Source organism: Vibrio sp. L3-7 (assembly GCF_963898195.1).
Taxonomy (GTDB): Bacteria; Pseudomonadota; Gammaproteobacteria; order Enterobacterales; family Vibrionaceae; genus Vibrio; species Vibrio echinoideorum.
The window spans coordinates 1-41,924 of sequence record NZ_CAWQUW010000026.1 but is presented as its reverse complement, the minus strand read 5'-3'; the positions used below and the strand labels follow the sequence as shown (position 1 = coordinate 41,924).

Annotated in this window: 32 protein-coding genes; 13 read left to right on the top strand and 19 right to left on the bottom strand. The window is 44.9% G+C overall.

The genetic code is table 11. The annotated features are described in order from the left end of the window. Positions 1-259: 259 nt before the first annotated feature. Positions 260-700 (top strand): PTS sugar transporter subunit IIA, encoded by a 441-nt coding sequence (locus tag AACW75_RS17110; protein WP_145572378.1) that lies wholly within the window; start codon positions 260-262, stop codon positions 698-700. A gap of 13 nt (positions 701-713) precedes the next feature. Continuing rightward, positions 714-2,138: a fructose-specific PTS transporter subunit EIIC gene (locus tag AACW75_RS17105; protein WP_135457027.1), complete on the top strand. Its 1,425-nt coding sequence runs from the start codon at positions 714-716 to the stop codon at positions 2,136-2,138. 203 nt (positions 2,139-2,341) lie between these two features. Here the strand turns inward: AACW75_RS17105 and AACW75_RS17100 are convergent, their stop codons facing one another. The 10 genes from AACW75_RS17100 to AACW75_RS17055 form a co-directional block, all read right to left on the bottom strand. Then, positions 2,342-3,778: a bifunctional diguanylate cyclase/phosphodiesterase gene (locus AACW75_RS17100; RefSeq protein ID WP_145572379.1), complete on the bottom strand. Its 1,437-nt coding sequence runs from the start codon at positions 3,776-3,778 to the stop codon at positions 2,342-2,344. Between the two features lie 209 nt (positions 3,779-3,987). Next, positions 3,988-5,190 carry a GGDEF domain-containing protein gene (locus tag AACW75_RS17095; protein ID WP_237297872.1) on the bottom strand — a complete coding sequence of 401 codons (1,203 nt, stop codon included), beginning with the start codon at positions 5,188-5,190 and terminating at the stop codon, positions 3,988-3,990. 479 nt (positions 5,191-5,669) lie between these two features. Beyond that, positions 5,670-6,806 (bottom strand): ABC transporter ATP-binding protein, encoded by a 1,137-nt coding sequence (locus tag AACW75_RS17090; RefSeq protein WP_145572281.1) that lies wholly within the window; start codon positions 6,804-6,806, stop codon positions 5,670-5,672. A gap of 56 nt (positions 6,807-6,862) precedes the next feature. Further along, the gene (locus AACW75_RS17085; RefSeq protein ID WP_145572282.1) at positions 6,863-7,597 is read right to left on the bottom strand and encodes an HAD family hydrolase; all 735 of its coding nucleotides are present in this window, start codon (positions 7,595-7,597) and stop codon (positions 6,863-6,865) included. Then, positions 7,587-9,098, bottom strand: a complete 1,512-nt coding sequence (locus AACW75_RS17080) for a CehA/McbA family metallohydrolase (protein WP_145572280.1) — start codon at positions 9,096-9,098, stop codon at positions 7,587-7,589. Before AACW75_RS17080 ends, AACW75_RS17085 begins: the two co-directional genes overlap by 11 nt. A 157-nt stretch (positions 9,099-9,255) precedes the next feature. Continuing rightward, on the bottom strand, positions 9,256-10,536 hold the full coding sequence (locus AACW75_RS17075; protein WP_145572279.1) for an extracellular solute-binding protein: 1,281 nt from the start codon (positions 10,534-10,536) through the stop codon (positions 9,256-9,258). A gap of 6 nt (positions 10,537-10,542) precedes the next feature. Continuing rightward, complete coding sequence (locus AACW75_RS17070; protein ID WP_102276489.1) at positions 10,543-11,490, bottom strand: carbohydrate ABC transporter permease; 948 nt, start codon at positions 11,488-11,490, stop codon at positions 10,543-10,545. Positions 11,491-11,513: 23 nt separating this feature from the next. After that, positions 11,514-12,398, bottom strand: coding sequence for a carbohydrate ABC transporter permease (locus tag AACW75_RS17065; protein WP_145572278.1), 885 nt, complete (start codon positions 12,396-12,398; stop codon positions 11,514-11,516). A 102-nt stretch (positions 12,399-12,500) separates the two neighbouring features. After that, positions 12,501-13,385, bottom strand: a complete 885-nt coding sequence (locus AACW75_RS17060) for a LysR substrate-binding domain-containing protein (RefSeq protein ID WP_108161068.1) — start codon at positions 13,383-13,385, stop codon at positions 12,501-12,503. A 194-nt stretch (positions 13,386-13,579) separates the two neighbouring features. Continuing rightward, positions 13,580-15,205 (bottom strand): ABC transporter substrate-binding protein, encoded by a 1,626-nt coding sequence (locus tag AACW75_RS17055; protein WP_145572277.1) that lies wholly within the window; start codon positions 15,203-15,205, stop codon positions 13,580-13,582. Between the two features lie 149 nt (positions 15,206-15,354). Between AACW75_RS17055 and mpaA the strand changes: the two genes are divergently transcribed. Then, on the top strand, positions 15,355-16,071 hold the full coding sequence (gene mpaA, locus AACW75_RS17050; protein WP_145572276.1) for a murein tripeptide amidase MpaA: 717 nt from the start codon (positions 15,355-15,357) through the stop codon (positions 16,069-16,071). 335 nt (positions 16,072-16,406) lie between these two features. Here the strand turns inward: mpaA and AACW75_RS17045 are convergent, their stop codons facing one another. The 3 genes from AACW75_RS17045 to AACW75_RS17035 all read right to left on the bottom strand — a co-directional run bounded on the left by AACW75_RS17045 (position 16,407) and on the right by AACW75_RS17035 (position 22,439). Next, positions 16,407-19,235: an SEL1-like repeat protein gene (locus AACW75_RS17045; protein ID WP_276574087.1), complete on the bottom strand. Its 2,829-nt coding sequence runs from the start codon at positions 19,233-19,235 to the stop codon at positions 16,407-16,409. A 456-nt stretch (positions 19,236-19,691) separates the two neighbouring features. After that, positions 19,692-20,036: a DMT family transporter gene (locus tag AACW75_RS17040; protein WP_145572274.1), complete on the bottom strand. Its 345-nt coding sequence runs from the start codon at positions 20,034-20,036 to the stop codon at positions 19,692-19,694. 231 nt (positions 20,037-20,267) lie between these two features. Further along, positions 20,268-22,439, bottom strand: coding sequence for a metallophosphoesterase (locus tag AACW75_RS17035; RefSeq protein WP_145572273.1), 2,172 nt, complete (start codon positions 22,437-22,439; stop codon positions 20,268-20,270). A 510-nt stretch (positions 22,440-22,949) separates the two neighbouring features. On the opposite strand from AACW75_RS17035, the gene AACW75_RS17030 reads away from it, so the two are divergent. The 4 genes from AACW75_RS17030 to AACW75_RS17015 all read left to right on the top strand — a co-directional run bounded on the left by AACW75_RS17030 (position 22,950) and on the right by AACW75_RS17015 (position 26,737). Continuing rightward, complete coding sequence (locus AACW75_RS17030) at positions 22,950-24,098, top strand: S-(hydroxymethyl)glutathione dehydrogenase/class III alcohol dehydrogenase (RefSeq protein ID WP_145572272.1); 1,149 nt, start codon at positions 22,950-22,952, stop codon at positions 24,096-24,098. Between the two features lie 152 nt (positions 24,099-24,250). Next, the gene (fghA, locus tag AACW75_RS17025) at positions 24,251-25,090 is read left to right on the top strand and encodes an S-formylglutathione hydrolase (protein WP_145572271.1); all 840 of its coding nucleotides are present in this window, start codon (positions 24,251-24,253) and stop codon (positions 25,088-25,090) included. A 265-nt stretch (positions 25,091-25,355) separates the two neighbouring features. After that, positions 25,356-25,757, top strand: coding sequence for a hypothetical protein (locus tag AACW75_RS17020; protein WP_145572270.1), 402 nt, complete (start codon positions 25,356-25,358; stop codon positions 25,755-25,757). 242 nt (positions 25,758-25,999) lie between these two features. Further along, a complete protein-coding gene (locus AACW75_RS17015; protein WP_145572269.1) occupies positions 26,000-26,737 on the top strand; it encodes an NUDIX domain-containing protein in 738 nt (245 codons plus the stop codon). Between the two features lie 139 nt (positions 26,738-26,876). On the opposite strand, the gene exaC is transcribed toward AACW75_RS17015, so the two are convergent. Beyond that, positions 26,877-28,397 (bottom strand): acetaldehyde dehydrogenase ExaC, encoded by a 1,521-nt coding sequence (gene exaC / locus AACW75_RS17010; protein WP_017099114.1) that lies wholly within the window; start codon positions 28,395-28,397, stop codon positions 26,877-26,879. Positions 28,398-28,752: 355 nt separating this feature from the next. On the opposite strand from exaC, the gene AACW75_RS17005 reads away from it, so the two are divergent. Continuing rightward, on the top strand, positions 28,753-30,543 hold the full coding sequence (locus tag AACW75_RS17005; protein WP_145572268.1) for a sigma-54-dependent Fis family transcriptional regulator: 1,791 nt from the start codon (positions 28,753-28,755) through the stop codon (positions 30,541-30,543). Between the two features lie 402 nt (positions 30,544-30,945). Continuing rightward, the gene (locus AACW75_RS17000; RefSeq protein WP_102482695.1) at positions 30,946-33,060 is read left to right on the top strand and encodes a methyl-accepting chemotaxis protein; all 2,115 of its coding nucleotides are present in this window, start codon (positions 30,946-30,948) and stop codon (positions 33,058-33,060) included. A gap of 100 nt (positions 33,061-33,160) precedes the next feature. Here AACW75_RS17000 and AACW75_RS16995 read toward each other — a convergent pair whose 3' ends face one another. Next, positions 33,161-34,012 carry a LysR family transcriptional regulator gene (locus AACW75_RS16995; RefSeq protein ID WP_145572267.1) on the bottom strand — a complete coding sequence of 284 codons (852 nt, stop codon included), beginning with the start codon at positions 34,010-34,012 and terminating at the stop codon, positions 33,161-33,163. A gap of 117 nt (positions 34,013-34,129) precedes the next feature. Between AACW75_RS16995 and AACW75_RS16990 the strand changes: the two genes are divergently transcribed. After that, positions 34,130-34,777 (top strand): glutathione S-transferase family protein, encoded by a 648-nt coding sequence (locus AACW75_RS16990; protein WP_237297871.1) that lies wholly within the window; start codon positions 34,130-34,132, stop codon positions 34,775-34,777. A 76-nt stretch (positions 34,778-34,853) separates the two neighbouring features. Here the strand turns inward: AACW75_RS16990 and AACW75_RS16985 are convergent, their stop codons facing one another. Both AACW75_RS16985 and AACW75_RS16980 read right to left on the bottom strand, forming a co-directional pair. Further along, a complete protein-coding gene (locus AACW75_RS16985) occupies positions 34,854-35,087 on the bottom strand; it encodes a helix-turn-helix domain-containing protein (protein WP_017076933.1) in 234 nt (77 codons plus the stop codon). Between the two features lie 10 nt (positions 35,088-35,097). Next, positions 35,098-35,640, bottom strand: coding sequence for a DUF2975 domain-containing protein (locus tag AACW75_RS16980; protein ID WP_029222378.1), 543 nt, complete (start codon positions 35,638-35,640; stop codon positions 35,098-35,100). A 235-nt stretch (positions 35,641-35,875) separates the two neighbouring features. Between AACW75_RS16980 and AACW75_RS16975 the strand changes: the two genes are divergently transcribed. Next, positions 35,876-37,318, top strand: coding sequence for an N-acylglucosamine 2-epimerase (locus tag AACW75_RS16975; protein ID WP_145572265.1), 1,443 nt, complete (start codon positions 35,876-35,878; stop codon positions 37,316-37,318). A gap of 227 nt (positions 37,319-37,545) precedes the next feature. Here the strand turns inward: AACW75_RS16975 and AACW75_RS16970 are convergent, their stop codons facing one another. Both AACW75_RS16970 and AACW75_RS16965 read right to left on the bottom strand, forming a co-directional pair. Then, on the bottom strand, positions 37,546-37,953 hold the full coding sequence (locus AACW75_RS16970; RefSeq protein WP_029223609.1) for a hypothetical protein: 408 nt from the start codon (positions 37,951-37,953) through the stop codon (positions 37,546-37,548). A 193-nt stretch (positions 37,954-38,146) separates the two neighbouring features. Continuing rightward, positions 38,147-39,478 (bottom strand): ferredoxin reductase family protein, encoded by a 1,332-nt coding sequence (locus AACW75_RS16965; RefSeq protein ID WP_145572264.1) that lies wholly within the window; start codon positions 39,476-39,478, stop codon positions 38,147-38,149. 176 nt (positions 39,479-39,654) lie between these two features. Between AACW75_RS16965 and AACW75_RS16960 the strand changes: the two genes are divergently transcribed. Then, positions 39,655-40,344 (top strand): flavin reductase family protein, encoded by a 690-nt coding sequence (locus AACW75_RS16960; RefSeq protein WP_145572263.1) that lies wholly within the window; start codon positions 39,655-39,657, stop codon positions 40,342-40,344. 163 nt (positions 40,345-40,507) lie between these two features. After that, positions 40,508-41,305: a CLCA_X family protein gene (locus tag AACW75_RS16955; RefSeq protein ID WP_145572262.1), complete on the top strand. Its 798-nt coding sequence runs from the start codon at positions 40,508-40,510 to the stop codon at positions 41,303-41,305. Positions 41,306-41,924: the final 619 nt, after the last annotated feature.

The following is a 41,924-nucleotide window of genomic DNA, read 5'->3' as shown; positions in this document are numbered from 1 at the left end:
AACTTACGCGATGATAAAAGCGTTGAACAAGCTTATTGGGTTAGGTATGCCTGAAACTTGTCGTATTGACTAAGAAATACGCGAAACGGGGTGGCTCTATCTCTAAATTTAATTACGCAACAAAGCCCATTAATGATGCAAATCACACTTAATTTTGCTTGGTACAAATATGCAGTGAAGGGCTTTTATTTGCTATTTCGCGAATCGGGTTAATCCATTAATTTTAATTCAAGAACTTCAATAGTGAATGAGTTAATAAATGATCACACAGCTAACTAACGTCAACTTAATTAATAACAACCTTCAAGCGAAAAATAAAAAAGAACTGTTTGAAGAATTGGCAGGCATGTTATTTGAGAACAAGCGAATCAGCAGCAAAGAAGCCTTCTTGGCAGACATCGAAATTCGTGAATCTCAAAGCATTACCTCAATGGACGGCATTGCTTACCCACACTCAAAAAGCAACGCAGTCACTGAACCCGCAATTGCTGTCGGTGTTAAGCGTGAAGGCATTGAGTATGGCGATGAAGACGGCATTAACCCAACCGTATTTTTTATGATTGCATCACCAGATAACGGTGCTGACCATCATATTTATGTACTACAAGAACTATTTGGAAAATTCAGCGATGAATTTATTCAAAATATCCATAACGCAAAAGACGAACAACAAATCCTTAATATTTTAATTAATTCATAAGGCGTAGAAAATTATGAGCACTCTAGCAAATCAAGCTACCAATACCAGTAGCAATTCTAATAATAAGAATAATAGTAGCGACTATAAAAAAATCCTCAGTACTATGAAAGGTCACCTGCTTTTTGGTACATCACACATGCTACCTTTCATCGTAGCCGGTGGTGTTCTGTTGGCTTTAGCGGTCATGGCATCGGGTAAAGGCGCAGTACCTGCCGACGGCTTGCTGGCAGACATCTCTAATATCGGTATCAAAGGCCTTGTTCTTTTCCCAATCATTCTTGGCGGCTTTATTGGTTACTCAATTGCAGATAAACCAGCACTGGCTCCTGCTATGATTTCTTCTGGCATCATGGCTGACATGGGCGGCGGCTTCCTTGGCTGTATCGTGGCAGGCTTTATCGCCGGTGGCGTGGTGTTCCAACTTAAGAAGATCCCGCTTTCTGCGAACATGACAGCGCTAGGTGCTTACTTCATCTACCCGCTTCTAGGCACTTTAATCTCTGCAGGTATCGTATTGTGGGGTATCGGTGAGCCAATCAAACTGTTCATGTCTTCTATGAACGAGTTCTTAGCTTCAATGGCTGGCGCATCTAAGATGGTTCTAGGCACAATCCTTGGCGGCATGACAGCGTTTGATATGGGCGGCCCTATCAACAAAGTAGCAACCCTATTTGCTCAAACTCAAGTAGACACACAACCGTGGCTAATGGGCGGCGTAGGCATCGCGATTTGTACACCACCTCTAGGTATGGCATTGGCGACTTTCCTATTCAAAAACAAGTTCTCTAAACAAGAGCAAGAAGCAGGTAAAGCAGCAGCAATCATGGGTTCTATCGGTATCTCTGAGGGTGCTATCCCATTCGCAGCAAATGACCCAATGCGCGTACTTCCTTCAATCGTTGCCGGCGGTATCGTTGGTTGTGTGTTCGGCTTCATGACAGACGTTCTACTGCACGCACCGTGGGGCGGCTTAATTACTGCACCAGTATCAAGCAACATTCCAATGTACGTCGTCGGTATTGCACTTGGCTCACTAACCACAGCCGTTATCGTTGGCTTCTGGAAACCAGTGGCTGTTGAAACCGATGAAGACATGGCTGAAGCGCCAGTACAAGCTCAAGCGGCTCCAGTAGCAGGCGAAGGCGAGTACGACATCGTAGCAGTAACATGTTGTCCTTCTGGTGTTGCACACACCTTCATGGCCGCAAAAGCACTAGAGAAAGCAGGTTTAGCAGCAGGCCTTAAGATTAAGGTAGAAACACAAGGTCAAAACGGTATTCAGAACCGCATCAGCGACCTAGATGTGGCTAACGCAAGGCTGGTTATCTTGGCTCACGATATTCAAGTGAAAGACGCACACCGCTTTGCTAACGCGAACGTGATTGAATGCTCGACTAAAGAAGCGATGAAGAAAGCCGCGACTATGGTCGCTATTTAAAGCCAAAGGTTATCTAAAGCCAAAAGCTATCTAAAAGAATCAATAAATTAGTGAATGCTCACTATTGATAAAGTAACTACCCCCTAGTAACTAAAATCCCTATTCGTTTATCAACGAATGGGGATTTTTTATAGTTAGGCTAACAGTATCCTTCTCGATACAAGTCATCTGTATCCCCGTCGCTTAGATGAAAAAATATTACGTTATGTTGTTGAACATGGTTCTTTTTCAGGGGTGAGACTTACTTTTAACTGTTTGGAGGTCATCGGGTAGCCCAGATAATAACCTTGGGCTTGTTCGCAATTCAACGTTTTCAAAATTGACAGTTGTTGAGCATTTTCAACCCCTTCAGCCACGACATTAATGCCAAACCCTCGTGCTATATCAATGATACCAGACGTTATGGCTCTAGAACGATAATCATCTTCTAACCCATTGATGTAACTGCGGTCGACTTTGATTTCATCTACATCTAATTTGCTAAATATACCAAAAGAAGTGTAACCAACACCAAAGTCATCTATCGAAAAGGACACCCCTTGTTTTTTTAACGTCTGAACAGCGATTGCACACTGATCTATATCTTTCAAAATAGCGGTTTCAGTGATTTCAAGACAAAGTGAGCGAGCAAACTCGGGATCCTTTCGTAGATATTCATCCAGATGGTTCATGTCATCAACGCTATTTAGCTCTACCGCTGAAATATTGACCGAGACACTTTTAAGCTCATTTCCTAGCAAGCCATTAGCCCTAAGTTGTGAAGCAGTCTTCTCTAGAACTAACGTAGTCAAATCACGACAAAAATGATTCTCTTCTGCTAGCGCGACAAATTTACTTTCAATGTTGTATTTAGGCTGAAACACAATATCAATCGCTTTGTCATCAATCGCTTTACGTAATTCTTGCACCATCTCTTGACGTTGACGTTCAAGCTCAGTGAGCTTTGGGTCATGAAACTCAATCGTATTCTTGCTTTTCTTTGCTTCAGTTAAGGCATGGATTGCTGATGCCATAAGTTGCTTGGCATTATTTCCATCAGAGGGGAATAGAGCAGCGCCAATACAACAAGTGGCGTTGATATCATAACGATAAGCACATTGGTTAAATCTACGATGTACGAGAGCAATGTAGGATTCAATATCTTCCTTATCATCAAGTTTGACTAAACATGCGAAACCATCGGAATGTACCCGTGAAGAAAGTGGTTGATGCTCAATAGGAAGTTCAATCGATCGGGCGATGTCTTTTAAAAATAAATTCGTATTTTCGAACCCAATCTGATCAGCTACAGATTTGAAGTTATCAATGTCGAGTAAGAAGAGGACATAATGGTCACTGGCCTGGGACTTTTTTAGCCTTTTGTTTAAATATCGATAAAAAACGGATGGGCTATGAAGCCCAGTAACACTATCAAGATCGTTAGCGCTCTCTAAATCTCGATTATTTTTCCGAACCATTACCCATAACAAAGCAGACGTTAGAATGATAAATACCAGGCCTTTGACTGTCTGTGCTAAGGCGTGTTCTCGCAAGTCATTTGATAGTGATTCAACCGCGAGATCAGAAAATAAAACCCATAAAGATGACAGTATTAAGTAACTGAATACAATGTTGGCCGGATATCTTTTTGTCTTGTTCATCGTTAGCTGCTATCTCTCAGTCTAATGTGTCATGACTTATATGTTATAAATTGCTCATAACGTAGCACCAACATAAATCGCAATCTACCGCTCGCGTTTTTATTTTTAACTTTTGTTTACCGATTTTCGTCATCACTCTGCGCGACGAAAACCTTTTAAAGCTAAAAAATGCCAAGAACAATTTGTGAGAATATTAGCTCTTAGCCAAACTAAGAGCTGCCAATCGCTTTTGTTGATGTCGAGTAACTGTCATATGACTCTTCAATCACAATTGTATTTCGTCCTTTAAGCTTTGCTTGATAAAGCGCCCTATCAGCGCGATCGACACAGTCTTTCCACTTTTCATTTTCTGATAGCAAGCTAATACCAAAACTAGACGTAATTGTTAGAGTTGGTTGTTGCTCAAGTTTGATCTTCTGAATTGCTGAGCGTAATTTCTCTGAAAGGGCTGCGGCTCGCTCCAGGTTCGAATTAGGTAACCAGATAAGAATTTCATCACCTCCAAGTCGGAAAACAGTATTAGGTAAGTCAATTAGCTTCAATACCGTTTTAGCTAAAGCTTTGATCGCATCGTCACCAACAAGATGTCCAAACTGATCGTTCACTTGCTTAAAGTTATCTATATCCAGTAACACAATGCAAACAGATTTGTAATTCACCTGTGCTTGATGTTTTTTTACCGCCAGATCAAGAGCTCTGCGGTTTTTTAGTGTCGTAAGAGGGTCTTGTTGTGAAATACATTGAAGTGAATGTACTAGCCTCGCATTTATCAGCCAAAGCATTGAAAAAGACATAGATACAATAAGGATAATACTTAAAATGTACGTATATTCATTTAAGTAGTTCGAACTGATTAGGCTATTGATATCATTCAATGCAAAATTCGTCTTTATCGCTCGAAAAGTCATAAAAAGACTATAAATAATAAAAGGTAAAGCCATCATATTCACAGCTAACGCAAGATCATTCTTTTTTCCGTTCAATATCACTATGGCCGAACTTGCGGTCACGAACGCTAAGTAGAGACTCATAACAATAATACGATTTTGTATAGACTGGTCATAATAAGTAAATTGAACAAAACTCACCAAAACTAAGAATAAAGCTATGCGGCTATATTGAACAATATGACGTGGATGGCGACGAAAAATAGTCAAACTATGCAATACCAAATGAAAGCCATAAGCAATGGTTAAGTTTGCAACAATAATACTAATAAAATCTGGGATTACCCCTCTCAGGCTTAATAGAATGGTGCCACTCCCAATCACAAACATGGATGTTGAGAACAGGGAAAGACCCAGTACTTGCTTCTGAGCGGATTGGAATAATAACAGGCCAATACTAAAAATAAGTGAGAATATAATGAAAATTATACTTAGAGTTCTTATATCTAACGGGAAATTATCCATATTTTTCCTTAAATAGGATAGAAAACCATGTCATTTCGGCTTTATTAAACATGACATGTGGTTTGCTTTCTTCCTTTTTTCATTTCAACTTTTAAGCAAGCAAATAAAAATGCACAAAACTGCATAAGAGAGCAATAATAGAAGCTAACGAGCATAGCAATTTTTAATGCAAATCACATCTCTGAAGCATTTATTCTTACGTTGAATTTTTTTGTTCGATGAAAAGAATTGATATAAGTGGTCGGAAAAGAATGAGATAAGCTGCAGAGAAATGAGGAAAAATTGTTATATCGTTATGCACCTCATAGAATTTATTAAAGGTTAAAATAACTTAGAAATAACCAATAAATTAATGATTGCCCACTATTGATAAAATAACTACCCCTGCTAACTAAAATCCCCATTCGTTTTGTCAGCGAATGGGGATTTGTTTATCTAAACAATTGGTCACAAGCTTGAGCTCTGTAACGTCAGTCTGATCAGACTTGAGAAACAAGCGACTCTTCGGTTTCCAAATCAAACAAGTGACACTGTAGCGTGTTAAAATGGAGCACGGTCTCTTCGCCACTGTTTGCAATGCGATTCGCATCAAACGGAACACGCGCCACCAGCTTGTCAGATCCAACTTTAAAGTAGAGATAAAGCTCGTTACCCATAGACTCGACAACATCTAGCCTGTGCGTTTGAGTATTCACCTCAGACAATGGGGCATCGTGATTGGCCAATTGGATATGCTCAGGGCGAACACCAAACCACAGCCACTCTCCTGCCTTTTCACGAGTGATAGCTTGCTTATTTTGTGGTAGCGTCCAACGAGCACCACTTTCTGATACCACGTTCATTAGGCCGTCAATCTCGTCCACTCTCACCTTGATAAGGTTCATGGCTGGCGAGCCAATAAAGCCTGCGACAAACTTGTTCGCTGGATACTGATAAAGATTCATCGGCGTATCGACTTGCATGATCTCACCTTGATTCAGCACACAGATGCGGTCGCCAAGAGTCATCGCTTCCACCTGATCGTGTGTCACGTAGATCATGGTGGCATTCTGTCCTTCTTGCTTCAGGTTATTGTGTAGCTGCGCAATGCTGACACGAGTCGAGACACGCAGCTTAGCGTCTAAATTAGACAGAGGCTCATCAAACAAAAATACATCCGGCTTACGCACCATCGCTCGACCTAGAGCCACGCGCTGCCTTTGACCGCCGGACATTTCACCCGGCTTGTTATTTAGCAGATGCTCGATATCGAGAGTCTTGGCTGCATCTTCAATACGTTTATTGATTTCATGCTTTGGCAACTTCTGCTGCTTAAGGCCAAAAGCCATATTTTCGTACACCGACATGTGCGGATAAAGCGCGTAATTTTGAAACACCATGGATATGCCACGATCTTTAGGTGGCAGCTCATTCACACGCTTATCGCCAATGTAGACATCGCCTTCTGAGATATCTTCAAGGCCTGCGATCATACGAAGCGTCGTGGATTTTGCGCAGCCAGACGGCCCAACAAACACCATGAACTCACCTTCGCGAATATTCAGATCGACACCGTGCACGGCCTTAAAACCATTTGGGTAGGTTTTCTCTACCCCTCTCAGTGTGACTTCAGCCATAACCTGTCCTTAAATCAATTCGTTAAATACTATCTTTGCAATCTGTCGTGAACGTTTTAGCCACGTTCTTGCAGTTGATTGAGCTCAAAATGGGCGACTGATGCGATAACCAGATCCGCCACAGGTTCTAACTCGCTCTGTTGTGCGGTTCCTGTCAGCACGCCAACATTGCTTGCGCCTGCGTTACGTCCAAACTCCATGTCTGAAACCGTGTCACCAAACATGATGACTTCGTGTGGCTCAATACCGCATTGTTCACAGAAGGCATTGAGCAGTGCGGGCGCTGGCTTCGGTTCGATATCGCCATCGGAGTAACCGACATAATCGAACATCTCGCTCAAACCCGATTGCTCGAGCGTGTAGATGGTCGAGTCTTTGGTGTCTGCGGTCGCGATGCCTAAAATCATGCCTTGTTGCTTGAACAGACCAAGCTTTTCAGTCACTCCCGGTAGCGCTTCAATCCAGCCTGGGTTCGCTTCCACTTCGTCATTGAACGCCGCTTTGGTCACCTTGGTAAACTCAGTAAGCGAGACATTGGGTTGCAGCATGTTAAACCACGCTATCGCGGTATCTTCCACTGGGTTTGAGGCTAATAGTCCATAGTTATCAACCACATCACCTTCCACACCAATAGCCAAGAGTAACTCAGCAGGTGTGACAGTTTGATTACCTTGATGCTGGTCACTGTATGATTTTACACGCTCACAAGCACCACGAGAAACATTAAGCCACATCTTGTGAAACTCTAACAATGTGCCGTCTTTATCAAATAACATCGCCTTAAACTTCATCACGGCTCATTCGCTCCATTAGTTCTCCCCAAGTACGCACTAGGGGTTGGTTAAATTCTGGTTTTTTGCCATCGAATACGGCATTGATGCAGCCTTCAAATTCACTCTCATTCGATGAAGATTGAGTGCTGTTCGATCCTATTGAAAATGGAAGATCTCCACGACGAATATCGACGCGGCTCCAACTATACCCTTCTTCGATATGGATACTTTGCAGTTCATCGTTCAGAACGATTCGTTCAACGATCTCGCCATCAACTACGCACTCCGCGTAGTAAGGGTTTTCTGAATCAGTGACTGCAATTCGGTATGTTAGCGGCTGACCTTGAGAGTCGTTACCCGGCAGCAAGTCACCCAAGTTGATGTCAAAGTTCAAGCCGCAACGGCGCTCCAGATAGACTTGTCCGTTACGCAAACCAGACAAGATGCCTTCGCCACTCAAACCGTGGCTGTAAACGAAGGTCGATGGGTCGCCATAGATGGAAGGCTCATCCGATTTAGGATTACGCTCATGGGGCTCAAGGTGTGAATCACTGCCGCCAATCGCCGTAATGCGTTGGCCACAATTCCACATTTCACTGAGAACCAATAACGCCTCTTCGGTCGCTTTCGGCGAGGTTGACCAAGTAGGGTCGCAGCACACTTCAAACGTAGACACTTGGCTGAGAGCCACTTGATCGTAATGCCAATGCCACGGCTTCATCATTGGGTGATTGATGCCAAGGGAGCTGTGTCCGCCATTGTGTCCACTTCTAGCTAAGCTCAATCCGGCTTCCATGGTCGCTTGGCTGCTGTGTTCAACGTCCCTCAGGTCTAAAGACTTAACTGGGCCATGAACATTGAAGTGTCCTAGGTCTGTCGTTACTTCTAACGCGGGTAAGAACAAGCATTGCTTTGATACAGGCAGCTTAGGTTGGCAGATGTTGTGCTCGGTAAAGAAGAAGAAATCGAGCCCTTGTGATTCGACAATATCTTTAGCCGCTGCCAAGGTGTTATGGCCATCTGAAAGCTGAGTGTGGGCGTGTAAATCACCTCGATACCAGCGAGAGTCAGAACTCAGCATGTGGCTGTAATCGAACTCGATATCGTGATCAGTGGTGACCGTTGGGTTCAGCTCTAACTCACTCTCAATTCCGTCAGTACCTAGCTCATTAGAATGATTAACTAACTCATCAGAATAAAGCACATCGACTTGATATTGCATCGCGCGCTCGGTGCGAAACTCACCTTCGAGATTGTAAAGTTCTAAGAACCACTCGCCCGATGGAATGGCACCATCAATCGCGCCTAACCCGGAGTCTTGCTGTTGGATAGTGAGTGACTTGTACGCTTTTTCAAACAGCACCTTGCCACGAAATTCTTGGTTGGCATCGTATGCCGCCGCGTACAAGAATCCTTTTTTCACCGTCGTGCCTGTAATCACTACGCTGTGAGAACCTGTTGGCACATCGAAAGGGATACGTACTCTGCCAAACGGCAGCTCACCTTGAAATTGGGTCATTGTCTTCACCAAATTCGTCCTAATTGAAGGACTGGGTCAAAAGAGGCCCACCCGAAAAGGTGGGCCTTTGTTAGTTCATCGTTCGTTGTTCGCGATTTATAACTAGGAACTAGAAGCTCATAGCTAGCGACGAATTTTAATCACGATCGTTTACTGATTAAGAACGATTAGCTCGGTCTAGTGCGCGTTGTGCTTTCTTAGCCGCTTGTTTTAGCGCTTTGTCAGCAGGCACATTTTGGATTTGAATCTGATCCGCGGCCACTTTCAACGCATCCATGATCTTACCGTTAGTAGGGTCTAGGAAGTCTTTGGTCGCCGTGTTTGCTTGCTTCAAAGGAATCAGAGCTTGCGGATTCTCTTTAGTGAATGCTTGGTATTCTGGTACTTCAGAAACGCTGTTACGCACTGGGATATAACCCGTAAACGTTGACCATGCTGCGGTGTTCTTCGCGTTGGTGTAGAACTCAACAAATTCAAATGCACCTTTCGCTGCCGCTTCATCTGTGCCTTTTGGCATCACGTAAACCAACGCACCCGCCTGTGGCGCAGAAGGGTTTGAACCCCAACCAGGCTGTGTGGTTGCTGAAAGCTTAGTGAAGTCCAAGTCGCCTTGGTCGCCCGATGAACCGGTGTAACCAAGTGCGTTATCTTTCATCACGTCATCAATGGTTTTGTACCAGTATTCCCAGCCTTGGCCACCGTAGTGAATACGCATGATTTGATCATCGTGGATCCATTTACGGAAGCTGTCCCACACCTCAACCCATTCAGCAGAATCAATTAGCACTGTTTTGCCGTCATCACTGATGATCTTCGCGCCGTTAGAGAAAGCCGCGTCAATCATGTTGTCTTGGCCCCACATCGGCTCCCAACCATAAAACGTCACTTTGCCTTTCTCATCACGCTGTGTGACTTTTTCAGCGACCTTAGCCACGCCTTGCCATGTGTTTAGGTCTTGCTCGGTAAAGCCGTTGTCTGCCAATACCTGCTTGTTGTAGTAGAACACTTGAGTTGTGCCGTAAGCAGGTAAGCCGATGATGGTGCCATCGTCTGCGGTCACTTGGTCTTTAAACGCACCAATGAAGTCAGAGAAGTTAAACTCTTCATCCATGAAAGCCGTTAGGTCGCGGCTCAAACCACGTCCGTGCATCGCTTCCGCACGACCTGAATCTAACAGCACAAGTTCAGGTGCCGTTTTAGATGCAAGGCCTGCTTGCAGCTTCTGGTACGTTTCCGTGTAGTTGCCTTGCAATGCTGGCTTCACCACATACTCATCTTGGCTGGCGTTGAACTCTTCGATGAGCTTAGTCATCATTTGTTGTGGCTTAGTACCACCGGAATACCAAAAGTTAACTTCGGTTGCGGCAAGAACACTGCTAGAGAACATAGACGCGCTTGCTGCGCCAGCACACACTAGTGCGAGAGTTTTTAATTTCATTTCCGTTTACTCTTTTACGCCGTTATCGGCGATACCTGAAAGAATCGTCTTTTGACAAATGACGAATAGAATTAACAAAGGCAATACTGCAATGGTGCTCGCCGCCATAATTTGCGACCAGTTCAATCCATAGTTACCTTCGGCAATAAAGTAGTGACGAATCCCGGTCGCAATCAGGTTAAGTTCCTGAGTGGTGATAACCAAGCTAGGCCACATGTAGCTGTTGTAATTGGTAATAAAAGTGATGAGGAACAGTGTTGCGACTGCTGCTCGGCATTGCGGTAAGATGATTGCCCATAAGATTTTGAGCTCACCTGCACCATCAATTCGTGCCGCTTCAATCAGCGACGGATGCACCTTGATAAATACTTGGCGTAGATAAAACACACCGAAAACCGACGCCGCGTTCGACGCCACCAATCCCATGTGTGAATCTAACAAACCCAGTTTTGCCAAGGTGATGTAAGACGGAATGTACGTCACTGCGCCCGGCAGCATGTAACAGCCCATCACGATAAAATAGAGCACCGTCTTCGAACGAAACTTCAACTGCGTGAGTGCATAAGCAAACATCGCCGAGTTCACAATCACCAACAGCGTAGTGAACAAAGCCACGCTAAAACTGTTGAATATGTACAAACCAAACGGCGCGCTGTGAAAGGTTTCGACAAACGTTTCCCAACGAAACTGCTCTGGAATCAAGTTCAGCGGACTAGCAAAAATTTCATCATTGGTTTTCAGAGAACCAGACAACATCCATAAGAACGGGAACACCATAATGGTTCCGCAGGTTGCCAAGAACAGGTGCTTAGCCAGTGCGATAAACGAACGGCGATCCACTGAGCTTCTCTTTGACGCAATCTCTGATTTGGCCGCTTTCGTTTGGGTTGTGACTTTAGATTCAGCCGCTCTTTGATTTAAGACTTGATTGGCATCCAATACTTGCGTGGTCATAATTCTGTCCTTTCAAAAATCGACTAGTAGTACACCCAGCGCTTGCCGATGTAAGTATTAATAAGTGCCAACAATCCAGTAATCAGGAATATCACTAACGATGTTGCGGCCGCAGGTCCCATTTCGTAACGCTCAAACGCTTGTTGGTAGAACAAGTACAACAAGGTACGAGTCTCACCGCCCGGCCCGCCTTGCGTTAGGATCTGGAACTGATCGAACGCCTGCATTGCCGTGATAATGTTGACCACTACTAAGAAGAATGTGGTTGGTGAAATCAGCGGCAACGTTATCTTCAAAAATCGCGTTAAGCTGCTGCAACCATCGATCAAAGAGGCCTCATACAGGGACTCTGGAATCTTGTTGAGTGCACTGATGTAAAACAGCATCGTCCAACCAATCGCCTGCCAAACCGTCACGATAATCACAGCAATCAAGGCTGTGTTTCCGTTTTCTAGCCATGGAATCGCGCTAAACCCTGCCGACTCCAATAAGTGGTTTGCCAAGCCCGATTTAGTTTCAAAAACCCAAGACCAAACAATCGACACCGCGACGGTTGGTGTAATCCAAGGTGAGAAGATCACCGCACGATAAAACTGGCTGCCCTTGAAGTTTTTGTGTAACAACATGGCAAATACAAGCCCAAGAATGATGGTGGGAATCACCACACCAACCGAGAACCAAAACGTGTTGAGCACTGCTTGAATAAACTCGTAGTCCTCAACCATGTACTCGTAATTTTCTAAACCGATGAACGAATAATCTGGCGAGATGTAATCCCAATCGGTGAAGCTGATGTAAATTGAATAACCAAATGGTACGAGCCAAAAAGTAAACAGTGGCACCAACAACGGTGCAGTCAATAACAGTACCTTTAAGCGGTTTTTCATTGGTTGTGAGAAAGCACTCATGGTGACCTCGTCCTTATTTGTATGCGGTTAAACTAAGTGTTTTTTATGACAGGTTAGTAAGAGCGCCCTTCATTTTTTTTATGGCTATCCATAAGAAAATGTTTACTCCAGTTCACCATCTTCCATCTGGTGATAGAGCCAATCACAGAAGAAATTCACCTTCGCGCTGCGACTGTGTTTGGTAATGAGATAGTGGGCAGACTCGGCAGGCATCGAGGATTCACTTGCTAATACAAGGTCTTCTTTCCTGAGCAATTCAGACACTGCAAGCGAACGTACCAGCAACATTCCAATGCCATGTTTGACCGCCTCTAAGGCATGTAAAGAGTTACTCACTTCGAGCAGAACTTTCGGTAAAGTCATCTCGAATTGGTTATGCCCAAGCCATTGCAACCAGTTCTCTCGATAGCCTTTCACCTGAACCGTTGGCAGAGCAGCGAAGTCGGGTTTGCTGAGTAATTCTTGATGCTCGGCTTTGAATTGAGGACTACACACCAACTGCCAATGTTCTTGAAACAGTCGCTCGCAATGGGTGTCTTCGCTTTCGACCTTGCCATTGGTCAGTTCGATATCAACATTCTGACAAGGGGTAGTTGATGGCCAGTCCACCAGCTGAATATCGAGCCTGATAAAAGGGTATTTTTGATAAAAGGATGGCAGGCGAGGTAACAGCCAGTTATGGCAAAAGGTATGGTTAACGCGCAGGCTTAACACATCGGTTTCTTTTTCCCCGAACAGGATTTGAGTCTGCAGCTTCAAGTGAGCAAGCGAGCCCGCAACAATCGGTTGATAATGTTGAGCTGAAGAGGTTAGCTTCACGCCTTTAGAGCTGCGTTCAAACAGGGTCGTATCGAGAAAGGCTTCTAAACTTTTGAGCTGCTGGCTCACCGCAGCTTGAGTCACACAAAGCTCTCGGGCAGCGGCGCCAATGGAACCAAGACGAGCAACAGCTTCGAACGCAACAAGGGCGCGTAGAGGGGGTAACATGGCTTCACCTGATTGAAATAAAAGTGAAAAATACTTCAATCAGGTTTCAGTTTTTTGCGGTTCTAGTTACAGATTAATGACGAAGGGACATTGATCAGATATTTATGATCAACGTCCCTTTTCTTCTATTTCTTATTTCTATTTTTATACTCAATGCCTTCGCTTCGTCATATCAGAGCTCGCATCAAGCTTATCTATTCTTTGATATAAAGATCCTTAGAATAGATGCGCCCTTCAACGTTGTTCTTAGCAAAACCACCGACACTTGGTCGCACTAGGCGAGCCTGCATGTAGTAATAGATTGGCGCGATAGGCATATCTTCAGCCAGTAACTGCTCCGCTTGATCATAGAAACCTTGGCGATCTTGCTCATTGGTTGCGGCTAATGCGCTGTCCATCGCTGAGTCGTACTTGTCGTTGTTGTAACGAGCAAAATTACCCGATGACTCTGAGCGCAATAGGCTCAAGAAGGTCGACGCTTCATTGTAGTCACCGCACCAAGACGCTCGCATTACATCAAAATCACCTTGGCGACGTGATACTAGGTAAGACTTCCACTCTTGGTTTTCCAACTCAACTTGCGCGCCTAGGTTACCTTTCAGCATGGATGCAATCGCCACTGCAATCGACTTGTTCGACTCACTGGTGTTGTAGAGCAATTTGAAATCCAATGGATTAGCTGCATCGTACCCCGCTTCTTTCAGTAGCTCTTTTGCTTTTTGGTCACGTTCCTTTTGAGCCCATGTGCTGTATTCAGGCTGAGTCGCATCAAAGCCTGCTGTATATTCATGAGCAAAGGTATAAGCCGGCAAGTTACCCACCTGAGTGACGCCATTGGTAATCACATCACGCATCATTGAGTAAGACACCGCTTTACGCACTCTCGCGTCATCAAACGGAGGTCGTGTGGTATTGAATGCGTAGTAATAAGTACACAGTAGAGGGACGGCGGTATAAGCGTCTTGATACTTTGTTTTCAGCTGCTGCGCCATATGTGTTGGTACGTCAGAAGTGATATCAACCTCGCCCACCGCATAACGGTTAATCGAGGAATTTTGGTTCTCAAACGGAATGTAAGTCACTTGAGTTAGGTTCGTATCTGAACTGTCCCAATAGTTAGGATTCTTCTTCAGTTCAATCCGTTCGTTAACCACCCACTCGTCTAAAACAAAAGCGCCATTCCCCACAAACTGCTTAGGATCGCTCCACGGCTTGTCGCTGTTTTCTAGCGTTGTCTTGTGAACTGGCATCATTGAGGTGTGGCCTGTCATCGCCACAAAGTAAGGCACTTTACTATCAAGCTCGAACTTCACCGTGTGTCTATCGACAGCAGAGATACCTAACTCTTCAACGGGCTTCTTACCTTCCGCCACGTCAGCAATATTGCTGATTTGAGTAAGTTTAAGATACCAAACATTCGGCGAAGCCAGTTTCGGGTCGACCGCTCGTCTTATCGCATACACGAAATCATCGGCCGTCACCGGATCGCCATTCGACCATTTAGCATCTTTACGCAGATGGAATACAAACGTCTGGTTGTCTTCGGTTTCCCAAGATTCCGCAACACCTGGAGTGATGTTGCCATCGCGATCTTGGATCACTAAACCTTCAAATAGGTCACGTAGAATGTGCATTTCAGGCAAGCCTTCTGCCTTTGCCGGATCGAGTGTCGCAGCTTCCGCATCATTGGCTCGCACCAAGTGTTGGTCTTTTGCCAGTGAAACACCAGCAGGTAAGGTTTCAGCAACGGCAGTCACTGAGATAAAAGGGGTCAATAAAGATGAAATGAGTAAAGCCGTTGAATGTTTCTTAAAATCCATGTTTTTTTGCTCTCCTAGCCTATCTTTGAAGCAAAGTAATAAAATTAACAATGCGACGGTTGACGAGTTTTGACGCTATGGTTTATTTAATAGAGGTCATCTAAATAGTAGTGACTATTTGATAGTACTTGATCAATCAGGAGATTAAGGTGAGTTTAATTCCAAGAACGGAAAGAGCTGCGTTTTCGATAAAGCCGCTGTCATATGGAAAATCGGTGTTGGGTGCACCTTTGCTCTATTTCCCCGCGCAAATAGAAAGCGAATCTCGCGGGCTAATTTTAGCAGGCACACACGGTGATGAAACCGCATCTATCGCAGGTTTGTCTTGCGCCCTAAGAAGTTTGCCTGCCGCCAACTTACGACACGATGTGATCCTGTCGATGAACCCAGATGGCAATCAACTAGGCACTCGCGCCAACGCAAACCAAGTCGATTTGAACCGCGCCTTCCCGACTAAAAACTGGACAGAAAACGGCACCGTCTATCGCTGGAGTTCTCACACCCCAGTCAGAGATGTAAAAGTAAAAACGGGAGAAGCCGACCAACTTGAACCTGAAGTGCAGTCACTTATCAACCTCATTGAGCAGCGCCAACCCAAGTTCATCATCTCTTTCCACGAACCACTCGCCATGGTCGACGACCCAACTCAATCAGAACTCGCCATTTGGCTGGGCAAACAGTTCAACCTACCACTCGTTGAAGACGTGGATTACGAAACCCCAGGCTCATTCGGTACATGGTGCCAAGAAAGAAACTTACCGTGTATAACTGTGGAACTGCCTCCCGTTTCTTCGGATTTGACTATCGAACAGTATTTGGAGGCATTTGTGGCAGTATTGGGGGGAGAGAGAGGGAGGGCAGGTTGACTTATTGTTGGACAAAAGTGTCTCAGGAGTTACTCTAAATTAGCAATTCGTGGATAACTAAAGGTATGGAAAAGTGAGTATTGGAGAGCGAGCGCGATGCGTAAAATCGCACTAGTAAAAAGGTTGGTTTAGATGCCGACTAAATGCGGTTCCGCTCAAACCACTATTATTGAATAAAAAGCCTTTAGCGGTGGAGCTAGAAGAAATTCACCCTTCGAATTGACTTTGTAGTGTAAAAACGGCTCCCTATCGGGAGCCTGTCATATGTCTAAATCTCGGTGCGGATTAAGTGCAGTTAAGTTCAATCAACTATCGATGTTGCATGAATGCTGTATTTAATTACATCGAATGTAATCAGATTCCAAACATATTTTAGCTCTTTTTTTCGCCTCATTGACATCGATTAATGTCATTCTTTTAATCATTATATCGAAGTCGTTTTGCATCCCTTCCTTGCCATTATATTGAGCTAATTTTAACCACATGTAAGATGTTTTATCGTTTTTAGTCACACCTTTACCTTCTGCGTACATTGATCCAAGATTGTATTGAGCTGTCGCAAGTCCTTGCTCAGCTGCCTTTGTGTACAAAGACACCGCTTTTTTTTCATCTCTAGAAACACCGGTGCCCTTTGCGTACATAACACCTAGATTGTTTTGAGCATCTACATCACCCTGCTCCATGGCCTTTCTATACCAAGACACCGCCTCTTTATAGTCCTGAGAAACACCTCGACCTTCTGCGTACATAACGCCTAGATTGTTTTGAGCTGTCGCAAGTCCTTGCTTAGCGGCCTTTCCGTACCAAGACACCGCCTCTTTATCATCTTGAGAAACACCGATGCCTTCATCGTACATCCACCCTAAATGGTTTTGAGATCTCGCATGCCCCTGCTCTGCAGCCTTTTCATACCAATACACCGCTTCTTTATCGTCTTGAGAAACACCCGCACCTTGCTCGTAAGACATTCCAAGGTTATGTTGAGCATCTACAACCCCCTGCTCAGCGGCCTTTTTATACCAAAACACCGCTTCTTTATCATCTCGGGAAACACCTCGGCCTTCTCCGTACATAACGCCTAGATTGTTTTGAGCTAGCGCATGTCCTTGCTCGACGGCCTTTTTATACCAAGACACCGCTTCTTTATAGTCCTGAGAAACACCTAGGCCTTTTTCGTGCATAACGCCTAGATTGTTTTGAGCTAGCGCAAGTCCTTGCTCAGTGGCTTTTCTATACCAAGATACTGCTTCTTCATAATTTTGAGAGATACCTCGACCTTCTACGTACATGCTGCCTAGATTGTTTTGAGCTAGCGCATGCCCTTGCTCAGCGGCCTTTCTAAACCACAACACCGCTTCTTCATAATCTTGAATTACACCCACACCTCGTTCGTAAGACAATCCAAGATTATATTGAGCATCCATAGCACCCTGCTCAATGGCTTTTCTATACCAAGACACCGCTTCTTCATAATTTTGCGAAACACCTCGGCCTTCTGCGTACATGGTGCCTAGATTGTTTTGAGCTAGCGCGTGTCCTCGCTCTGCGGCCTTTCTATACCAAGATACCGCCTCCTTATCATCTTGAGAAACACCTCGGCCTTCTCTGTACATAACGCCTAAATTGTTTTGAGCATCAACAGAACCCTGCTGAATGGCTTTTCTGAACCATGACACCGCTTCTTTGTCATCTTGAGAGACTCCTCTGCCTTCTGCGTACATAACACCTAGATTGTTTTGAGCTAGCACATGCCCTTGCTCGGCGGCCTTTCTATACAAAGACACCGCCTCTTTATCATCTTGAGAAACACCTTGGCCTTTTTCGTACATCCATCCTAAATTGGTTTGAGCTCTCGTATAACCCTGCTCAGCGGCCTTTCTATACCAATACACCGCCTCTTTATCACCTTGAGAAACACCTCTGCCTTCGTCGTACATAATGCCTAGATTGTTTTGGGCTCTCGCATACCCCTGCTCAGCGGCCTGTCTATACCAAGACACCGCCTCTTTATCATCTTGGGAAACACCTCTGCCTTCGTCGTACATCCACCCTAAGTTAGTTTGAGCTCTTGCATACCCCTGCTCTGCGGCCTTTCTATACCAAGACACCGCCTCTTTGTCATCTTGAGAGACACCTCTGCCTTTTTTATACATCCATCCTAAGTTAGTTTGAGCGCTCGCATCCCCCTGTTCAGCGGCCTTTCGATACCAAGACACCGCCTCTTTGTCATTTTGAGATACACCTCGGCCTTTTTCGTACATAACGCCAAGATTGTTTTGAGCTCTCGCATGTCCTTGCTCAGCGGCCTTTCTATACCAAGACACCGCTTCTTTGTTATCTAAGGAAACACCGATGCCTTTTTCGTACATCCATCCTAAGTTAGTTTGAGCGCTCGCATCCCCCTGCTCAGCGGCCTTTCTATACCAAGACACCGCTTCTTTATCATCTTGAGAAACACCTCGGCCTTCGTCGTACATCCATCCTAAATTGTTTTGAGCTCTCGCGTTCCCCTGCTCAGCGGCCTTTCTATACCAAGACACCGCTTCTTTATCATTTTGAGATACACCTCGGCCTTCGTCGTACATCCATCCTAAATTGGTTTGAGCTCTTGCATACCCCTGCTCAGCGGCCTTTCTATACCAAGACACCGCTTCTTCATAATCTTGGGAAACACCATTGCCCTCTTCGTACATCCATCCTAAATTGGTTTGAGCTCTTGCATACCCGAGCTCTGCGGCTTGTCTATACCAAGACACCGCCTCTTTATCATCTTGAGAAATACCTCGGCCTTTTTCGTACATCCATCCTAAATTGTTTTGAGCTCTCGCATGCCCTTGCTCAGCGGCCTTTCTATACCAAGACACCGCTTCTTTGTCATCTTGAGAGACACCTCGGCCTTTTTTGTACATACGTCCTAAATTGGTTTGAGCTCTTACATATCCCTGCTCCGCAGCCTTTCTATACCAAGACACTGCTTGTGTATCATCCTGAGATACACCTTTCCCTTCTTCATACATAACGCCTAGATTAAATTGACCGTGAGCGTCCCCTTGCTCTGCCTGATGAAAGTATGCAGCTTTTTTTGCTTCAATATCGTCTTGATGTCGATCTTGAGTGCACCCAGCCAAGCTAATAGAAACTATTAAAAAAATTAAAATTCGCATCTCTGACTCTGTTGTATAAGTAATAATTATTATTTATGTGTGTAACTTGTGATTTCCACAAAATCTATGACAAGTAGTAGCAAAGTCGCTATAGCGACCTTTAAATAGCAAGTAATAAGATAATGCGATCTTCTCTTTGTGACTTTTTATAAAATCAATAAGTTAGAAGAAAGTCAATCGAGTGAATTGCTTATTGTTGCATATATTGAATATTTACTGCGTTTGAGTGAATTCTAGTAGGGAAAGGCTCGTCGCTAAATTGTGTAGAGTATTCATTCTGTCAAATAAACGGGCAGGGATGTGTCAGTCGAGAATCAACGACTCGACTATTGAGAAGTTAACTAGGAATAAGTTCTTGAGGGTTAAACTTAACAAGTTCAGTAGCTGAAATTCCTGTGTTGCGTACATAGCGAGTCACAAAGTTGTGCCCCCTCACGCATAACACAACTAGCTCCCCTAATGACTCACCGACGTCGAAAACAAGTTAATAATCACGACGCCCACCAAAATCAAAACGATCCCGATGATCGCGTAGATATCGAGCTTTTGCCCGTAGACCAACCAAGACAATGCCGCGACCAATACGATCCCAGCTCCACACCAAATCGCATACGCCACACCTAAAGACATAGTTTGCACTGTGAGAGACAACAGATAAAAGGCACAGCCGTAGCTAGCCAATACCGCGGCAGTGGCAGGCAAAGAAGTAAATTGCTGCGTTTTAGGTAATAGAGAAGTTGCGACAACTTCAAGCACGATAGCGAGTGATAGCATCACTGGAGGTGGGAGAGATAAAAGCATGTTCGAGTCCACAATAATAAAATACGGCGCTCAGAATATTGTAGTTTTATTTCCAATTCATGCGATTTTCAGTAAGCAATTATTATGACATACCCTAAAAAGCCTTGAGTGTAATCCTCGATTGAAGTTTCTCTACAGACAAACAAAAAGGACCCACGAATTCATCTTTAGTGGGTCCTTCTTTAATCCAATGATCTAGAAACCTAGTCAGCTATAACAAAGCAATGAAACTTAGTTTACTGACGTAGAGCCTCTTAAAATATCGCGCTTAACTTCACCTTTCAGATCCGTCAAAGTTTGTTGGTCGATATCAATCAAGAAGTGATCACTCGCTTGACCTGTTGCGAATTTTTCAAGAATCACGAACAAGCTGCCGAAACGTGAACGGAACACTTCACCAACGGTATATTGGCCAAGGTCACCCAGATCTGAATCCACCGTGCCATCAAACTCTGAAAGCTCTCGGCTTAGCAACTCGTATTGGCGCAGTTGTGTTTCACCGATATCACGGAACGCCAGTTCGTCTGCATTACGTAGTCGGTAGAAGTCGGTTGCAAGAGTTTCACCTTCCCATGTTGCGAAATCTTCAAGCACTAGACCTTCTTGAGATGCAATAGCGTCAGCTTCAACTTTCGCTGCTTGCCAGTCTTGTTTAAATTGTTCGTAGTCTTCTACACCATTTGCAACACAACCCTCGACTGGATAATTCATTTCATCAGCTAGCTGACAAACCGTAAAATTGGTTTCTAGCTGAGACATGATCATCATATCTTCACCGTTCATGCGCATGATCATTTCACGCATTTCGATTGGCCAATCACTAGGAAGGAAACGCAGACGCGTTAACTCACGGATATGCCAATCAGTCAGTTCGTAGTAGCTCTCTGAATCCAAAATATCTTTGTTCCAGATTTTCGCTTGTGCTTCCGGGTCTCCGATTGCAGCTTGAGTAAGATATTCATGCTCTTCTTCATAGTGACTGAATAGCTCGTTGTAACGTTTAACTTGATCGATAACGACGGTTTCAACTTCGATTTGGTTATCCGGGCGAATGTTCAGCAGCTTGTAAGCTGGGATGTAACCCGCTAGCGATGGCGCTTGGATGTTGAAGAGTGTGTGTTGAACACCATCAATATTGAAGCTCTTCTTACCCGTATCATTAAAGTGCATGTGACCACCAACGTGGATGTTTAAGCCTGTCGCTGCCAATGCTCGGCTGGTATTGTCATCTGGTTCACGAGCCAATTGATGGCTTCCTTCTCCAAACAAGTCTTCAATCTCTTCAGAGGCACCGTTGTAGAAATCGGTCATTGGGAAGTGTGAGAAAGAGACCAGAGTCTTATTCTGTTCTTTCGCTGCTTTTACTACATCAGAGATCCAATCGATCACATGTTCTTTGTGGGTCAGCATCATGTTGTAGCCAGCACTGCTTGAGCCATCAAACGTATTTCCATCTAAAGAACTATCAGACGAACCTTCTTGGGGGCGATAAACATTCGCGTCGATTGCCAACAACCAAAGTCCTTTCACAGGCTCTACTAAGTAGCTGGTATCAGGCACTTCAGAACAGCTTGAGTAACCGCTCTCTTTGTAACTGCCTCCAGTGCCTTCGTAACAGATCTCGTACATACGTTTGTCAAAGGCCGCTTCTTCTTTAGCTAAGTCATAGCTGTAGTTAGCATGAGCTTGGTCACTACTGTAAGGCGTTTCAAAGTAGAGATAATCTTGCTGAGGATAGAAACCGTGAGTACCAAGGATACTCATGATCTCTTCATAACCCCACTCACGCACTTCTTCAGTACAAATGGTATCGAGGTTGTCACCGGATCCAGGAATGGTTGTCCACTCATCTTCATAGCCAACACACTCTTCTTTACCGCGACTATAAATACGTTGGTTCTTGCCCCCTTCACCTAAAAAGTCGGACTTACCCGCAGGGATAGTAAATGGCCTCACTGGATCGTGGTTGCCTGGTGCTGCAAAAAACTCAAGGCCGTACGTGTCGCGATAGTGATCAAAAATGCTTACTAAACCACGCATATGAATGGGTTGGCCGTCATCACTGAAGTCACCCGGCAGGGCTACGTACTTCACGCCACGCTCAACCACATCATCTAACGCCGCAATCATCGCGAAGTAGTTTTCGTTGAATAGACGAGTAGAGTTCATCTGAGACTCCATCGTTCTGATCGTTGCATTCTTACCACTGATTGCATTCGGCAACCCTGCGAACGAGCCGTCCTGAAAATCACCGTAAACATCATGGAAATGGATATCAGGCATGAACGCCACTTGCACTGCGCTATCCATATTGCCGCTGTCATCACTTGGTGAACTTGAATTGCAACCAACCAGAGCTGCTGCTATCAAGCCTGACAGTACGGTCAATGTACTCTTTTTCATTTTCTCTTCCCAAAAAGTTAGAACTCAAAATTTGGCGAGGAGATTAGGTGAGTAAAATGACACTATTGTTTCTGATATCTTACAAAACGTCGTATGCAGAGTGCTTATGCGACATTGCTTCAATCATTAAAATTCAATTAGTTAGTAACGATTATAAGTATTGATAAGTCTATCGTAGGAATCAGTTATTAATATATAAGCTGCCATAACACAATCACTCAAACATCAATGATAACTATGCATTCAGACTATTTGGATAAGTAGCCCTCCATCAAAACCCGACTAGATCTGAATAAAGTAATTACTGGGAACGCAGAGCAGATCTTTATACTAACTATTACAAATACGTAATAATCATTTTCAATTTAAAGGGATTATCAAAACTCATACTCACACCTATACTAGCTCCAACAAAACGAGAGAGCGGAAACAATTAAGCTCAACTACTCTTAACGGGTTAAAGCTAATTGCACAGTTATCCGCTGTACTGACATATATAGGAAGCATCCAATGACAATCGAAATTAAACCTGGTCAAACGCATATCAAATCAAAAGCAATGGTTGCATGGGCAGCTGGCGAGCCACTAAAAATGGAAGAAGTAGATGTACAACTTCCTAAAGCGGGTGAGGTTCTAGTTCGCATCGTTGCTACTGGTGTTTGTCACACTGACGCATTCACATTATCAGGTGACGATCCAGAAGGTATCTTCCCTTCAATCCTTGGTCACGAAGGTGGCGGCATCGTTGAGATGATCGGCGAAGGCGTTACAAGTGTTGAGATTGGCGACCACGTTATCCCACTTTACACAGCTGAATGTGGCGAATGTAAGTTCTGTAAATCTGGTAAAACTAACCTATGCCAAGCGGTTCGTGAAACGCAAGGTAAAGGCCTAATGCCAGACGGTACAAGCCGCTTCTCTATTAACGGCGAAACAATTTTCCATTACATGGGTTGCTCTACTTTCTCTGAGTACACAGTACTTCCAGAAATCTCTCTAGCAAAAGTAAGCAAAGAAGCACCACTTGAAGAAGTTTGTCTTCTAGGTTGTGGTGTAACTACAGGTATGGGCGCAGTACTGAACACAGCTAAAGTTGAAAAAGGCGACAACGTTGCTGTATTCGGCCTAGGCGGTATCGGTCTTTCTGCAATCATTGGTGCTCGCATGGCTGGTGCTGATCGCATCATCGGTGTTGATATCAACGAGAGCAAATTCGATCTAGCAAAACAGCTTGGCGCGACTGACTGCATCAACCCAACTAAATTCGACAAACCAATCCAAGACGTTATCGTTGAGATGACAGACGGTGGTGTTGAGTACTCTTTCGAGTGTATTGGTAACGTAAACGTGATGCGTCAAGCACTTGAGTGCTGTCACAAAGGTTGGGGCGAATCGGTCATCATTGGTGTTGCAGGTGCAGGCCAAGAGATCTCAACTCGTCCATTCCAACTAGTGACTGGTCGTGTATGGCGTGGTTCTGCTTTCGGTGGTGTTAAAGGCCGCTCTGAGCTTCCAGAGATCGTTAACCGTTACATGGCGGGTGAGTTTGGTCTTCAAGAGTTCATCACTCACACTATGGGTCTGCAAGATGTAAACGAAGCATTCGACCTAATGCACAAAGGTGAATCTATCCGTACTGTTCTACACATGGATAAGTAATTCTCCTTGGTCTCGATACTTAGGTGTCGAGGCCAAAGTTATAAATGAAAAGCAACAAACTGTCTTCACCACCTCCTGCCCGGTGGGTGGTGAAACTTTAAGTGATATAGACAAATTCACTCCCAAACCATCAACCTAACGGAGCACAATAGATGACAATCGAAAACATTAGCCAAGCAAAGGTTGCTGGTGGTTGGCACAAACAATACACCCACTTTTCTGCAACGCTTGACTGCAACATGCGTTTTGCGATTTTCTTGCCACCTAATGCAAGTAAAGAAAACCCAGTTCCTGTTTTGTATTGGTTATCAGGCTTAACCTGTACCGATGAAAACTTCATGCAAAAAGCCGGCGCGTTCAAAGCTGCGGCTGAACAAGGCATTGCCATTGTTGCCCCAGACACAAGCCCACGTGGTGAAGGCGTTGCCGACAATGAAAGCTACGATCTCGGCCAAGGCGCAAGCTTCTACGTGAATGCCACTCAAGCACCATGGGACAGCCATTACCACATGTACGATTATGTGGTAACAGAGCTCCCAGCGCTGATTGAATCTTTCTTCCCAGTGACATCAGTAAAATCAATTTCTGGTCACAGCATGGGCGGACACGGTGCCCTAACGATTGGCATCAAGAACGAAGATAGCTACCGTTCTATCTCGGCATTCAGCCCAATCACCAACCCAATGCAATGCCCTTGGGGACAGAAAGCATTCAACCAATATCTAGGCTTAGATATTGAAGAGTGGAAACACTACGATGCCTCTGAGCTTCTAAAAACCAAAGGCACTAAGCTGCCAATGTTGGTTGACCAAGGCGAAGCGGACAACTTCCTGATTGAACAGCTTAAACCTGAGCAATTAGTCGAAGCAGCTAAGGTAACCAATGCCGATTTAGAGTTACGTATGCAGCCAGGTTACGACCACAGCTACTACTTCATCTCTAGCTTTATTGATGAGCATATTGAGTTCCACGCAGCTTACCTAAACAAGTAGTCACACCGATTTAGCCCACACCTTGCAAAAGCGTGAGGTGTGGGCTTTTTTGTGCCTGCTGTTTGCTTACATTCATCAATCTAAACCGAGGGATGTTCGCAGAGAGTAATGAACAAAGATTTAAAACAAAAAGTTATGAACAGTGTGTCAATTCGTTCAAACTTCCTAACAGACAGGTGATGCCTTCACTTATTCATACTCTTACAATCAGCAAATCAAACCTGTTACCATAGCGCCTTCAACATCACCTATTTTGAAGGTTGCTATGAAAGCAATTAAGACTCTTTTCTTCCTAATGGTTTTACTGAGCGGTCTGTTTACCGCTTGGCTGTTTATCCCAATTCCAGCGACCATGGACAAGCAAACGCTTGACGTTCCATTAACGGAACCATTCAAGCTTGTGGCATATCGCAGCAATCCGAATGATGCGAGCAAGCCGCTGACTTACCACTACTATGTGATTTCAGATGTGGTTAGCGTGGACGACATGGACCCATTTCTGATTACTACGGACCAGTTCGTGAAGCTTGGCGAATTCGACGAGAACACATTCAACCTTACGGTTAACGGTAAGATCGAGAGCTACACCAACGATTTGTGGATCAAAAAGGCCGACGGCAAGCTTCAGCACTGGTACGTGAGTATTGATGCGAACTATGTTCGTTAGAATAGACCTTAAATAAGATTTACCTTCAGACTGCGCTTTGGCTTCCAAGCGCAGTTTTTGTTTCAGCCCGCCCGCTATGCACTCTCCTACCTTTTCCACTTTCACCCGCGACTGTCCTTTCTCTTAAGGTGATACAGACAATCTAAATATCACAAGCAGTGCAGGTGTTATAAGCCCTTAAGATGTTATAAGCTCCACCTATGCTCGACTCCCAATAAATCAAAAATAATAAAGGATCACCCGTGGAATTTACGCTCGACAAATTTAACGGCATCATCATTGACCCAGCAACAGCCCCTCACGACGCTGCCTCATTCAATGCCGAACTAAGCGAGATCACCCAATTTTCAAAGCAGAATAACAAAGGCATTATTTGGATTAGCTTGCCTATTTCATTGTCGCACCTTATTCCGGTGGCGACTGAACTTGGCTTTGTGTTTCACAACTGCTTAGAAGACGAGATTACGCTGATTCATAAATCCGAGATGGTAGAATTTGTACCTTTCATCCCTACCCACACCTTGGGTGCTGGCGCGTTGATCACCAACGAACAAAACCAAGTGCTGATGATTAAAGAGCACGGTATGACTGGCTACAAGTTACCTGGCGGCCATATTGAGTTGGGTGAAGGTATTGAGGAATCGGTTGTTCGAGAAACCTTGGAAGAAACCGGTATCGAGGCAACGTTCGTTTCTGTGGTTGGCATGGCGACAAGGCACCCGTATCAATTCGGTAAATCGAACCTCTACTTTATTTGTCACCTTATCGCTCAAACTCAAGAGATCGCGATTCAAGACACTGATGAAATTGCAGAAGCTAAATGGATTGATGTTGAAGAGTATATTAACAACCCCGACAGCTACCCATTTAACCGCCAATTAGTCGGTTCTCTGATAGGAAAGCAAGGCTTGGAACTCACTCAGCTAGAAGGCAACTATGGCCCTGTCCACAAGCCAGAGATCTTCTTTTCACAAAGCTAGAACGATTCAGACATAAAAACGCCCAACTCACATGAATTGGGCGTTTTGGTTTTACTTTTTGTTTTTATTAAAGCCGACTGCGTTGTTAGTTATTCTTTGTACCCATGATTCATTCTCATTCTTTTAGAACGAACCTGTATTAGAAGAAGCCCAACGGATTAGTATCGTAGCTGATCAATAGGTTCTTAGTATTTTGGTAGTGGTCGAGCATCATCTTGTGTGTCTCACGGCCGATGCCTGATTTCTTATAACCACCAAACGCGGCATGTGCTGGATAAGCATGGTAACAGTTCACCCAAATACGCCCCGCTTCAATGTTGCGCCCCATGCGATACGCTAGGTTTGCATCACGCGTCCATACGCCTGCACCCAAGCCATACTCGGTGTCATTGGCGATCTCTAGCGCTTCTGCTTCATCTTTAAACGTCGTTACCGCGATAACAGGGCCAAAGATCTCTTCTTGGAATACACGCATCTTGTTGTGTCCTTCCAGCATGGTTGGCTGAATGTAATAACCGTTGCCGAGATCATCCGGTTGCTGCGCGATTTCACCACCTGTTAGCACTTTCGCGCCTTCTTGACGACCGATTTCTAGGTAGCTCAAGATCTTATCGAACTGCTCTTTAGAAGCTTGTGCGCCAACCTGAGTATCGGTATCTAGCGGGTTACCTTGTTTAATAGTTTGAGCACGCTCGACTACTTTCGCGATGAACTTGTCGTATACCGATTCATGAATCAACACACGTGATGGACAAGTACACACTTCACCTTGGTTGAAGAACGCAAGCAGCATGCCTTCGACACACTTATCTAGGTATTCATCTTCATGGTTAAAGATATCTGGGAAATAGATATTTGGAGACTTACCGCCAAGCTCAACCGTTGATGGAATCAAGCTTTCAGCCGCACATTTCAGAATATGATGCCCAACTTCAGTTGAACCAGTAAACGCCAACTTAGCCAAACGATCGCTAGTTGCTAATGCTTGGCCTGCTTCGCTACCAAAACCATTAACGATGTTGACCACGCCTGCAGGTAGAAGATCAGCGATCTTCTCCATCATCACCAAAATCGATGTCGGTGTTTGTTCGGCGGGTTTCATCACCACACAACAGCCCGCAGCAAGTGCTGGTGCCAATTTCCAAGCCGCCATTAAAATCGGGAAGTTCCAAGGAATGATCTGCCCCACCACACCAATCGGTTCTGGGAAATGGTAACTCGCAGTGTTTGAATCGAGCTCAGCTGCGCTGCCTTCTTGTGCTCGGATACAACCCGCGAAATAACGGAAGTGATCAACAACCAAAGGGATATCCGCCGCTAGAGTTTCTCGTACAGGCTTGCCGTTTTCCCATGTTTCAGCAACAGCGATTTCTTCAAGGTTCGCTTCAATGCGGTCAGCAATTTTAAGCAGAATGTTCGAACGTTCAGTCACACTGGTCGAAGCCCAACTTGCACGAGCAGCGTGCGCCGCATCAAGTGCCAAGCTAATATCCGCCTCGGTTGAACGTGCCACTTGGCAATACACCTGACCATTCACTGGGGAAATGTTATCAAAATACTCGCCGCTAACAGGCTTCACCCACTCGCCACCGATAAAATTATCGTATTGCGCTTTAAAGTTAACCACTGCGTTATCACTACCCGGCTGTGCGTAAATCATAGTTAGATCCTTCTTTAATTTTTAGTCGTTGTTCATTCGTTGTTGAGCTTATGTTGTCGAGCTAGCATGGCGGCTTCCCTTGAGAACAGATCTCGTGAGAAGAAAGCTCGTAAGAAGAGAGCCACCATGTTTATACTTTCTGTTTAAAACACTGATACTTCGTGTTTTCTTCACAACAGTAACAACGCAAATCACACGCCAGAACTTCAAAACTTGTTGTTAATAAATTGTAAAACTATGATTACCAAACGTTTACAACCCAAAGTGAGTTGGCATTGAACGGACGTATGGAAACCACTCCAATGTTCAACTGTTCCAATTTGGTACACCCTCACTGTTACGACATGGAACAGTCATGCACCTTCAACAAGCAAACACCTCAGATTGGCTTTCGTCCTCTTGGCACCGCAGCACAGAAGCGGGTCTAAAACAGAGACGACTTCCCGAAGACATTCGCCTACCACAATCGATTCTTAAGCAGCGACGTCATCAATCGTCTGACTTGATTCAGATCGTCGAACGCAATGCGCTACCTCTGTTTAATCAGATGTTTGCACGCACTGACAGCCGCTTGATTTTGACCGATATTGAGGGAGTGATTCTGGCGAGTTGGGGACAGGAGCGGTTTAAAGAGAAACTAACTTCGATTGCACTCAGCTCTGGGGCGTGTTGGCAGGAACAACTTAAAGGCACCAACGCGATTGGCACCGCGATTGTTGAAGCCAAGCCAGTATCGATCATTGGCGAACAGCACTTCATCCACCAGCATCGTTTTATCAGTTGCTCAGCGAGCCCGGTGTTTGATCACCAAGGTCAAATGGTGGGCGTATTGGACATCACCAGTGAGCAACAACAACACGATACTTCGGTACAGCTACTGGTTCAAAATATGGTTCAGCTTGTTGAAAATCAGCTACTGAGTCATATCCCACAAGGCACCACTCGTATTGACCTCGCGTGTGAAAAATCGTTGTTACACAGTGGTTGGCAAGGGATAGTGATAGCGAACGAAGCTGGCGAGGTAGTGGCGCACAATCAAGTTGCCTCTCAGCTGCTGGATCAAACCTCAATCGTCGGCGAGTGCATCGACACTTTCTTCAACCGAGCTTCAATAGACACGCCCTTTGTATTTGAAAAACAGCATCTCAAACAACCAACCACCAAACGCACGCGCTCCATTTCAGCATCGTGTGATCTGCACCATGGCGAACAAAAGATAGAACACGCTTGGCAGCAAGCTAATAAGGTTATCGATAAAGGGATCAGCCTATTAATCCTAGGAGAAACAGGGGTCGGAAAAGGCGAATTTGTTAAAGCATTACACAAACAGAGCCAGCGTAAATCGTCGCCCTTAGTGGCGGTAAATTGTGGTGCTCTACCGAAAGATCTTATCGAATCAGAACTGTTTGGTTACGCGCCGGGCGCTTTTACTGGCGCAAGCCACAAAGGTTTCCAAGGTAAGATCCGCCAAGCAGACAAGGGGATTCTGTTTCTCGATGAAATTGCCGACATGCCATTGGAGGCTCAATGTCGATTGCTGCATGTTCTGCAAGACAAATCCGTGGTCCCTGTGGGCTCAAATCAGAGCTACCAAGTCGATTGTCAGATCATCGCCGCGACTCATAAAAACTTAGAGCAGCTAGTCGCAACCGGAGAATTTCGACAAGATCTTTATTATCGCCTGAACGGCTTAGCCTTCACTTTACCAAGCCTGCAACACCGACAAGATAAGCACGTCTTAATCGAGCACATTCATAATAAGTACGCGAAAGACGAACAGACAATCTGCCCGCACTTAATGAGCTTACTGTGCGCCTATTCTTGGCCGGGCAACATACGTGAATTAGACAATTTACTTAAGGTCGCCGCCCTACTCGCCAGTGATGAACCACAGCTCACCTTAGAGCACGTGCCTATCCACCTTGCTCAACACCTCACGTCATTAGCGCAAGATAATCAGCATCAACTGACGACTCCTAATACCATCAAAGGCACAACGAACAACGATTTAAGAAGTACCGTTGAAGAAACCTTACTGCAAACGTATCAAGCGAACCAAGGCAACATCAGTAAGACTTCGCGAATACTCGGCATCAGCCGCAATACCATTTATAGAAAGCTAAAGAGCTTGGGGATTCTTCAATAAAACATGAACAATGATTTGGATGCTCTGATTGAGCACCTAAAGTAGAAACACACACTTTGTAAGTGGACATACTGTGCTTCGGACTAAATTAAAGTGTGAGTAAAGTCACGTAATAAGTAATCCATATTCAGGACACCCTCAAACTACAACCTCTTGATTTACCGACAAATAAATATCATTAATAAATTTAAAAGATCAATGAATACAAATAGCTAATGAAATACTAACGGCCATTTACTTACCTTATAGAACCCGCCTACAAGATATAAATCTGAGCACTATGCAATCCTATTTATAATTTTGATCACCCTATTCTTTTTGTGTTCATTATTTTGAATTTTCCATTCACTTATCTTGTTTAAAATCTCTGGGAAATTACCAATATTTGGCTATAGGGATCATATGTTTAACAGTATACGTACGCGAATTGCGGTGAGTGCAGGTGGAGCAATGGCTTTCACTCTGTTGATCGCAATGGGCATGACCACCAGCGCCTTTACCGATGTGAACAAACAAGTCACTGAAAAAGTAAAGACGCAGCTGACAGACGCCACAACGACAGATTTACAAAACACAGCCATTCAACAAGGTTTGAACATTGCCAACCAACTTGATCCTGTACTAGCAAACCTTAAGCAAGCACGATCCATTATTGAGTTAAGTTCAGAAACCAACGCAAGCGCAGACCTTATCGTTAAACAGTTTACTGCTGCCTTGGAAGCACAAAACAAAGCTGTATTTGCGGGCTACATGGTTTGGGAGAACAAGACTTGGCCACAACAAACCGATCTGAATAACGAGATCAGCTTGGACACCGAATTAGGCTTTAACAGTCAGGGCTACCTTGCGCCTTTCTTCTCTCCAAATGATCAGAACAGCTTTGACGCCGTCGCAATGGAGAGTTTCAGCAATACCGAACTCAACAGCAACGGTGAGCGCAAAGACGACTGGCACTTAATGCCATACCAAACCGGTAAGACATTTGTGATGGAACCCTATTTCTATCCAGTTCGCGGCAAGCAAGAGCTCATCACTACCATCAGCCAACCAATCAAACAAGACGGGAAAATCATTGGCTCAATTGGTTTTGACTTGTCTTTGTTTGAGCTTCAAAGCCAAAGCGAATTGCTTGCACGTAACTTGTTTGATGGCGAAGGAAAAATCCTTATTACATCATGGAAAGGCATAACTCTCGCCAACAGCCGAGCTGGAAACATGGTGGGTAAAAGAGTCTCTTCTGAATTGGAATCCGAATGGTCGACAATTCAATCTATCGCTAAGCGAGAAGGGGCTGGTCTTGTTAATTTCGGCGGCGATGAGTACGCAATTACCGCAATTGAGACCAGTGATGCTCCATGGGTAGTCATGGTGTCGGTTCCCAGTAGTCACCTTACAAAAAGCGTCGACAACTACACGCAATGGAGTGATGCACAGAATTCAAAAGCACTTGAAAAAGGTGTGTGGGCGGGGCTCATCGCAGCTATTCTAGGCATTGCCTCAATGGCATTCATTGCCAATTCTCTGGGCAAGGTTCTAAACAACTTAGTGGAGCGCTTTAAAGATGCAGCACAAGGCGAAGGCGACTTAACTTACCGCATTGAAGTGAAAGGAAAAGATGAAACCGCTCAGCTTGCACACTGGTTCAATACTTTCCTATCTCGTATGCAAGAGATGCTACTTACCGTTATGGTAACGGCCGACCAAGTAGATAAAAACGCAACAGAAGGCCAAGCTCGTGCTGAAGTTTCACGTGACCAGTTGAACTCTCAGGTTAACGAGGTGAACTCACTTGCAACCGCGATCAATGAAATGAGTGCGACTGCGCAAGAAGTGGCAAGCTCAGCCGTTCAAGCAGCCGCAGCCGCAAGCCAAGTACAAAGCAACAGTCTCAATGGCATGACACGCATGGACAATGCCGCCAGCGCGGTAGACAGCTTGGCTGTGCAGGTTAACGATGCGCAGCAACAAACGCAAAATTTGGTCGATTCGAGCACCGCTATTCAGGGTATCTTGAGCGAGATTGGTGGCATTGCAGAACAAACCAACTTACTTGCGCTTAATGCCGCTATTGAGGCAGCACGTGCGGGTGAAGCAGGACGAGGCTTTGCTGTCGTGGCAGATGAAGTGCGTAACCTCGCAAATCGCACTCAAGGCTCGACAGAAGAGATTCGTTCGATGTTGGCTCGCTTAGAACAAGAGACTCAATCTATCGTGATATTGATGGAGCAAAGCCAGAAGCAAGCGAACGATACCAAAGGGGAAACCCAAGCAGCACATCTAGCCTTGTCGGAAATCAACCAAGCGATTGAAGTGATTAACGACATGAATAATCAGATTGCTTCGGCTGCTGAAGAGCAAAGCTCAGTATCAGAAGAGATTAACCGCAATGTAGTGATCATCAATGACACCGCCGTGGAAGTGATGGGCACCATGACATCATCAGTAGCAATCAGTAATGAGCTGACCGTAAAAGCTGGAGATTTACACGGAGAATTGAGTAAGTTTAAGCTCTCTTAACGCACGTTCAGTCTTCCATAAAAATAAGGCCGAGAAACGCAGTGTTTTCGGCCTATCTATTTTAGTTCCGCACTCAACGTTACCATCTCCGAGCAAAAATCTAATTGGAATCCAACTCGACAAGTTGATTGAGCACCTCTTTATCCAATACTGGGTGATGTTTGCTCGCTAAGATCAACACAATATCCACTGCTGGTAACGGCGGCATTTCATCGAGGATTCTCAAATCTGAAGTCACGCTCAGCTTACCCATCGCGCCGATGGCTAATCCCGCTTTAACGATTGCACGCTGCGCCGAAGCGGTATTACTGCACGCCAATAACTGATAAGGCGTGCCCTGCTTAGTTAAGCCATTCACTGCCGCTGCGTGGTACTTACAATCGGTCTGAAACAAGGCTAATGGGACGGGTTTAGAATCATCGAACACATAATCAGGGTTGCTTATCCATACTCCGATATCATGAGTGAGCCAGTAACCCTCTTCACTATCGGGCGCTCGGGTGACAATCGCCGCATCAAGCCTGCCGTCATCCAACCACTCTCTCAGCGTAATGCTGGGCAGGCTAAATATTTGGATTGAACAGGTGGGTTCCGCTTTCTGTAACAGGCGAATCACTTTTGGCAGAATAGTGTCGTTGTAGTCTTCAGGGCAGCCGAGTCGTAGAGGTTGTTTGTCTTCGTAACGCTTTACTTGCTTGAGGGCTGTATTGTGAAGGGCGACTAACTGTTCGGCATGAGAACGCAGCGCCAAACCTGCTTCAGTGAGTATTAAGTTACGCCCTTCTTTTTGGAAAAGAGTGACGTTGAGTTCTTCTTCCAACTTACGCATCTGAGCACTGAATGCCGATTGGGTGCGATTTATCTGTTTCGCTGCACGTGTGAAACTACTGGTTTCCACAAACGCGAGAAAACCTCGCAACGCATCAATGTCCATATTGAAATCACCACCCATCGTTTTTATTAATGTATTGCATCAAAATTATCCGTTAGTGCGCCGCAATACAATCCCCTAAGCTCAAATGCATGCCCCTAGGCTCAAAGCATACCCACTAAACGCAAGGAAGCAACGATGCAGCTTTATATTGGAAACCAGAACTACTCAACTTGGTCACTGCGTGCATGGCTGATATTCGATAACTACAACCTCAATGCAGAAGTCATCAAGCTCAAGCTATTCACCTCTGATTTTTACGACACTCTGGCGAAAGTGACGCCAACGGCTAAGGTTCCAACCTTAGTTGACGGCGACGTTGCGGTGTGGGATTCATTGGCCATTCTCGAATACGTTAACGACGCCCACTTGAACGGTGCAGCGTGGCCTAGTTCAATGAAAGAACGCGCCCATGCCCGAGCAATTTCCGCCGAGATGCACTCTGGATTTTTTGCCGTCAGAAATGAAATGCCGATGAACTGCCGCGCACAACGAAAGCTAAAACTCAGTGAAGACGCCTTGAAAGACATCGCTCGTATCGATGCCATTTGGTCGACGCAGATTGAACAATACCCTGAAGGATGGTTGTTTGGTGAATGGTCGATTGCCGATGCGATGTTTGCACCTGTGGCATTACGCGCAGAAACCTATGGCATCCAGCTTTCAGAAAAAGCAGCGCAGTATCAACAACGTGTGCTTAACAGCCCATCAATACAAAAATGGCTAGCAGAGGCAAGCTTAGAAACCGATGTGGTTGAAGAAGATGAGGCGAGCAAGCCGGTATAAGTAGATAGCGATGAGTCTCGATATAGCATCGAGACTCATTTTATATTAGGCGGTTAGAAAGCGATTTCTTTAAAGACTATTCTTTGGCAACAGGGGCGCTGTGATCATTCGGTTCAAACTCCAAAATATCACCAGGTTGGCACTCTAAAACCTCACACAGTTTGTCGAGTGTCGATAACCTCACGGCTTTTGCTTTAGCATTTTTTAATACTGACAAGTTGGCTTCTGTAATACCAACCTCTTTTGCCAATGTCTTCAATCGCATTTTTCGTTTTGCCATCATAATGTCTAAATTAATGCGGATAGTCATGACAAGTCCTTTAAATCGTTTGGCTGTGCTCATCAGCCAGAATATAACCTTCTTTCATCACCCATGAGATGATCAAAATAATTATACCCAATATCAGTGTTAAAAAGTCCATACCTACAAAACTAATCCCCAAGATACGTTCGCCTGGGGGATTATTGAACGATAGAATCACTGACATCAATGAACTATAGATAACTGAACCTAATACCCAATAGAACAAGCTATACCCAAGCTTCTGGTAGGACATTGCGTTTTCCAAAGAGAAGATTTCGCCTCGTTCATAATTACGGAATAAACGAATCAGAACCATTAGTGCGTACATAAGGATGCTGGACATCGCTAAACTGGTGAACGCAGCAACCGTTCTTGTTGTCATAGACAGCGGCAACATCGTGAGATGCCCGATGTCGTAATAATAAAGACCCGTTGCACTTATAAAGTCATAGGGAGTCTCAATGGTTAGCCAGAAGTAGCACACCATAATCGGAGTGAGTGCGAGAAAGGACTGCAGTAGTAATCGCACACGTCGGCTTTGTTTTTGGATGTTAGACATAGTTAGTATTCCTGTTGAGTTGACGACGGAATACTAAGATCAAAACAAATGATGATCAACAATAAATTATCGTTTATCGATAATTTATTGTTGAATTGCAATTTCCATAAGAACTTATAACCGAAATAATTTTTCATTGAAGCTGCAATAATTTGGTCGATTGTGATCACCGAATCACAATGTGCAGATGCGATTGTTTATATTCAACGAAACTCAAATCATTAAGATAAACATCATGTTACGAGCAACGATCGCATTACTCAGCGTGGCCAGCTTGGCCGTATCTGCCAATGTCACCCTTCCCACTGGAGAAGACTGGATCAATCATGCCTCTGAAGGGCTGGCACCTTATTGGCTAATGCCTAGCGCGCAAGGAGAACCAATAGGCAACTTCCCCACTTTCCGATGTGATGATGGAACACTCCTCGATGTTTCTAACGTTTGTCCTGAGTTAGACAAAGGATGGATCACGCCGCACTTTGGCAAAGAGTTCACGCGGATGAAATCGCGTCAAACCTATGCCTATGGCGTGCTCTACCATCTTACCGGAGACAAACAAGCTTTAGCGCTTGCTAAGCAAGGGGCGTACTACCTCATTGATCAGCTAGAAGATAAGCAAAATGGTGGCTTTATTGGCTACACAAAAGAGGGAAAAGCAGGCCAGGATTGGCAGCAGCGTACCTCTCAAGATCAAGCGTATGCATTAATTGGCCTTGCCATGTACTACTACCTGACCCAAGACAAAAAGGTAGAAGAAGCGCTCATCGCCCAACAAGCTTTTATCTTTGATAAATATCGACTTAGCGACAACAGCGGCTTAGCGTGGGTACTTGCTGACGGCGAAGATGGCAAAGCCACACGACGTGAATTGGTCGCACAACTTGATCAGATTAACGGTTACATGCTGTTAGTCGCCCCTTTGCTGAAAGAGCCGATCAAATCAAAATGGCTTGATGACCTGAATTGGCTCACGCAAGCCATGATTGACCAATACCATTCTGAAAATGAACAACGCTTCTACGGCGCAATTCATGATAAAGCTGCGATGATGGCGAATGCCAATCACAACGATTTTGGGCACACCATCAAAGCATATTGGATGACCTATCTAACCGGTCATGCATTAGATAATTCCGATTGGTCGGAGTTTGGCATCAAAGGGATGAAACACACCTTAGAGCAAGCTAAATACCAGAAAGACTTCGTGAGCGTGTCCCAATATTTGGGCGAGGAACTTCAGAATGCGTGGAAAGGACAAGAGATTACTGGGTGGCAAAGCAGGCCAAACACTAATTGGGCTTCGTCATGGGAATGGGCAGAGCTCGATCAGGCGGCCATGACGGTATCGCTTGTCGATGGTTCAATGAAAGACGTCCTGCAATACACCCTACCGACCTTTCATGATGTATGGGTCGACCACAAATACGGTGGCGTTGGGCTTGATCCTAAGCGTACTAAAGCTTTCCATTGGGGCAATGGCTATCACCAATTTGAACATGCGCTGATTGGCTATTTATATGCTCAGCAAGTTGACGCTAAACTGGCTGTATTGCACTACGCAAGACCGACCAACAGCAATATGCCAATGGAACCGTATTACTATCAAGGGGACGTGGTTAAGTTGGAGAAACTTGGAGATGGAACTCAGAAGGTCAGCTTCAATAACATTCGACCTTAATATCTGATATTCGCTCATCGATACTTTTAGCTGTGGTTTACGGTTAAGACGAAAAAGATGAGTGACTAGCTGTTCGCAAAGCCTGAGAAGAAAAGATGCTTTTCAGGCTTTTGAAATACAGTTGAACAACATTTATTGGTAGGATTTTAAATAACTTTATGAGCAAACTTTACGAGTAAGTAAATCCTATCGGGCCTCAAGCGAGGCAGAATAAGACATCAAAAAAATCACTTCTTCTTATTCTGCTCAACCAGCTTTTCATTCCACGCTACGTTGCCGTCTCGCTTACTGACATCATACTCAGAACAAAACTGCGATATGGTCATGTTGTTATCGCCCGTCGCTAACTTTAATGCCAACTGAACTTGTTGAAGCTTGCTTTGAAGGCGAAGGTTTTGGCCTGCCTTTGGGCTTTTTTCTTTGGCGAACTTTAAGGCGGCATGTTTACGCTCGGCAGCCCCCGCTCGGCGATCCGCTTCTGATAATAGATATTTTAGTTGCGCGACACTTTTCCCTTTTTTGAAAGCAGGCTCAAGCAGTTCGACACACTCATCAAATGATGGATTTATAACATACGGATCAATTTTATGCGCTTGTTGGCGCATCCACTCTAACGCGAGCTTTTCATCTGACATTTTACAATCTTTACCAATAAAACAGCCGTACATGGTATCGCTCAATAGCAAACCGCTGCAATAAAAAGTTGACCAAGTTTTGCCTTTTTAACGAGTACTTGTAGTCAGGTATCAATAACGACAAATCGGACAGCGGCTCCAGCCCCGCAACGAAGAGCCAAAGTTGACGCTGTTTATACCCCTTTCGGCCTTTTTAACGCATCACAAACAGCTCTTCGTGATAATTCAGCTCAACATTAAACTTGCACGCATCGAGTTCTTTTTTAAGCGATATTGAGAACCGCCCTGGCCCGCAGAAATACAGCTCATAATCGTTTAAATCACCACACTGGTGAGCAATGCGTTCAGCGTTTAATCGAGGTGAGTGCAAGGTATCTATCACGTTCAACTGCACTCCGACTTGATGTGCAAGGTGCCATAGCTCATCCACCAAATGCTCATCGACACCACGAGTGCAATAGAATAGCTCGATGCGAGAGTGAGTCTTCTCTGTTTTGAGCGCTTCAAGCGTTGCAAAAAACGACGCTATCCCGACACCACCCGCAATCCAAATTTGTGGCTTACTTAGGTCAAACTCAAGTCGCCCATAAGGCCCTTCCACCGTAACCGCATCGCCCGCACTTACTCGTTCATAAAGACCATTCGTAAAGTCACCCAATTCTTTAATCAAGAAGCGCAGTTCTGAGTCTTCGCTACCTGACACAATGGTAAACGGATGCGGGTCTTCGTTACCAAAACGCAAGTACGCAAACTGCCCTGCTTTATGGCCTCGCCAAGATGTACTTGGCTTTAACACTAACTCCATCACTTCAGCTTTTGGAAAATAGCGAGTGGACACAACAGAAGTAGAATGCCGATTACGACGCCCAACCAAACCCAACAAACTGTAAATCGCCGCAATAGACCCAACTAAAGCAAATGCTACAGTTAGGTAATAAATAGGTTCGCCCCAATAGGCATGTTTGAGCAGTAATACCGAGTGAAACGCGATCAACAGATACGCGACCGACATCAAGCGATGTGACAATTTAAACGGTTTGTATTTCACTGCCGCCCACAACGACGCTACCAGTAAGACGAGTAATAAGTAAAAGCCCCACTCTCCAATACTTTCAGCAAAACCGTGTAGTCCATTGACCCACGATTCCCAACCAGACAAAGTTCTTGCAGGGCCTGAACCGTCATGACGAACAGGTTTCGCCAACACACCTGACATCACTAGCCACTTAGGGATCTGGTACCACAACCAGTGCGTCACACCCAATGCAACGCCACCGATACCCAACCATTTGTGGACTCGATACGCTTTATCCATACCGTTGAGCCAATTCTCAACCATAGGCAAACGCATCGCCAAAATCATGGTGATGGACATTAACATCAGAGACAAAATACCCGAGAACTGAATCATGGCCGAACGCCATTCAAATACGTTGCTTGAAGCGAAGAGTTGCGGTTCCATCGCAAACCAAAAGGCTGACATTGTGGCAATCATTGCCCAGATGATATTGCGGACTGTTTTCATTTTTTAACACTCATAAAGACGACATCATTACTTTAGCGTGCGTGATGTAAAGCGACGTCAACATACGTAAATCTATGCAAAGGGACACGCTCAACTGATCGATAGCGGATGCTTGTGCGTAAATATGTTTTCTCTAATGAACCAGTTCGTCGATAACAATGGGAAGCAAAAAAGACATGAAGGACATGAACCTTTCAAGACAAGATATCCAAACGATGGATCAGCGAGAACGCGCTCGCTTAATTAACTCCTTATCGGGGTTCAAAAGCGCAAACCTGATTGGTACGTGTGATAAACAAGGGCTAGAAAATCTTGCTGTGGTGAGTTCTGTGGTTCATCTAGGGTCGAATCCACCTTTGTTTGGCTTCATAATTCGACCAGCAGAAAGTCGTCGCCACACATTAGAGAATATCCTAGAAACTCAGCACTTCACTATTAACAGCATTGGCGCTGACTTTGTTCAAAAAGCGCATCAAACCTCGGCTCGTTATCCAAAGTCGGCATCCGAATTCAAAGCCGTCGGGCTCACCCCTTATTATGACGACATGTTTCCCGCGCCGTTTGTATTAGAAAGTGCACTCAAAATAGGTTTGGTTTTGAAAGAACAGATATCAATAGAGAGTAATCAAACCCAGATGCTGATTGGAGAGGTTATTACGATTCAAGCACCTAAGCGTGCAGTGATGCCGGATGGCTACCTTGATTTAGAAGCGCTAGATTTAGTCACGGTTTCAGGGCTCGATAGCTACCATGTCACGCAAAGGCTTCACCGATTGAGTTACGCCAAGCCAGACAAGTCTCTGTTTCCACTGACTCGTGAAGGAAGCCCAACGTCATGGGAAGCACGTGAACTCAACTTAGGTTAATTTGTTCGGAAAGTTGCGGTCAAAAATGCTAACTTTCTCTCGTTGCTAAAATACAGTTCACACAAGTACTGCTCATTAAGCACGACTCAAATAGATGTGTCTCAAAAGAGATAAGTCAAAAACAATGCATCACTCAACCTAACGTCTGTTTCCAAGGAATCTTTTGAAGCTAACCCACTTTAAATACAAGACTCGCAAAGGCCCAGACTACCGACATGGCGATCAGGTGTCATTCATGGACATCAAGCAGACCTTCGGTATGGGCAGCATTCGTGTGGGTGCTTGGGTGACGAAAGAAGAGAAAGAACTCGCTGCGAATCTGATATTCGACTCGTTAGCAGACTTGGCTTACATCCTAGCTTTGCCACCAGAAGCAATTGGCTTGCGTGGCACATTAGGCTTAGCGTTCGGTAGTGGTGGCAGAAAGGGTGTACAAGCACACTACGCACCGAACCAGAGAGAGTTAGCCCTCGCAAAAAACGCAGGTGCTGGTGCGTTAGCGCATGAGTTCTGGCATGCATTTGACCACTACATTGCCGAAAAGGCGTTTGAGATTGGTGACACCTTCGGTCCTCGCAAGCAAATCTTGTTCGCCAGTGACTGTTGGCTACACGATAGAAAGGTGCGACCTCATCCATTAAACGAAAGTTTGATGTCGCTGTTCGATACCACATTGCTCAGCGACAATAATCTGGATAAACACGACTACGTGGCTCGAAGTGTTATTGCCGACAAGGCAACGTCTGCCCGTTATTTCTCATTACCTACAGAAATGATGGCGCGAGCCTTTGAAGCTACGATTGAGTCCTGCTCAGATATCGAGAATTCTTACTTAGTCGATGGCACGACCAAGCCGGATATGTTCCCTCTCTATCCAGACCTCAAGCATCGCAAAAAGATTTATGAAGCGCTTCAAGGTTATTTCGCGCCGTTGGGTCATTCTCTAAGTAAATCGCGTTAAGACAAAACATGGCGCCTTCCTTACAATCAGAGGTTTAGCCAGCGGCCCAGGTTTGGCATATAGAAGCGATAACCAAAATAAACTAATCCACTTTCAAAATCTGAGCGTTTGGTCGACATGCCAAACGGCTGTAGAGTGAAACCATCACCACTTACTTACCCGTAAGGCGGATAACCTCGCCGACTGAGTCTTTCGCCTGCCTGGTCAAACACACCATAGACATGACCAAGATGGTTAGGCATGTAGTAGGTATTTTGCTGGCGCATTAATAATGCCAGCGACACCGCCTTTTGACAAAAAGCAAGACCTGACCCCATCACCGTTTTTGTAATGGATCGCGATTAGGCCAGCGCTCTAAGTTTCGCATATATATGCGGTAACCGAGGTACGACCTTATTTGCTAGTTTTTCAGTCCGTTTTTGTTCAAAAACGGCATCACCTATCTGTTTGGAGGCAAAACCTTTTGTTCTATGGAAAAAGGTCTTACCTGACCGGCTTTGTTGCGTAATTAAATTTAGAGATAGAGCCACCCCGTTTCGCGTATTTCTTAGTCAATACGACAAGTTTCAGGCATACCTAACCCAATAAGCTTGTTCAACGCTTTTATCATCGCGTAAGT

Coding starts and splice junctions, on each gene's coding strand:
- AACW75_RS17110 (WP_145572378.1), top strand. CDS start 260: ATGATCACACAGCTAACTAACGTCAACTTAATTAATAACAACCTTCAA.
- AACW75_RS17105 (WP_135457027.1), top strand. CDS start 714: ATGAGCACTCTAGCAAATCAAGCTACCAATACCAGTAGCAATTCTAAT.
- AACW75_RS17100 (WP_145572379.1), bottom strand. CDS start 3,778: ATGAACAAGACAAAAAGATATCCGGCCAACATTGTATTCAGTTACTTA.
- AACW75_RS17095 (WP_237297872.1), bottom strand. CDS start 5,190: ATGGATAATTTCCCGTTAGATATAAGAACTCTAAGTATAATTTTCATT.
- AACW75_RS17090 (WP_145572281.1), bottom strand. CDS start 6,806: ATGGCTGAAGTCACACTGAGAGGGGTAGAGAAAACCTACCCAAATGGT.
- AACW75_RS17085 (WP_145572282.1), bottom strand. CDS start 7,597: ATGAAGTTTAAGGCGATGTTATTTGATAAAGACGGCACATTGTTAGAG.
- AACW75_RS17080 (WP_145572280.1), bottom strand. CDS start 9,098: ATGACCCAATTTCAAGGTGAGCTGCCGTTTGGCAGAGTACGTATCCCT.
- AACW75_RS17075 (WP_145572279.1), bottom strand. CDS start 10,536: ATGAAATTAAAAACTCTCGCACTAGTGTGTGCTGGCGCAGCAAGCGCG.
- AACW75_RS17070 (WP_102276489.1), bottom strand. CDS start 11,490: ATGACCACGCAAGTATTGGATGCCAATCAAGTCTTAAATCAAAGAGCG.
- AACW75_RS17065 (WP_145572278.1), bottom strand. CDS start 12,398: ATGAGTGCTTTCTCACAACCAATGAAAAACCGCTTAAAGGTACTGTTA.
- AACW75_RS17060 (WP_108161068.1), bottom strand. CDS start 13,385: ATGTTACCCCCTCTACGCGCCCTTGTTGCGTTCGAAGCTGTTGCTCGT.
- AACW75_RS17055 (WP_145572277.1), bottom strand. CDS start 15,205: ATGGATTTTAAGAAACATTCAACGGCTTTACTCATTTCATCTTTATTG.
- AACW75_RS17045 (WP_276574087.1), bottom strand. CDS start 19,235: ATGCGAATTTTAATTTTTTTAATAGTTTCTATTAGCTTGGCTGGGTGC.
- AACW75_RS17040 (WP_145572274.1), bottom strand. CDS start 20,036: ATGCTTTTATCTCTCCCACCTCCAGTGATGCTATCACTCGCTATCGTG.
- AACW75_RS17035 (WP_145572273.1), bottom strand. CDS start 22,439: ATGAAAAAGAGTACATTGACCGTACTGTCAGGCTTGATAGCAGCAGCT.
- AACW75_RS17030 (WP_145572272.1), top strand. CDS start 22,950: ATGACAATCGAAATTAAACCTGGTCAAACGCATATCAAATCAAAAGCA.
- fghA (WP_145572271.1), top strand. CDS start 24,251: ATGACAATCGAAAACATTAGCCAAGCAAAGGTTGCTGGTGGTTGGCAC.
- AACW75_RS17020 (WP_145572270.1), top strand. CDS start 25,356: ATGAAAGCAATTAAGACTCTTTTCTTCCTAATGGTTTTACTGAGCGGT.
- exaC (WP_017099114.1), bottom strand. CDS start 28,397: ATGATTTACGCACAGCCGGGTAGTGATAACGCAGTGGTTAACTTTAAA.
- AACW75_RS17005 (WP_145572268.1), top strand. CDS start 28,753: ATGCACCTTCAACAAGCAAACACCTCAGATTGGCTTTCGTCCTCTTGG.
- AACW75_RS17000 (WP_102482695.1), top strand. CDS start 30,946: ATGTTTAACAGTATACGTACGCGAATTGCGGTGAGTGCAGGTGGAGCA.
- AACW75_RS16995 (WP_145572267.1), bottom strand. CDS start 34,012: ATGGGTGGTGATTTCAATATGGACATTGATGCGTTGCGAGGTTTTCTC.
- AACW75_RS16990 (WP_237297871.1), top strand. CDS start 34,130: ATGCAGCTTTATATTGGAAACCAGAACTACTCAACTTGGTCACTGCGT.
- AACW75_RS16985 (WP_017076933.1), bottom strand. CDS start 35,087: ATGACTATCCGCATTAATTTAGACATTATGATGGCAAAACGAAAAATG.
- AACW75_RS16980 (WP_029222378.1), bottom strand. CDS start 35,640: ATGTCTAACATCCAAAAACAAAGCCGACGTGTGCGATTACTACTGCAG.
- AACW75_RS16975 (WP_145572265.1), top strand. CDS start 35,876: ATGTTACGAGCAACGATCGCATTACTCAGCGTGGCCAGCTTGGCCGTA.
- AACW75_RS16970 (WP_029223609.1), bottom strand. CDS start 37,953: ATGTCAGATGAAAAGCTCGCGTTAGAGTGGATGCGCCAACAAGCGCAT.
- AACW75_RS16965 (WP_145572264.1), bottom strand. CDS start 39,478: ATGAAAACAGTCCGCAATATCATCTGGGCAATGATTGCCACAATGTCA.
- AACW75_RS16960 (WP_145572263.1), top strand. CDS start 39,655: ATGAAGGACATGAACCTTTCAAGACAAGATATCCAAACGATGGATCAG.